At 35.3% G+C, this 57,671-nt stretch carries 52 protein-coding genes (2 of these 52 running past the window's edge); 36 read left to right on the top strand and 16 right to left on the bottom strand.

All coding sequences use genetic code 11. The features are described from left to right. The 13 genes from leuA to AC0L6O_RS11155 form a co-directional block, all read left to right on the top strand. On the top strand, positions 1-1,480 hold the 3' portion of the coding sequence (gene leuA / locus AC0L6O_RS11215; RefSeq protein ID WP_473302406.1) for a 2-isopropylmalate synthase. Its footprint begins 203 nt before the window's first position; the window shows 1,480 of its 1,683 coding nt (coding positions 204-1,683); the start codon falls outside the window, past its left edge; it ends in the stop codon at positions 1,478-1,480. Between the two features lie 255 nt (positions 1,481-1,735). Then, positions 1,736-2,551 (top strand): DUF6597 domain-containing transcriptional factor, encoded by an 816-nt coding sequence (locus AC0L6O_RS11210; protein WP_473302405.1) that lies wholly within the window; start codon positions 1,736-1,738, stop codon positions 2,549-2,551. A gap of 86 nt (positions 2,552-2,637) precedes the next feature. Then, positions 2,638-3,012 carry a VOC family protein gene (locus AC0L6O_RS11205; protein WP_473302404.1) on the top strand — a complete coding sequence of 125 codons (375 nt, stop codon included), beginning with the start codon at positions 2,638-2,640 and terminating at the stop codon, positions 3,010-3,012. A 114-nt stretch (positions 3,013-3,126) separates the two neighbouring features. Continuing rightward, complete coding sequence (locus AC0L6O_RS11200) at positions 3,127-3,468, top strand: TfoX/Sxy family protein (RefSeq protein WP_473302403.1); 342 nt, start codon at positions 3,127-3,129, stop codon at positions 3,466-3,468. A 233-nt stretch (positions 3,469-3,701) separates the two neighbouring features. Further along, on the top strand, positions 3,702-4,832 hold the full coding sequence (locus tag AC0L6O_RS11195) for a hypothetical protein (RefSeq protein WP_473302402.1): 1,131 nt from the start codon (positions 3,702-3,704) through the stop codon (positions 4,830-4,832). A gap of 233 nt (positions 4,833-5,065) precedes the next feature. After that, positions 5,066-5,824: a class I SAM-dependent methyltransferase gene (locus AC0L6O_RS11190; protein WP_473302401.1), complete on the top strand. Its 759-nt coding sequence runs from the start codon at positions 5,066-5,068 to the stop codon at positions 5,822-5,824. Then, positions 5,821-7,023 carry a glycosyltransferase family 4 protein gene (locus AC0L6O_RS11185; RefSeq protein WP_473302399.1) on the top strand — a complete coding sequence of 401 codons (1,203 nt, stop codon included), beginning with the start codon at positions 5,821-5,823 and terminating at the stop codon, positions 7,021-7,023. The genes AC0L6O_RS11190 and AC0L6O_RS11185 overlap by 4 nt, the downstream gene beginning before the upstream one ends. Before the next feature lie 125 nt (positions 7,024-7,148). Next, a complete protein-coding gene (locus AC0L6O_RS11180) occupies positions 7,149-8,141 on the top strand; it encodes an SGNH/GDSL hydrolase family protein (protein ID WP_473302397.1) in 993 nt (330 codons plus the stop codon). 453 nt (positions 8,142-8,594) lie between these two features. Next, positions 8,595-9,347 carry a radical SAM protein gene (locus AC0L6O_RS11175; RefSeq protein WP_473302396.1) on the top strand — a complete coding sequence of 251 codons (753 nt, stop codon included), beginning with the start codon at positions 8,595-8,597 and terminating at the stop codon, positions 9,345-9,347. Beyond that, on the top strand, positions 9,310-9,663 hold the full coding sequence (locus AC0L6O_RS11170; protein WP_473302395.1) for a hypothetical protein: 354 nt from the start codon (positions 9,310-9,312) through the stop codon (positions 9,661-9,663). The genes AC0L6O_RS11175 and AC0L6O_RS11170 overlap by 38 nt, the downstream gene beginning before the upstream one ends. A 93-nt stretch (positions 9,664-9,756) precedes the next feature. Further along, positions 9,757-10,758: a polysaccharide deacetylase family protein gene (locus AC0L6O_RS11165; RefSeq protein ID WP_473302394.1), complete on the top strand. Its 1,002-nt coding sequence runs from the start codon at positions 9,757-9,759 to the stop codon at positions 10,756-10,758. A 157-nt stretch (positions 10,759-10,915) separates the two neighbouring features. Continuing rightward, positions 10,916-11,950: an SGNH/GDSL hydrolase family protein gene (locus tag AC0L6O_RS11160; protein ID WP_473302392.1), complete on the top strand. Its 1,035-nt coding sequence runs from the start codon at positions 10,916-10,918 to the stop codon at positions 11,948-11,950. Positions 11,951-12,095: 145 nt separating this feature from the next. After that, positions 12,096-13,217, top strand: a complete 1,122-nt coding sequence (locus AC0L6O_RS11155) for a glycosyltransferase (protein ID WP_473302391.1) — start codon at positions 12,096-12,098, stop codon at positions 13,215-13,217. Here the strand turns inward: AC0L6O_RS11155 and AC0L6O_RS11150 are convergent. The 13 genes from AC0L6O_RS11150 to AC0L6O_RS11090 all read right to left on the bottom strand — a co-directional run bounded on the left by AC0L6O_RS11150 (position 13,214) and on the right by AC0L6O_RS11090 (position 27,110). Then, positions 13,214-14,161 (bottom strand): GNAT family N-acetyltransferase, encoded by a 948-nt coding sequence (locus tag AC0L6O_RS11150; RefSeq protein WP_473302390.1) that lies wholly within the window; start codon positions 14,159-14,161, stop codon positions 13,214-13,216. The two genes, AC0L6O_RS11155 and AC0L6O_RS11150, sit on opposite strands and share 4 nt — an antisense overlap. 256 nt (positions 14,162-14,417) lie before the next feature. Next, positions 14,418-15,242 carry a glycosyltransferase gene (locus tag AC0L6O_RS11145; RefSeq protein ID WP_473302389.1) on the bottom strand — a complete coding sequence of 275 codons (825 nt, stop codon included), beginning with the start codon at positions 15,240-15,242 and terminating at the stop codon, positions 14,418-14,420. A 66-nt stretch (positions 15,243-15,308) separates the two neighbouring features. After that, positions 15,309-16,433, bottom strand: coding sequence for a glycosyltransferase (locus AC0L6O_RS11140; RefSeq protein ID WP_473302387.1), 1,125 nt, complete (start codon positions 16,431-16,433; stop codon positions 15,309-15,311). A gap of 74 nt (positions 16,434-16,507) precedes the next feature. Next, positions 16,508-17,293, bottom strand: a complete 786-nt coding sequence (locus AC0L6O_RS11135; protein ID WP_473302386.1) for a class I SAM-dependent methyltransferase — start codon at positions 17,291-17,293, stop codon at positions 16,508-16,510. Next, complete coding sequence (locus tag AC0L6O_RS11130; protein ID WP_473302384.1) at positions 17,290-18,801, bottom strand: B12-binding domain-containing radical SAM protein; 1,512 nt, start codon at positions 18,799-18,801, stop codon at positions 17,290-17,292. Before AC0L6O_RS11130 ends, AC0L6O_RS11135 begins: the two co-directional genes overlap by 4 nt. A gap of 4 nt (positions 18,802-18,805) precedes the next feature. Next, on the bottom strand, positions 18,806-19,906 hold the full coding sequence (locus AC0L6O_RS11125) for a radical SAM protein (protein ID WP_473302383.1): 1,101 nt from the start codon (positions 19,904-19,906) through the stop codon (positions 18,806-18,808). Further along, on the bottom strand, positions 19,903-20,703 hold the full coding sequence (locus AC0L6O_RS11120; RefSeq protein ID WP_473302382.1) for a class I SAM-dependent methyltransferase: 801 nt from the start codon (positions 20,701-20,703) through the stop codon (positions 19,903-19,905). Before AC0L6O_RS11120 ends, AC0L6O_RS11125 begins: the two co-directional genes overlap by 4 nt. A gap of 3 nt (positions 20,704-20,706) precedes the next feature. Beyond that, a complete protein-coding gene (locus tag AC0L6O_RS11115) occupies positions 20,707-21,396 on the bottom strand; it encodes a HemK2/MTQ2 family protein methyltransferase (protein ID WP_473302381.1) in 690 nt (229 codons plus the stop codon). Further along, the gene (locus AC0L6O_RS11110; protein ID WP_473302379.1) at positions 21,396-22,466 is read right to left on the bottom strand and encodes an SGNH/GDSL hydrolase family protein; all 1,071 of its coding nucleotides are present in this window, start codon (positions 22,464-22,466) and stop codon (positions 21,396-21,398) included. The genes AC0L6O_RS11115 and AC0L6O_RS11110 overlap by 1 nt, the downstream gene beginning before the upstream one ends. A 4-nt stretch (positions 22,467-22,470) precedes the next feature. Next, positions 22,471-23,922: a B12-binding domain-containing radical SAM protein gene (locus AC0L6O_RS11105; protein ID WP_473302378.1), complete on the bottom strand. Its 1,452-nt coding sequence runs from the start codon at positions 23,920-23,922 to the stop codon at positions 22,471-22,473. Beyond that, the gene (locus AC0L6O_RS11100; RefSeq protein WP_473302377.1) at positions 23,919-24,722 is read right to left on the bottom strand and encodes a methyltransferase domain-containing protein; all 804 of its coding nucleotides are present in this window, start codon (positions 24,720-24,722) and stop codon (positions 23,919-23,921) included. The genes AC0L6O_RS11105 and AC0L6O_RS11100 overlap by 4 nt, the downstream gene beginning before the upstream one ends. Further along, positions 24,719-26,137, bottom strand: coding sequence for a B12-binding domain-containing radical SAM protein (locus AC0L6O_RS11095; protein WP_473302375.1), 1,419 nt, complete (start codon positions 26,135-26,137; stop codon positions 24,719-24,721). Before AC0L6O_RS11095 ends, AC0L6O_RS11100 begins: the two co-directional genes overlap by 4 nt. Positions 26,138-26,165: 28 nt before the next feature. Continuing rightward, positions 26,166-27,110: a hypothetical protein gene (locus AC0L6O_RS11090; protein WP_473302373.1), complete on the bottom strand. Its 945-nt coding sequence runs from the start codon at positions 27,108-27,110 to the stop codon at positions 26,166-26,168. 420 nt (positions 27,111-27,530) lie between these two features. Here AC0L6O_RS11090 and AC0L6O_RS11085 point away from each other — a divergent pair, with 420 nt between their 5' ends. From AC0L6O_RS11085 to AC0L6O_RS11065, 5 genes are all read left to right on the top strand, one after another. Continuing rightward, positions 27,531-29,138: a M28 family peptidase gene (locus AC0L6O_RS11085; RefSeq protein ID WP_473302372.1), complete on the top strand. Its 1,608-nt coding sequence runs from the start codon at positions 27,531-27,533 to the stop codon at positions 29,136-29,138. Positions 29,139-29,371: 233 nt separating this feature from the next. Then, positions 29,372-29,818 carry a response regulator gene (locus AC0L6O_RS11080; RefSeq protein WP_473302371.1) on the top strand — a complete coding sequence of 149 codons (447 nt, stop codon included), beginning with the start codon at positions 29,372-29,374 and terminating at the stop codon, positions 29,816-29,818. 4 nt (positions 29,819-29,822) lie between these two features. Then, a complete protein-coding gene (locus tag AC0L6O_RS11075) occupies positions 29,823-34,568 on the top strand; it encodes a PAS domain-containing protein (RefSeq protein WP_473302369.1) in 4,746 nt (1,581 codons plus the stop codon). 160 nt (positions 34,569-34,728) lie between these two features. Beyond that, a complete protein-coding gene (locus AC0L6O_RS11070) occupies positions 34,729-35,409 on the top strand; it encodes an NAD(P)H-binding protein (RefSeq protein ID WP_473302368.1) in 681 nt (226 codons plus the stop codon). Between the two features lie 110 nt (positions 35,410-35,519). Beyond that, positions 35,520-36,440, top strand: coding sequence for a ClpXP adapter SpxH family protein (locus AC0L6O_RS11065; protein ID WP_473302367.1), 921 nt, complete (start codon positions 35,520-35,522; stop codon positions 36,438-36,440). Here the strand turns inward: AC0L6O_RS11065 and AC0L6O_RS11060 are convergent, their stop codons facing one another. Beyond that, entirely contained in the window at positions 36,441-37,457 is a 1,017-nt protein-coding gene (locus AC0L6O_RS11060) for a metallophosphoesterase family protein (protein ID WP_473302365.1), read from the bottom strand. Positions 37,458-37,885: 428 nt separating this feature from the next. Between AC0L6O_RS11060 and AC0L6O_RS11055 the strand changes: the two genes are divergently transcribed. The 12 genes from AC0L6O_RS11055 (at position 37,886) to AC0L6O_RS11000 (ending at position 51,377) form a co-directional block, all read left to right on the top strand. After that, positions 37,886-39,868, top strand: coding sequence for a monovalent cation:proton antiporter family protein (locus tag AC0L6O_RS11055; RefSeq protein ID WP_473302363.1), 1,983 nt, complete (start codon positions 37,886-37,888; stop codon positions 39,866-39,868). Between the two features lie 109 nt (positions 39,869-39,977). Next, positions 39,978-40,247, top strand: coding sequence for a TIGR03643 family protein (locus AC0L6O_RS11050; RefSeq protein ID WP_473302361.1), 270 nt, complete (start codon positions 39,978-39,980; stop codon positions 40,245-40,247). A gap of 53 nt (positions 40,248-40,300) precedes the next feature. Beyond that, complete coding sequence (locus tag AC0L6O_RS11045; protein WP_473302359.1) at positions 40,301-40,489, top strand: DUF2256 domain-containing protein; 189 nt, start codon at positions 40,301-40,303, stop codon at positions 40,487-40,489. A gap of 88 nt (positions 40,490-40,577) precedes the next feature. Continuing rightward, a complete protein-coding gene (locus AC0L6O_RS11040) occupies positions 40,578-41,297 on the top strand; it encodes a YqjF family protein (protein WP_473302358.1) in 720 nt (239 codons plus the stop codon). Between the two features lie 168 nt (positions 41,298-41,465). Next, positions 41,466-42,029, top strand: a complete 564-nt coding sequence (locus AC0L6O_RS11035) for a TetR/AcrR family transcriptional regulator (RefSeq protein ID WP_473302356.1) — start codon at positions 41,466-41,468, stop codon at positions 42,027-42,029. Positions 42,030-42,102: 73 nt separating this feature from the next. Next, positions 42,103-43,068 carry an alpha/beta fold hydrolase gene (locus tag AC0L6O_RS11030; protein WP_473302354.1) on the top strand — a complete coding sequence of 322 codons (966 nt, stop codon included), beginning with the start codon at positions 42,103-42,105 and terminating at the stop codon, positions 43,066-43,068. Between the two features lie 177 nt (positions 43,069-43,245). Next, positions 43,246-44,292, top strand: coding sequence for a polysaccharide lyase family 7 protein (locus tag AC0L6O_RS11025; protein ID WP_473302352.1), 1,047 nt, complete (start codon positions 43,246-43,248; stop codon positions 44,290-44,292). 192 nt (positions 44,293-44,484) lie between these two features. Continuing rightward, positions 44,485-46,281, top strand: a complete 1,797-nt coding sequence (locus tag AC0L6O_RS11020) for an ATP-dependent nuclease (RefSeq protein ID WP_473302350.1) — start codon at positions 44,485-44,487, stop codon at positions 46,279-46,281. Then, the gene (locus tag AC0L6O_RS11015) at positions 46,265-48,316 is read left to right on the top strand and encodes a UvrD-helicase domain-containing protein (protein ID WP_473302349.1); all 2,052 of its coding nucleotides are present in this window, start codon (positions 46,265-46,267) and stop codon (positions 48,314-48,316) included. The genes AC0L6O_RS11020 and AC0L6O_RS11015 overlap by 17 nt, the downstream gene beginning before the upstream one ends. A 312-nt stretch (positions 48,317-48,628) precedes the next feature. Next, a complete protein-coding gene (locus tag AC0L6O_RS11010; protein ID WP_473302347.1) occupies positions 48,629-49,663 on the top strand; it encodes a ligand-binding sensor domain-containing protein in 1,035 nt (344 codons plus the stop codon). 83 nt (positions 49,664-49,746) lie between these two features. Then, a complete protein-coding gene (locus tag AC0L6O_RS11005) occupies positions 49,747-50,316 on the top strand; it encodes a Crp/Fnr family transcriptional regulator (protein WP_473302345.1) in 570 nt (189 codons plus the stop codon). A gap of 62 nt (positions 50,317-50,378) precedes the next feature. Continuing rightward, a complete protein-coding gene (locus AC0L6O_RS11000; protein WP_473302344.1) occupies positions 50,379-51,377 on the top strand; it encodes an NAD-dependent epimerase/dehydratase family protein in 999 nt (332 codons plus the stop codon). Positions 51,378-51,424: 47 nt separating this feature from the next. Here the strand turns inward: AC0L6O_RS11000 and AC0L6O_RS10995 are convergent, their stop codons facing one another. Then, complete coding sequence (locus tag AC0L6O_RS10995; protein ID WP_473302343.1) at positions 51,425-51,799, bottom strand: Fur family transcriptional regulator; 375 nt, start codon at positions 51,797-51,799, stop codon at positions 51,425-51,427. A 146-nt stretch (positions 51,800-51,945) separates the two neighbouring features. Between AC0L6O_RS10995 and AC0L6O_RS10990 the strand changes: the two genes are divergently transcribed. The 3 genes from AC0L6O_RS10990 to AC0L6O_RS10980 are packed head-to-tail and all read left to right on the top strand — an operon-like array spanning position 51,946 to position 53,732. Beyond that, a complete protein-coding gene (locus tag AC0L6O_RS10990) occupies positions 51,946-52,854 on the top strand; it encodes an NAD(P)/FAD-dependent oxidoreductase (protein ID WP_473302341.1) in 909 nt (302 codons plus the stop codon). Positions 52,855-52,869: 15 nt separating this feature from the next. Then, positions 52,870-53,133, top strand: coding sequence for a hypothetical protein (locus tag AC0L6O_RS10985; protein ID WP_473302340.1), 264 nt, complete (start codon positions 52,870-52,872; stop codon positions 53,131-53,133). Then, positions 53,130-53,732: a class I SAM-dependent methyltransferase gene (locus AC0L6O_RS10980; protein WP_473302339.1), complete on the top strand. Its 603-nt coding sequence runs from the start codon at positions 53,130-53,132 to the stop codon at positions 53,730-53,732. Before AC0L6O_RS10985 ends, AC0L6O_RS10980 begins: the two co-directional genes overlap by 4 nt. Positions 53,733-53,853: 121 nt before the next feature. Here AC0L6O_RS10980 and AC0L6O_RS10975 read toward each other — a convergent pair whose 3' ends face one another. Continuing rightward, a complete protein-coding gene (locus AC0L6O_RS10975) occupies positions 53,854-55,278 on the bottom strand; it encodes an MBL fold metallo-hydrolase (RefSeq protein ID WP_473302337.1) in 1,425 nt (474 codons plus the stop codon). Positions 55,279-55,548: 270 nt separating this feature from the next. On the opposite strand from AC0L6O_RS10975, the gene AC0L6O_RS10970 reads away from it, so the two are divergent. The 3 genes from AC0L6O_RS10970 to AC0L6O_RS10960 all read left to right on the top strand — a co-directional run. After that, positions 55,549-56,109 carry a Crp/Fnr family transcriptional regulator gene (locus tag AC0L6O_RS10970; RefSeq protein ID WP_473302336.1) on the top strand — a complete coding sequence of 187 codons (561 nt, stop codon included), beginning with the start codon at positions 55,549-55,551 and terminating at the stop codon, positions 56,107-56,109. 93 nt (positions 56,110-56,202) lie between these two features. Continuing rightward, on the top strand, positions 56,203-57,576 hold the full coding sequence (locus AC0L6O_RS10965; RefSeq protein ID WP_473302335.1) for a TolC family protein: 1,374 nt from the start codon (positions 56,203-56,205) through the stop codon (positions 57,574-57,576). A 16-nt stretch (positions 57,577-57,592) separates the two neighbouring features. Beyond that, positions 57,593-57,671 carry the 5' portion of an HlyD family secretion protein gene (locus tag AC0L6O_RS10960; protein ID WP_473302334.1) on the top strand. Its footprint extends 884 nt past the window's final position, so only the first 79 of its 963 coding nucleotides appear in the window; the start codon lies at positions 57,593-57,595; its stop codon lies off the right edge, out of view.

The raw sequence follows: 57,671 nt of genomic DNA, 5'->3' as shown, positions 1-57,671 counted from the left end.
TATTGAAGTTGGCTTTCCGTCTGCTTCTGATACCGAATTTAACTTTTTAAGAACTTTAGTAGAGGAAAACCTAATTCCGGATGATGTCAGGATTCAGGTCCTTGTTCAGGCTCGTGAACCATTAATTCGTAGAACCTTCGAATCTCTGGAAGGTGTAAAAAATGCAATTGTACATCTTTATAACTCTACTTCTAGACTTCAGCGTAAGGTTACTTTTGGCAATGCAACAAAAGATGAAATCAAATCTATTGCGGTAGAAGGTACTCTTTTGATAAAATCGCTTTTAAATGAGGTTCCAAATACTAATATTACATTAGAATATTCGCCAGAAAGCTTCTCGGATACCGAAGAAGATTACGCAATTGAGGTTTGCGAAGCTGTAATAGATAGTTGGGGACCTACACCTGAAAATAAAATCATTCTCAATCTTCCATCTACTGTAGAATGGAATATGCCAAACACATACGCGGACCAAATAGAGTGGTTTTGTCGTAACATCAAAAAAAGGGATTCTGTAATAGTTAGTTTACATACCCACAATGACCGAGGTACTGGTATTGCATCAACAGAGTTAGGACTACTAGCAGGTGCCGACCGTGTGGAGGGTACTTTGTTTGGAAACGGAGAGCGTACAGGAAACCTAGATTTAGTGACCGTTGCACTCAACATGAATAGCCACGGTATACAAACAGGGCTTGACTTTTCAAATATCGACGCGGTTCGCAAAGTTTATGAGAAAAACACTGGAATGAGTGTTCACAAACGTCACCCTTATGCAGGCGAGTTAGTCTTCACAGCCTTCAGTGGTAGCCACCAAGATGCCATCAAAAAAGGAATGGACTTGAGAGGCGAAGATGAAATTAACTGGGAAGTTCCTTACTTAACCATCGACCCTATTGACATTGGCCGTAGTTATGAAGCCATTATTAGAATTAACAGCCAAAGTGGTAAAGGAGGCGTAGCATATATCTTAAAGAGAGAATTCGATTATGATTTGCCAAAGAAAATGCATCCTGAAGTGGGAATGCATATCAATGGTTTAGCAGATAAATATGGTAGGGAGTTGAATTTCAAAGAAATTGAAGATGAGTTCAAAAAGGAATTTGTTAACCGCAAAGACATCATTGAATTGAAAAAATATGAAATTCAAGAATTGACTGAAACGGAGGTTCAATCTATCGTAACATTAATTCATAATGGTCAGGAACTGAAATTAGACGGGCGAGGAAACGGCCCTATAAATTCGGTGGTTTATGCGATGCAGCAGCAAGGCTGGAAAGATTTTAATGTAGAACAGTATCGTTCTCATTCTATAGGACACAGTTCGGCTTCTGTCTCTGTTTCTTACGTACAGCTCTCTATGAAAGATAACCCAGCCATAAAAGTTTGGGGTTGTGGTGAACATACGAGCATTCGAAGGTCTGGTGTAAATGCATTAATATCAGCATATAACAGAGCTCAAATTCTAAAGAACAAGTAGATTCATACATAAAATAAGAAGTGGACTTTAAAATAATTACGGTCCCTCAAGGTCAAAACACAAACCCCGACATACATCGGGGTTTGTGTTTTTATTTAGTGAATTTAGACAGCGAAAAAAAGTAAATTTCAATTACCTCCCTTAGAAGCTTTACGTTCCTAAATTCTATTTATTTTTTACCAATCATAAACTAGTGGCTAACAAATCAAGTATGTATATTTAGTTGTGAAGACATCATGAACATTTGCACTTTTAATGAATCATCAAATATTTGAGCCCAACAACGATCTGGCATCCCTCGTCAAATGTTACTGGACACTAGAAAGTTCTAAAGAAGACACTCCAGAAAGAAATACCATTGTACCAGACGGCTGTATGAAATTGATTTTTCATTATGGTGATTTATACAAACATTACCCAGAAGACGGAAGCAGCATTTCGCTACCAAAGTGCTTTTTAATAGGACAACTCACAAAACCATACGAAGTAGAACCCACAGGAAAAACAAGTACTTTCTTTGTTTGTTTCCATCCGAACGGCTTTTTACCCTTTGCTAGCTTTCCTATTAAGGAAATGGAAAACACAGCCGTTCCATTAGACAAACTTTTTGGAAATGAAGGTATAGAAATTGGACAAGAAATTTTAACCGCCAACAGCACCTCAGAAAGAATAAACCTAATTGAAGACTTCTTGTTAAGGCAATTAGCCGACAATAAAAATGTAGATAATATTCTAGAATCAACCGTTGAAACCATTTTGACAGCGAACGGAAGCCTTTCCGTGGATGAACTATCCAAACAAAACAACATCAACCGGAGGCAATTGGTACGTAAGTTTTCGTCACACATAGGCCTAAGTCCAAAACAACTTTCTAAAACTATAAGATTACAAGCTACGCTCAAAAAATTGCTCAACAGTGATGTCTCCAGCCTAACAGACTTGGCTTACGAAAATGAATATTACGACCAAGCACATTTCATCAAAGATTTCAAAGAGTTTACAGGACTCACACCCAAAGAATTTTACGGTGACCACTTAAAAATGTCTTTGATTTTTGACAGCAAAGATTAGGCTTGTCCCATTTTTACAATTTTAAGATTTAAACTCGTCGCACCTTTGCATAGCAATATCGCAAGAGAGCTTAAATCAAAGTAAAAATGAAAAATGTAAATCCTGTTAATTGGTTTGATATTAATGTGGCAAACCTAGCCCGTGCTAAAAAATTCTATGAAACGGTATTCAACATTCAACTAGTGGATTTTCCGATAGAATGCGGAAAACAATCAGGTTTCCCTTTTGACCCAAAAGGAATGAATATTACCGGAGCTTTAGTAGAAAAAACGGATATGGTTCCTAATGGGAACAACACCATTATCTATTTTGAGTCAGAAGATTGTGTAACAGAAGAAGCCCGAATAGAAAAAGCTGGAGGAAAAGTGGTTAGGCCTAAAATGTCGATTGGCGAGTTTGGCTTCGTAGCCATATTTACAGACTCAGAAGGCAACACCATTGGCCTTCATTCAAGAAAATAATCAAAGACTAGTGAACCACGGTAATGGACAAACTTATTGCTGTGGTTTACTTTTCAAAATGATTTTGACCACCCCTTATTAATCATTCATTACTCAAGCCAAACAACATTATTTATGGCGTACGACATCAAACTTGCTGACAGATTAAGAGAATACCTTGCAGAAATACCAGATATAGAAATTGAAGAAAAAGAGATGTTTGGCGTATTAAACTTTATGGTAAATGGCAAAACCTGCGTGTGTGCAGGAGGCGAAAACCTCATGCTACGTTTTGACCCAAAGCCTCAAGAGGAACTTGCCGAAAAGTCTGGCTATGAAACCATGTTTATGAAAGGCAAAGAATACAAGGGCTATTGCTACATAAACCCAGATGGCTTTAAATCAAACAAAGATTTCAAATACTTTATTGACATATGCCTTGCTTATAATAAAGTTTTAAAAGCTTCAAAGAGGTAGGTAGCATTTAAGTCAACTAAACACTTTGAATTATTCCTAATAGGAAGTATTTTCGTTTTATTCTGCAAAATCATATTTGAAAACAATTACTCATAAGGGTTCAGAAAATTTCTATTTTAAGAGACTACACAAATTCATTTTAGAAATAGGTAAATTATGAGGAAGAACACCAAATAAAGTAGAACCTATTAAAACTTAATTTTCAGATGTAGCACTTAGGCGAGGAATTGTAAATGAAAAAAGCAAGCATTTTCTTTAAATTGTTTATCATTAGAGCCATACTAAGTCTACTCCTATTAGTAGGAGCCGATATTATACTGACTTCGATAATGAGCTTTCCTAGTGACTACTTTACAGGAACACCTAATCATAGTTTTAGTTGGCTATTGGAAGAGAATCACTTGTCTGGAATAGAGACATTTTCAAATGTTAGATTTAATAAGCTGGGTGCTAGATCCCCTAACCTTGAAGAGAATAATTCGAAAATAAAAATAGCAGCTATTGGAGGAAGTACAACAGCTTGCTTTGCCCTTGACCAAGAACTTACTTGGACTAATCTTCTTCAGGAAAAAATGGGAAATAAAGTATGGATTGGAAATTTTGGAAGACCTGGCAATAAAAGCCAACATCACGTTCTTCAAACACACCACCTATTTAAAAAAAATGAGCTCAAAAACACTAAATACGCTATCTTTTTAGTTGGAATAAATGATTTTTGTGCATACTTAGGTGATAGCTCTAAATATTTAAAGAACTCAGACATATCAGATAAGTACATAGCTTTTGAACACATTCCTGATACTGACATACCATGGTTTAAAAGAAGAGCTTTGTTCAAAATGGCTAAAAATCTTAAAAGAAAACTAAACTTTTATATCGGTACTAAGTCATTTACTGAAACAATTAAAAAATCTCAAGAGAAACGCTTTAATTCAACCAAAATAAACGAGCTTCCTAGTCTGGAACAAGGTCAATTAAAATATCAAGAGAGGTTATATAGTATTATACAAAACTGTCGAAAAAATGGGGTGATTCCAGTTTTTTTCTGCCAACCTGTTTTATGGGAAGAAAACCTAAAACCAGAGTTTGAAACACTACTTTCTTTTGGTGAGTATTTTGATTCACAACTTCAAACTTCTATATTTTACAGCACTAAGGCACTTGCTGAAGGAATGAAAGCTTTCAACTCCACTCTGATAGACCTATGTTTAAAACAAGGTGTATATTGTTTTGAGTTAGACCTACCCCATTCTACTGAGGCTTTTTATGATGATTGTCACTTCAATAAATCTGGAGCAGAAATTGTAGCGAACCAAATATATTCCAATTTATCAACGGTAATTCCTGAATTAAGTGTAGATTAAAATATTACTAAACCTTTAGCCCAGATTCTTTAATACAAATGCTTAAGCGTAAACAAGTACATTAAGAACTGTAAAAAAACTTTTAGTATCTAAAAAAGACAAACTTTCAACGAGAACATAACATTCTTTATGAGTTAGAAACTGGGTCTTCATTAAGAAATTTCTTCCATGTGTGGCGTAAACTAAAATACCTTTGAATTTCATTACTTTTGAAAGCTCCCTTTAAATTTTTTATGTTTTCTAAAAAACAGATGATTAGCAGACTTTCTCAAAATCAGAAAAGGAAATTGGCAAATATTCTTGCGAGTTTCTTTTCCAATAGTTTGAGGAAATTAGACAATATTTACAATCCGAGTAAAGGAAAATGCTTCGATTTCTTCACCTTATACACCAAACATTTAAAAAAGTTTAAATACAAACGTATTAATCTATTAGAAATAGGAGTTGGAGGATACAATAATCCAAATAGTGGAGGCGGCTCATTAAGAGTTTGGAAAAAATACTTTCGCTTCGGCAAAATCTTCGGAATAGATATTAACGATAAAAGCCCACACGAAGAAAGAAGAATCAAAACTTTCAAAGGAAGTCAATCAAATACATCTTTTCTAAGTGATGTGATGAACAAGATTGGAGCCGTAGATGTCATCATTGACGATGGTAGCCACAGGAGTGATGATGTGATTACTAGTTTTGAGTTTCTATTCCCTTTTCTGAGTTCCGGTGGTGTTTATGTTATAGAAGACACACAAACTTCATACTGGGATGTGTGTGGAGGAAGCATGAACAAAGAAGACAAAACCACCATGAATTTCTTCAAAAATTTAACTGACGGTTTGAATCATGAAGAATTTCCATTACCTAGCTACAAGCCTAGCTATTTGGATTTGAATATTGTTGCCATATATTTTTATCACAATATCATTTTCATTGAAAAAGGAGAAAACAATAAGGGTTCTAATGTTTTAAAAAACAACACCCTCCCTTCAGCATGAAAAAAGAGTTGAGCCAATTCCATGTGGTTTTCATTGTCCTCGCGTATAAGGATGTAAGTATTGATGATTTTTTTAATTACAGTATCTGTCAGGTTAATCAAGCAGTCGGGCTTGCGAAACTGGATGTTAAAGTTACTGTTCTTACTAGATTCTCCTTAGACACAATAATAAGTAGAGACGGCGTCGAATATCATTTTATCAATGACGGAAAATCAACTTGCTTAAAACAATGGCAATTATCAAAAAAAATCACGAATCTACTTTTCACAATTAATCCGAATATTATTCATTTACATGGATTCAGATTTCCTCGCTTCCTAAATTACTTATTAAGGAAGAACAAAGGCAAATCTAAAGTGGTTGTTGAGTACCATTCAGATCCCATTCCCAAAAAGCTTAAATGGGTTGTAGCGAGAAGCTTAAAAAAAATAGACAAAGTCATTTTTGCCAATTTTAAAGCAGCTAAACTTTGGACTCAAACATTTTCACTTTCTCAAAGTAAATGGGCTTTTTCAATCGAATGTGCTCCTGATTCGAAGTTCATGAAACGTGAAGTAGCTAGGAAGATCTCTAGATTTTCTGGTTCGCCTATCTTTTTATGGAATAGCAGATTAATCCCTAGAAGAGACCCATTAACAGTTATAACTGGTTTCGAATATTTTCTAAAATTAGAAACGCATCCTGATAGCCATTTCTATATGATGATTCCTGATTGTGATGAAGCGTTATTCACTAAGTTAACTCAAAAAATAGCAGCCAGCAAATTACTTACAAATGCCGTAAGTCTGATAAAAGAGCGGAAACCTCATCATGAAGTTGCGGTTTACTTTAACAGTGCAGATTATGTACTAAGTGGCAGTTTGGAAGATGGTTATGGATATGGTGTCGCCGATGCCATGTCTTGCGGAGTAATCCCAATAGTAACTAATATTTCAACGTTCAAGCAAATAACCGAGAATGGCTCTATTGGTAGTATTTGGGAGGCTGGAAACCCAGATTCCTTAGCCCAAGCTATTACAATAATTGTTGGTAAAACATTTTCTAACATAGAAAACGAGGCTTTAGAAATTAGCAAATATTTTGAAAGCAAATTAAGTAAACAAGTTCAGGCGAAGGGACTTATTAGAATTTACGAAAATTTGTTTCCACAATCTTTACAACGATATAAAGCAACCTACTCGCAAAATGCTAAAGAGTAATGAAACGCACTAAAATGAATAAACAAAGTATACTAAGGCTCTTTATTCTGACGTCAACAACTCTAATATTAGTCATCATACTAGAGATTTTCTTATCCTTTTTTTACAAAAAAAATCAAAGATATTTGATTAATACCCCAGGCCTAGAATATCAATATAATTTTAAATCGAAATATGTTAAAAACATGTCCAATTTGGTTCATGTAAAGATTAATAGTTTAGGGGCCAAATCAGATGAACTTACGGAAAATCACCAAGAAAAAATTATAGCTATTGGTGGTAGCACTACCGAATGCAACACGGTGGATCAGCCACTAACATGGACAGAAATAGCTCAACAAAGTTTAAGCAAAAACACTGGAAGATTTTTTTGGGTCGGCAATTTTGGAAAGTCTGGCAATACAAGCGAACATCATATTTTGCAGACTCAAGAGTTACTTAAAATGAAGGAGCTTGCTGATGTAAAAACAATGATTTACCTAATCGGAATTAATGATGCACTAAAGTCTTTACATTATCCTGAAAGGTATTTGGATACTCCAATATTAGACTTAAAGAAAAAAGCCTTTATGGTGTTCCCTGACAATGAGTTATCATATTTAAAGCGTTTGTCCACTTTCAAGTTTGTTAAAGAAAAAAGATTTCACTGGCAATTGCATTGGGTTGACCAAGACATTTTTGATAACCGTTACCAAAAAAATAAAGAAAATAGAGCGAACGTTAATTGGGCTAAAAACTTACCGAACCTTACAAAACAGATAAACCGATATAAAGAAAACATAAGGTATTTAATCTCTTTAAACATTAAGAATAACAAGAGACCCATATTTATTACACAACCCGTCCTTTGGCATGAGAACTTAGATCCAAACCTTAAAGACTTACTTGTTTTTGATTTGATAGCGTTTAATAAATACACTCCAGATGCTTTAGCAGAATTAATGACCCTATTTAATAAGGCATTAATAGAAGTATGTGAAAAAGAAAACATCAATTATATAGATTTAGCCAATGAGGCAGACCCAAGCTGGTTTTATGATGATTGCCATTTCAACTTGACTGGAAGTAAAAGAGTAGGCGAACTAGTCTCAAAAGAACTAGAAACTATTTTAAACTAATATTTCCTTAAAGAAACAACTTTCCTGTTTGACAAAACATAATGCCTTATAGCTTGAGGTGCTCCTTTAGCCTAACCTTTTCCGAAAGAGTTTTAAAACAATCTTTGAACATTCACTTTACCTACTTAATATTTAGAAACAAAATCACTACCGAATAATACTAGAACTTTTTCTCATTATTAAGCAGTTTTGTTTTGACTCTCAAAAAAATGGCTCTAATCCATTTAGCTTTTGAATTTCATTATTCTTTAAAGTAAAAGATTTATTTTTAGGTTCCACCAAATTGTAGTCTGCCAAAACAGTCGTTCTACTGCTCAAGAATTTTATCATCTTCGATTCACATAACTTTAATCGGTCGAATTATATTTTGATTATATTTGATAAATGCGGCTTGCATTAAAAAAAAACAACAATAAACCCAGATTCATTTAGGCTTTGACCTCTAATTAAAACATGCACAAACGGGAAAAGGTAATCTTATATAATTCAAAGACCGTATTATTTGATATGCCTCTTACTTTGTTAGCAATCGGTTCGATTTTAGACTCAAAAAAATACGAAGTCATAATAATTGATGGAAGATTGACGAATAACGTATTGAATTCTGTTTTACCTCATTTAGAAGATGCAGTTTGTTTTGGAGCTTCTGTAATAACAGGAGCACCAATCTCAGATGCTCTAAATCTCTCTGCACAAGTCAAAAAGGCTAGACCTAATTTGCCTGTAATATGGGGAGATTCGGACACTTCTCTTTTTCCGTTACAAACTCTATACGACAAGCCTTTCATAGGCATTACAATTCAAGGACAAGGGAAGAACGCGTATAAAGAACTGGTATCCTTCTATCAAAATAGAATTGAAGGTTTTTGCAAGGAATTAATAAATCGTAAATTAAATATATCTTGGGCAGCAACTATGCGTGCTGTTAAAGGAAAAAGGCTCACTAATAAAGATTGGGATCTTTGTAAAAAATCAGGCTTAAGAAGGTTATTGATTGGTGTAGAATCAGGTTCGCAAGAAATGATGGACTGGAAGAAAAAGGATGTAAAACTAACAGAAGTATTTTACTGTGCAGATAAATGTAAGGAGCTTGATATTAGTGTAATCTTTCCATTTACTCTAGGTTTTCCTGACGAATCAGATGAAAGTGTTTCAGAAACAGTTAAAGTTGCAAAAAAAACTAAGAAGACAAAACACCAAGTTTGACACACCTATTTTCTATTTTAAACCATACCCGCGTTCAGCCATAACAGAGGATGTTGAAAAGAAAGGATATACGCTGCCGCAAACAAGAATTGAATGGTCGAAATCTGGTCATTTAGGGTTATCAGGCCCATGGGTAACAAAAGAAAAAGAACGCTTTTTTGAGAATTTTAAATTCTATTTGAATCTAGCCCATAGGCCTAAGAAAAGTTCAACCATGCTTCCCATAAAAAAAGTTGCAGAATGGAAATTACAAAAAGATGGCTTCTATCTTCCTAAAGAAAAACATATGTACGAGCTATTAGCAATAGCAAACTAAGTTATCCTGAGAAAATTATAGTTAATAGAATCTAAAGGTTTTCGTCAAGTCTCAGATTTAAAAGTTCAAATACTGTCTAATACAGTACAATTTATGACAAATTCATTTTATACAATTTACAAAAAAACTGGCTACCATATTCGTAGAATAGGTATTGACATGACATCTCGATTTTTGAGAAACAACTGGTTATTAAATGACCGACCAGGAAAGTGTATTCTACTTTATCATGGCATTGATTTAATAGGACAGACCTCTATTAATTCACGTTTTATTTCAGCACAGCTTTTTGCACAACAATTAGATTTTTTACAAAAACATTATCATCTTGTTTCCCTGTCTGATCTAGTATCCGATAAAATTGATCCAGATCGTATGAATATTGCAATCGTATTTGATGATGGATATAGAAACAACTTACAACTAGCTTTACCAATACTTGAAAAAAGGCAAATTCATGCTACATTCTTTGTTACAGCCATTAACCACACACAATACTCGATGCTTTGGGCTGACTATTTAGACCTCGCATCTAATTTAAGTCACGCCAAAATAACCGTTGGAGGTGATGAGTATAATAAAAAAAATGGAGTCTATAAAAACGTACATGGTGTAAGCCTAAAAACTATGTGTAAAACACACGATTGGTCTTTTAAAAAGAAAATATACACATCCTTTCCTAAAATCGAAGGCTTATCACAATTAGAAGAATGGGAGATATACTGGAAAACTTTGTCTGACGAAGAAATCATTAAATTGGACAAATCTAAGTATGCAAGTGTAGAATTACATGGATACTACCATGAAAACCTCGATGTATGTAGCCATACTGAAGCTGTCAGATTAATAACTATGGCAAAGCATTATTTGGAAAATTTACTACAGCGAGAAGTTCAGAGTATTGCATTCCCAGATGGAGCCTATACCAGAGATTTAATTCAATCTTGTTTCGAAATGGGCTTTAAGAAACAATATGCAGTAGATTATCTATTTCCTGAAGATAAGACTGATCCTAGAATACACTCAAGGCTTACAATTAACCCATTTACCAATCTATCACATCAAGTCTGGGCTATATTAAATAACAAATATTAAAGAAAATGAGTACAGAAATAAAGGTCAAAGTTCGTAACTAAAAGTTAACAAAACTGACAAACTATTTCAGTCAGAATTAATACTTGTTACAAAAATCAAAAAGCTAAATCTAAGAAAAACTAAATTATACCAAGCTTTGGCAAAACCCTTAGTAAATATGAAAAAAGTACTTCCTAATATATTATTGATACTATTTGGTCTTCTATTGGGCTTGCTTATTGCTGAATTGGTATTAAGAATTTATAATCCACTTCCAACTAGAGTTATTGGAAATTCTTTAAGATTAATAAAAGACTTTGAGAAAACTTTAATAATAGACAACCCACTTCATCAAAGCGGATTAGATGATACAATATATTACAGCACCAACTCTATTGGCTTTAGAGGTATAAATCCCCCAACTAATTTATCAGAGTACTATTCCATATTTACCGTGGGTGGAAGTACAACAGAATGCTCCCTACTTGATAACACTAAGACTTGGACCTATGTATTAAACTCTAAATTATCCCAAACAATGGACAGAATTTGGATAAACAATGCCGGAATTGATGGGTGTTCATCCTTTGGTCATTCAGTTCTATTAAAAGAACATATTTTTGATTATAACCCTGATATGATATTGTTTTTAGTTGGGCTCAATGAAATGTATGTAGTAAAAAATAATGACGATTCATTTTTAGAAGATTCACGAGAGTATCGACTTAGAATGATAGCTCAAAAAAGTAAACTATTTTCTTTCCTATGGAATCTACGCAGGCAATTGCTAGTAAGAACATATGAGATGGGGCATATGTCAAATAAGTCTCCTAAAGATTTATCAAAAAAAGAATTTAAAGAGAAAAGTGAACTTTATTTAAAAAACCAGAAAAAATACAAAAAAAGATTAGATAACATTATAAACCAATGCATAAAGAGAGACATTACACCTATTCTCATTACTCAACCAATATATAATCTCACTAATTCTCATCCACTTTCTTTTGTTAAATATTATAATCAAACAACTATCGAAGTTGGACTGGAAAATGATGTATTAGTGATTGACCTAGCATCTAAATTAGACAACAATCCTGATTTTTATTATGACTCAGTGCATTATACTAACATTGGAGCAGAAAAAGTAGGACAGGTCATTTATGAAGAGCTAAAAAATGAACTCCCATTCTCTAAGAAGAATAAAGTGCGTTAAAACGCACTATATTGAAGCACAATTTGCTAACTAAGTGGATTAAAGGTATAATACATGTTTTGAACAAGGAGATAATCTTTTAAATAATATTATAAGAACTCAACCGATATGATAATTCAATTAGTGAAATAAGTCCTCAAACATCATGATAAAAAAAAGAATCGCTATTATTACTTTGGGAAGTGTAGGTACTGGATTTAGATCTGAAGGAATTCCTCACCAAGCGATTCTAATTGAGGAGCTAGCTAATATTTATGACATCACCGTATATTCTTTTGCCAAGGTTAATGAAAACTTTGTTGCTAAAAACTATAAGGTAATTGATGTATCCTATTTAAAAAATCAACGGCTGTTTATTCGCTTCTTCTATCTTTTTACTTCAATACTATCTAATCATTTCAAAAAACCGTATCACCTATTTCTGGGCTTTTGGGGTTTCCCTTGTGGTTTTTTATCAGTTTTACTAGGTAAAATTCTAAAAAGACCAGTGGTCGTAGGCTTTATTGGAGGAGAAGTTGTTCGTATTCCTGAAATACACTACGGCGAATTTCATAAAACATATTTTAGAAATATACTGAATTATACCGCTAGAAATGCTGATTGCTTACTAGTCTTATCTAATTATCAAATCAATAAAATCAAAGAAAGTGGTATAACTTTTAAGCAAATTCAATTAATCCCTTTTGGGGTGAATACCCATAAATTTAGATTTTTAGGCAATCCACTAACACTTCCATTACAAATAATCCATGTTGCTAGTATAAATTTGGTCAAAGACCAAGTGACATTATTAAAAGCTTTTAAAAAAGTCAATCAAGAAATAGATGCAAATTTGACAATAATTGGATTAGATACACTTAATGGAAAAATACAAGAAATAGCAAAAAGAATGGGTCTATCTAATAACACTTCCTTTCTTGGAAGGATTCCCTATAGAGAGCTACCAGAACATTTTTCTAAATCACACATTTTCCTTCTTACTTCATTATCTGAGAGTCAAGCAGTAGTAGTTAATGAAGCTATGGCATCGGGGGTAGTGGTGGCAGGAACACGAGTAGGCTTGAATGCAGATTTGGAAAATCACTGTACGATTGCTGTAGATATAAAAGATTCAGACGCATTAGCGTTAAAACTAATATCACTTTTAAACAATCCTCAACAATATAAAGATTATCAAAAAAAAGGATTAGAATGGTCTAAGAAACATGATATAGTTTGGACAGTGAGTCAATATCAAGAATTGTTTGATAAACTTATTAAAAATTAAAAAGTGTCGAAATCCGCAAAAGTTAATTTCAATTTCTCTAAAGGTAATTCAGAACCTAAATTCATGTAATACACAGGCAGGCCATTCTTAGATTGATAATTATTCTCAAAGTACTGTTGTAAGTTGCTACCTGATTGAGTTTGAAAGAAAATAGATTTTAGTCCCAATAGCCTTGCCATTCTATTCAATTCTTTCATTCCGACAAGTAATTCAGATTCAGAACTGACTTTAACATCACCAATTATCAAACTTCCTCCACCAATTTTTAACCAAAAAACAACTTCATTAATTTTAACAAAAAAATTGTCCAGACCTGCTTTATAAGTGAGGTGTTCTAAGCTTCGATGCACTGTCATAAACCCCTTATTGTTAAAAGAATTAAACGATTCAGGTTCTACAATATACTTTTTCAGTAGAATATAAGTATATTTTTCATATACTTTTGATAGGCCTAGACGCATCATGACCCCAAAAATTGGAAGAGTAGAAATCTTAAAACTATATAATTTAAATCTCTCCAAAAAAGTCCAACCTTGCTTATCAAAAACCAAACTTAGGGTTTCGTTCGGCAAACCAAACAACCAAGTATAGCCCTCCTGTTTTGCAAATTTAAAACTGAATTGAGAAATTTTGGAAGAAAGGCCCCTTCTTTGATGATCAGGGTGGGTAGCGTCATCACAATTCTGAAGAGTAATATGCTTTTCTCCGTTATATTCAACCATATACGGAATATTCGTAAAGGAAGCTACCGGAACTTTATCAGAATCGTATGCAATACAAGCCAGAAGTTTCCTTCCAAGATGCCCTGTATTATATTTAATTTTGAAGAAATTAGCCGTAAACTTCCTTTTAAACACCATACTAAAAAAAGTAGCCCAAGCAGGATATTCCTCTTCGCTTAGTTTTTTAAATGTATAGCCTTTCCAAATGTATTCGTTTTTCATTTTCAATGATTGATTTCTGTACTTTGCCTAAAACTGAAAAGTAAGTTAAAAGATCTTTTTTTTCTATAGCCTCTAAAACAGATACATTAAATGAATTTAATTAAAGAATCATCTAAGGCTTGAGCCATAACCTGAATATAATACATTGAAAAGTTTTAAACCGAAGCCCAAATTTTATGGTGCTAATTGCGATTACTAAATTTTACAAAAAAATATTCTTTTAAAAGCACTAATACCAAACCATTCACTTACTTTTTTATAAAGAATCAAATTGATTAATAGTTCTCACATTAATTTCTTTACGTTCTTTATCAAAAAACCAGCCCCATTTATTAAAGTATTTAATAGCAGAATGCACGAAAAGCATAAATAACTTTGGATTCTTCCCTGCCCCATTTTGGTAGGCGTGATATACGGAAACCTCTGGATAATAAATGGTTTTATATTTTTGATATATTCTTCGTGACAAATCTGAATCCTCAAAATACATAAAAAAACGCTCGTCATACATTCCTAAATCCTTGATCACATTCAAATTTAACAAACTAAAACAGCCCGAAATCCGGGGAGCAATATATGTTTGATTTTGAGGTGCGTTTCTTATTTCATATAAATTGATGAATTTATTGAAGGCTTTTCTTGGAATCTTTATTTTTCGCCAAATCATATAAAAAGGAGAAGGAGGAAGCTTGGGCAAAAATTGAACACTACCGTCATAATTTAACACTTTCGGCATCATTAAGCCAATTTCCGAGTCATTTACCATCACATTAACCATCGGCAGCAGTACATCTTCCATAAAATAAATATCTGGGTTTACCACAAAATGATAGGCAGAATTACTTTCTATTGCCGCTTTTATTGCGATATTATGAGCTTTTCCAAATCCATAATTGCTTTTATTATGGCGATAATCTACCCGTTTATCTTTCGAAAGATGCCTAAAAATATCCGAATCCGAATTATCAATTAAATACAGTATTTTGAGTTCTTTAGCCATCAAAACACTCTTAATAGCCTTTATTAAGACATTTCTGTCATTATTATATATTACAATGGAGGCCGTTATGATTGGTTTCAAATTATAAGACGTTTGGCTTAATCAGCTATTCTTAATTTAGGGTTTTATTGGAAATAATAATGGGCATCATTCCAATAAAATAGTAAAAAGTTCCTCCCAATTTTCTGCTTTTGGAGTTGGAATCTCAGCAACTTCGTTTTTTTGATAATCTATTTTCTCTTTTAAAATCACCTTTCTCATAACCGCAGCCCATTCTTGCGGGTTATGACTATCTAAGAAACGGACTTTGTCATACGCTCCAACGGTTTCTTTAGCATAAGGCAAGTCGGCTACCAACATTGGTTTTTGGAAGTCTCTAAATTCGGAAATAGGCAAACCCCATGTTTCTAACCTTGAAGGAAAAACGAGTGCAGAACAATGCTCATAGTATTCGAAAACTGTTTTCTTGTCCAAAACTCCGACAAATTTAATCTGGAAAACACCTCCAAACTTATTAAAAAGACTTCGACTTAAATTATTGTCGTTCTCATCTAATGTTAAAATGATTTGAAAATTGGTAATTCCTTGTTTTAATAATACTTCAGCTGCTTCGCCTAAAACAGTAAAATTCTTATGGGTCCTAGGCAGGCTTGGGTAAAAAAAAGTTGGTATAACATTGGGCCTCTTTAAGCCAACTTCTCTCCAACCCTTTTTTTCAATTGGCTGGGCTACAACTATCTTGTCCTTAGGAATATTAAACCAAGAGCTCACCTTCTGTTTTAACCAGTATGCTTGAACTACAATAAAATCGTTTGATTTATGATTAAACTGTAAAACATAGCGATACAAAAAGGAATGAACAAACAGTTTTGTATTTGAAAATAATTCACCAAAATTAGCTTTGTAAAAAGGACTTGGGCTTTGCCAATAAACAGCCCTTCTTTCTGCTTTTATTTTAGGACTAATATCATGCAATGAAAACCATAAATAAACATTTTTAAATGAACTATCACTTTTAATAAGTTTATTAAAGTAAATGAATTCGTAATAAAGTCGGAAGAAATAGCTTTTTCTTGATTTAGGAAACTCTCTAAACAGTATATTTCCTGGATATTTTTTTTCCTCAAAAAGTGAAAGCTTGTGTACTAAAATAATAATTTTAAAATATGAATACTTAGCACTTGACAGCTCGTTTAAACAATCCATCAAAATTGTTAGTGGACCACCCTCAAAATAGTTAATTGCAGAAATGACGATTGTTTTTCTATTCATATTACAATTGCTCCTGTTCTTTTATCCTTTCGCTGTAAACTTAAAAACCATTCACTGTTTCTTAAACATAGGGTCTATTTCTTTCGAAAACTCGCCCACCTGAAAGGGTTTTGCTTTTTTAGTAGTACTTTCTTAAGAAAGTAAAGCTTGGTTCTTCGATAGGTCGGCGAAAATGGTTTAAAATCGTCAAAACTATGGTGAAAATAAAATTCTGCCATTTCTAAGCAATCTTGCGATTTATAATACTCTAAACTCCTTTCTTTGGCTGCGTTTAACTGTTCTACTTTATAAAACGGACTGTCTAAAATATGAATTTCTCCCTCGGGTTTTAGGATCTCAAAAAATACTAAAAAAAGCTCCGAAATAGACGGAAAATATTGAACGGCAGCATTTATAACTACTATATCAAAAGTTTCTTTCTTAAATAAGTCATCAAAAATATTTCCGTATGCAAATTCGACCTTGTCATTACCGAAAAGTCTCTGAGCTTGTTTTAGCTCTAACAAATTTAAGTCTAAACCTAACACCTCTACTCCGTGTATTTCTGCCATTTTTGATGAAAACCATCCATTTCCGCAACCTAAATCTAAGATTTTCAGTGGCCTTGTTTTCTTTTTTAAATAACTACAAAATCTTACTTGTGTGTCTTTCCTTAATTGCCACTCCAAGAAAAGAGGATGCTTTTTTGGTAAGTCAGGTAGGTTTTGAGCCAAGCCATCACTTAAAACTCTACCTTCTTGACTCCTTAATTTTAAATACAAATCTTCTTTCTTGCTCCCTACTTTGTACTTTGAGAGTAATCCCACACCCTCTGAGTAATCTATGAGTGTTTGATTCAAAACATTTTCCCAATTTTTCATAACAACTCTGCCCCTTCTATTTCTGGCTGACGATACTTAAGCCAAAATCTCTGTAACGCCTTAAGCTCATATGGAGCTTTATAAAAGTTTGTTTTATATCTAATATTTGCCAGTCCCGAAATTAGTTTCCTTTGGAAATTACTCAATTTTATGTCTTGTGTTGTTGGGTATCGAGCATTTAAAACTACTTCGAAATTTTGAATTTTGTCAATCATAGCACTCGTTAGCCATGGCGTGAGCGGATTCTTTCGTAAATCGAAATTTTGCCAACTATCATCTAACCAATCCTCCAAGGTTTCAGGAAAACGAAAGCCCGAATCCTTCACCTTTTCATACATTTCAGAACCTTCTTGCGGTACCGGGCTGTATACATAAATGATAATCTCTGTATCAGGGTTTATCTCCTTTATTTTTTTAATATAAAGTATCTCTTTATCTATTTGTTGCATTACCTTTTCTGCATTTTCAGCCGGAAAACCTAATACAAAAGAGTACTCTGGAATTATATCAAAATCCTTCATGCGCTTAGCGAATCCCAACATTTGGTCTCCCGTTTGCGTACCGCCCTTATCTATTTCACTCAGTAATTCGTCATTGCCACTTTCTGCTCCCAAAAATATCATCTTACAACCCGCTTCTCTCAAGAGTGCCAATGTCTCATCTGAAAATTTGTCCATTGTATCAATCCTTGCTTCCCCCCACCAACTTATACCATGTCCTTTTATCAATTTCGAAAACTCAACCACTCTTTTTTCCGAGACAAAAAAGTTATTGTCAGTAAATTCTACAGAATCAATCTGATACATATCTTTTTGATACATGATGTCGGCAAACATCGCTTCAGCAGATTTACCTTTCCAGCGTGCTTTAAAAATAGGAACAATACCACAAAACGAACAGGTAAATGGGCAGCCCAAACTACTATGATACTGTGTGGTTCGCTCGCCTAAGTGGGTTTTCCCTATATATCCGTCCATCGAATAAAATTTCTCTAGGAAAGTATATGGCAACCTCGGAATGGAATCTATGTCAATCATGGTTACCTTTGGAGTTTTAATTATTTCCCCATTTTCAAGGTAAATTAGGTTCTTGATCAACTTCAAGGGCTCTTTTGCTTCCAATGCATCAAGCAAAGCGGGAAAAGCGATATCGCCAATCCCGTTGACAAGGTAATCTACTGCATCAGACTCAATACAAACTTGATACTGGTTAGAAGCAAAATATCCTCCCCAAATATTAATAATTTCAGGAAAGCCGCTCTTTATTTTTTTTGTAAATCTTATAGCCTGCTCCAATTGAGGACCGGGCATTACAGTGCAAGCAAAATACTTATATTCTCCTGACTTTAGATAGTTTTCAATCTTAGAATAAGGGTCGGTTTCACGGTTTCCATCAACAAAAACGAATTCATATTTCCCCCATAAAGCAGCTCCCAATTGCATAATGGTAATAGGAAGTCGAGGCTTACTTTTTGTTGCTCTTGGATTAAAAATAATTACTTTATTCATATGTTTATGACCAGAAAGGTTTCTCAAAAGCACTACAACAACGGTTACAAGCAGGAAACAGCCCTCCTGCTTTAACTAAATCAGATCTAAAATTTCCTAAAGCAGGACTATTCCAAATTTCAAGTAAAGAACTTTGATATACATTGCCTACATCCAAATTATAACAACGGCCATGATTTGGAATTACCGAACCATCTGACTTTATCATCATCAACTTAAAACTATCTAAGCATAATTTACCGATTGGTTTAGCTGGCTCTTTATAAAATGTTTGTAAGTCGGTAAAACTCTTTAAATCTGGCGAAAAATGTACTGGAAACGGATACTTTTTAGCTTTAATTTCCCTCAACTCTTTCCATAACAATTCCAAATCAAATTCTTCAATATTTGTATCTGAAACATTTGATTGCGTAGCAGGATATTGGTCACCAAGCATCGCTCGGTGGGCAGCTACCATTGGCTCTGAAGTAAAATTACTGTGCATAAAACCGAAGTTCTTCAAAGGGATGTCCTTAAAAATTTCCAACATTTCCTGCAGATAGCCTATATTCCATTCTGTAATAACACAATAGACACCAATCTCTGGGCAGTTTTCTTCCCCTAAGAGTAACTCTATCCCCTCCATAGCTCGCTGAAAAGAACGTTTATTTTGACGGATTTCATTATGAATTTCTGGAGGACCATCTAGCGAAATACTCAATTCTTTCAAACCATTCTTTGCCAACATTTTTGCTTTAGTTTTCAAATTAAAAGCATTAGTAGTCAGACTAGTACTGACTCCTTTATTCTTAGCATAAGCCAATGACTCTTCCAGGTTAGAATAAATAAGTGGCTCTGTAAAAGCATATCCCATTTTAGTTGCAGGAAAAAATTGAGCGATTTGGTCAATAATCCTTGTTAATAATTCAATAGGCATATTTACCGGTTCTGTACCCATCAAATTGGTATAGAAATTACTATCATTATATTTTACACCCACATCACACATTTTACAATGCAGATTACACAGATTGTTAACCCCCAACACAATGTAAGCCGGTGGATGCCAAAGGCGTTTAGGGTAAAGTTTTGCATTCAACTGCCTTAAATGTTCTTTATTTATCATTTTGTAGCACTAATTAATACACCGTTCATGTATTTTTTCCCCTTTGTAAATGGTAGGTTTATTGATTCTATTTTTAATAAATTCTTTCTAGTACTTGAAGAGAATACTAAATTCAAACGTCCTATTAAGGAAAATATACTTGAAAGTATCTCTGACAAATTTGAAGTCTTTTTTAAATTGTTAGAGTCTTGAATTTCAGTCAATTTAATGTTTTCAAAACCGATTTGATGCAAGAAAGTTTGCCAATTATCAGGATAGGCAAATTCGCTATTCGCTTGAATGATTCCATAATTTTCTAAGCAAAAATCATTGACCATTCTAACCTCTTCTGTCGTAATTTCAGTAAGCCATAAAGTTTCGTTTAACACTACTTTTCCTTTTAAAGTCAATACTCGAAGAATTTCTTGTAAATAACACAATAAGACCTCAGTTCTTTGTATGGCTAAAACCGATTCTACATACACAATATCAAAAGAGTTATCATCAAAAGGTAATTTCCCAAAACCCTCAATCTGTCTTAAAGTTATTCGCCTTTTTAGCATTGAAAACCTAATACGCGACCTTGCCTTCTTTAACATAGATGTTGAAATATCTACACCTACTAGTTTCACAAAACTATTTCTTGATGCTATTTTCACCAAAGTAGCACCTGTGCCAATTCCAATTTCTAATATTTTTTCATATTCTAAATTACCTATTTCTTCCAAAAGCTTCTCTGTTCCACTCTCTGAATTTGCATGAAGAAAGCCATGATTGAATGCAGCGTAGTAGTTAAATAAATCATCTGATGATATCATATTCTATAAAAGCTCAAAAATAAAATTCAACTCACTTTTAATTCTTCTTCTTTCCACTTCCTTCCATTTAAAGTCATGTTTTAAAGCCAACTTTTTAATTGTTTCAATTCCGCAATCCTCGGAAAGAACCATGATAACCTTACCATTTTTCTCTAAAAACTTAGGTAACTGTTTAAAAAGGTCTCTGAAATACTCAAAATCTTCTCCACAAAAAAAAGCCCTTTCGGTATCATCATTTGGGTATTTTGGGTAATAAGGCGGATTGATTACAATTAAGTCAAATAAGCTATATGTAAAGTTTTCAAACAAATCTGAACGAAGTACTTGAAGCTTCACATTATTTAATACCGCATTTTTAGTTACTGTATGGCAAGCCACTGGATTAATATCAGAAGCAGTCACCACTGCACCTTGCTTGGCCATAAAGATTGACAAAAGCCCTGAGCCTGCTCCTAATTCTAATACATTTTTAGGAACAGAACCTTTTTTAGTTTCTTTATAGAACTCTTCCTTTTTAAGGAATTCCTTCAAAAAAAGAGTGCTGAAGTATAGTTTAGGATGAAAAACACTTGGCGGAACGGATATCCTTATACCTTCCACTACTACCTCTCTCTCTTTAGACAAGTAGGCTCTAAGTGGAAAAATAACCGTTCCATATATTACTTTTTTAACAATGTTCCTTAGTACTCCCATCACTTAATTATCCCTTCTTCTAATAAAAACGGATATAAAACTTCATATACTTTCTGATGACCATAGTCATTCCAATGAGGGTCTATTTTAGACGAAAAACTAGTATTATTTTTATTATACTCTCCTTGAAAGAAATTGGTCAAATCTAAAAAGGATATACCCATTGCCTCAACCTTCTCTTTCATCATTTTATTCATCCAAGAATTAGTACCATTCTCAAAATCTTTCAGTTCAATTTCTGCTCTTAATCCATCCATAACAAAAACTAATTTTGAATCTGGGTTTTCATTTTTCATACGAGTTAATAGCAAATCTGTGACTTCCTCTACTTTTTCTCTGATAGCAGTTTGTTTGGGCATATCTGCCATTAGGTCAAAAGTTTCCACTGGTAAGTTTTGGTCTACCAATCTTGAATTTATTTTTAGGTTTCGCATTAAATAACATATCAAATTACTTTTTCTGGCTAATTGTGCTATTCCTAAATAAGAATGAAATGGAAGAAAAACCTCCTTCTTTGAAGAAGAATCTATAGCCATATAATTACGACCGGGTAAAGTATAGCAGCTCAAGCTTTCTATAAAATCATTATGAACTATATTAAAAATAAAAATGTCGGGTTTATATTTTGCCTTAACATACCTATTCATATGAAGGTATTGGCTTAAAGGAGCACCTGACATTCCAAACTGGTAAACTCTGTATTTAGTTTTTAACTTTTCCTGTAAAAGAACTGGATAACTTTTATTAATATCAACCCCAATTGGCTGAATATAAGAATCGCCTATTACAGCTATTAAAGGCCGACTATCATCAGCGTCATAATCTAGGAAATTATTCCACCCAGCATTGTTTATATGCCAATAAAAGGGTTGCTCCGCCCATGGACCAAGGGTCATAGTTCCCTCAGTATTTGGCTTAAATTTTACAATATTATCGGCCTCATCATAAAAAGATTCTGGAGAATTAGAAGCTGGAATAATAAAAGTAAAAAATACTTCTAATACTAGAAGTACCATGACTAGGCCAAAGCAAAAAGCAAGAAAGTTTTTAATTAAGTTGGTGTAGTTCATAAGATTAGCCTTTTTCAATCATCATTCCCGCTCGGGCTTTCATTGATTTTAATTTTAATTTTAAACTACTTATTGAATTTTCTTTCCGTTGGAAATAAGCCATTTCATTAACTACCCAGTGTACGGCGTGATTGTAATATTTCTTAGAATAAGTCCTTTTAAAATCAATATCTCTATCAGTGGTTGTAGACCAGTCTAAATCATTTATGGTACTATGAGCTTCCACCTCTTCATATAATTCGGTTCCTTTAATAGGGTAAGTTAAAGTAATGGTAAACTGGTCAGGGTTAGCTTCTTTAAGATGATTTAAGGTGTTTTTAATGTCTTCCTCTGTTTCATTAGGGTAGCCCAACATAATAAAAGTACCTGCCTGAATACCTGCTTTTTGGCTCAATTGAATCATTTCCTGTACTTTTTCAACTTTCACACGCCTGTCCATCAAATCTATTATCTTTTGAGAACCACTTTCTGCACCAATCCAAACTCGAAAGCAACCTGATTTTTTAAGTAAATCTATCACCTTTTCATTCATACGGTCAGCACGGCTAATGCACTCGTAACTTATATTAACTTGCTGTTTAACCAGTTCCTCACAAAATCCTTCAAGCCATCGATGGCTTATAGTAAAGACATCATCCACAAACCAAAAGTTGTCCGTTTGGTATTGACTCTGTATTTCTTTTATCTCCTCCACCACTTTTTTTGGCGAGCGTCTCCTATAACTTAAACCATATACGCCACGGCTACACCAGTGACAAGTATAAGGGCAACCTCGCATAGTGCTAAGTGTCATAGAGCTTTCTCCATGATGTTTTTTCCAAGCATTTAGATATAAATTCAAATCAATAGCCGCCCGGTTAGGTAGTGGCAAATCGTCTAAATCTTTACGCAAAGGGCGGTCTGGATTGATAACAATTTCGCCCTTCCCATCTTTGTATGCTAATCCAGCAATTTCGGAAAACTCTTTTTCTGGAGAGCCGTCATTGCTAATTTTGCAGGATTTATATACTTCATAAAATGTTTCTTCCCCTTCTCCTATCACTAGAAAATCAGCACCAAAGTTTAATAAATTCTCAGCATTATATTTTACATCAGGACCACCTAATACAACTTTAGTATGACTTAATTCTTCATGATTTTTCACAAACTTTATCATTTCCAAAACGTTTAATTTGGTCATCAAATTGATATAAATGGCCAAAACAGCTGGTTTACGTTCAAGTAAATGTTTATAAAATAAAGCCTTTGTAGAAAAAGTAGTGTCAAAAACTTCATGCTCCATATCCTTCTCTTTAAGATAACCCGACAAATACAGAATCCCTAACGGTGGGTAGGGTTTCATAATTTGCTGCTCTTTTATATCATCAGAAAGGAAATAGGCATGTGTTAAAATAAGTCCAGAAGCGGCCGATGTTCTAAATCCGGACGAGGCCGATTGTGCAAGATTCATGGTCATTTCTGTTTTATTTGAATTAAAAAATGGTCCGACATTTTGGATAAGAACGGAATTCGTATTGCCCAGCTTTCTAACTTCCCTAAAAGATTTAAAACTGGCTTTCTTTTTTCAAAAACTCTATTTAAATATGATGGTGGTATGAAAAAACCAACCGCTTGTTTGTGACTAATAATTAGGTTTTCTGGAAGCATATTTTCTATACCTTTAGGTGAAAAATACCAAGTTTTGACACTTGCTCCCTTGCCCAAATTAGCTTTAAGTGGCGTTTTAGATAACCTTCGAAACGCTTTTTTAAATTGAAATTTCAATACAAAATAAAAGCTTTCCCAGACACAAAATCGCGGCATAATTACTCCAATAAACTTACCTTCTTGTTTTAATAAGTTTGGCATTTTTTCGTAAAAAAAAACACCTAATTCTTGAGGACTTAAACAATTTAAGCCGCCGAAATTTGAAAAAATAAAATCAAACTTCCGCTCATTCAGCACACCATCAATCATCTTAATATCAACAATTTGAGATTTCATGTTATCACCCAAACCATATTTCAAAGATTTACGCCCCACTTCATTGACCATTTCTTTAGAAATATCTGTAGCCAAAACACTACATCCTTTTTTAGCCAACCAAATTGCATCTTCGCCTGTTCCACAGTTCAACTCTAATACAGATACTTCTTTTTTCTCATCTAATACTTTTTCAAGATAGTCCCAAACAAGTTTACGTTGAGCCATTCCTACAGCTGTATACGTAAAACTTTCGTCGTACTCAGGAGCTATATGGTCAAAAGCATTTTTCAAACCTTCGCCAGATTTTTAAGTTTTTTACCACTCATTTTCTCTTTTACCCAAACTATTGGAAATTTTAAAGCTGATGTTATTGATAGATTATTCTTTAGTTTTTCTTTTCTGTAGACGTTGTGCGTGTGCGTATGTAACTGCCTATAAAAAGAAGATGAATAAGTCGATTCGTACATCATGTCTAAATCATTTGAATCTTGCCAATTTTGCTTTACTACCAATTGATTCTTAACTTTTTCATGAAATACTGTGCCAGGTAATGGATACGAAACAGAAATGCCAATATCGTCTGGCATTAACTTTTTAACCATCTTCAAAGTCTTTTCTATATCCTGCCATGTTTCCCCTAAATAGCCATATTGCAAGAAAAAAGCAACTTTCACGCCTTTCTCTTTCAATAGTTGTGTTGATTTCTCTATTTCCTCAATAGTAGTTCCTTTGTCCATGGCATCCAAAATACTTTGTGAGCCACTTTCTGCACCAATCCAAACCTCAGCTAAGCCAGACGCTACCAAATCATCAATAGTACTTTCTTTTAATAGCAAATCGGCACGAGACTGAATTTTTAAACGAGGTTTTAAATTTTCCCTTTGCAATAATTCTTTAAACTCTTTGGGCCAGTCAGGTTTCAAACCAAAAATATCATCGCAGACCCAAAAATGTTCTACACTCTCATTTTGCATTAAAAACTTTAATTCCTCAACCACCAATTTAGGAGAACGTACATTATAACGATTCCCATAAATGGGTTTCGCACACCAATTACATTTAAAAGGGCAGCCCCTTGTGGTAGCTATATTTAAAGAAAAGTAACCATGGGCATCTTCCCAAACAGTCCGATATTCCGCTAAATCTATTAAATCCCAAGCAGGCATGGGTAGGGTGTCAAGGTCAATAAACTGACTTCTTGGATTCGTTTTTATTACCTTTTTATCATTCAAAAAAGTAATACCTTTTATATTTTCAATAGATTCAAAATCCACATTAAATAATTCCATCAAGGCGTTTTCTGCTTCGCCTAAAAGCACAATATTTGCACCTTCTTCCAGATATTTTTCAGAATGGTCTGTGGCATCCGCAGAATTTACTAAAACCTTACAACCCGCCTTTTTACCTAAGCGTATTAACTCAAAACAAGCTTCTCGCATTACATTGAGACACATTTTACTCAAATAGTTAAAATTATCGTCAAAAATCACGAAGTAATCCGGCTGAAAATCTGTAAGATATGACTGAATTTCCTTAGGCGAATGCCTCAAGTTACTATCAAAGAGAACCACCTCGTATCCCTTTTGACGAAGTAAAGCGGCCGCCAAAATTGTTCCATAAGGCGGATAAGGTTTTTGTGTTTTCCACTGTTTTTCATCAAAACGATAGAAATATGCGTTCGATATAAGGATTTTTTGAGGTTTCATGTTTAAATGGAGTGGTTAATCATTTAAATTAATTCCATATCGTCTTTTCTAAATCTGATATTTTTTGTTGATAATGGTTTAATATTCTTTGGTAATTGCCACCAAAATGAGCTTTAGCTATGTGTCTATTTATTACTAAATTTTCTCCCTGTATTCCAAACATTTCCGGTTTATGAATCTTTCTCCAACGTTTTTCCGTTTTCTTCATTAAAAAAACATCTAACCAATCTCCTAAACTGTTATCTAGACACTTTTCTAAAACTTTTTTAATCCGACTATTAGAAATTTTCAAATTAGAAATATCGTGGGTAGGATAATTTGGGTATTGTTTTCGAATCCATTCATTTTTTACCATAAAGTTTTGATAGAATTCTCCTCCATAAGTGGGTATAACCGTAGCAATTTCAGTAGCAGTAAAAATACTTTTGTCCGTCAGTTCTAGTGCATCCGTATCAATCATATAATTGAAGCACAAGAATTTAGTATTATTCAAGTAGACTATTTTTTGTGTTAAAAAGAAACATAAACGAGCAATCCAAAGCCGATTGGGAGCAGTGATAATAAAATAATCAATATCACTTTTGTCATCCATATAATTTTTAGACAAAGAGCCCGAAATCATCACAGAACGCACATAAGGAAACTTACATATAAAAGATGTTATCTTTTGTGCCTTCCTCAAGTAAACTTCGCATAACTGGTTCCCTTTTAACCTACGCTCCACTAATGAAATATCTTTATTCAAAGAATAGTATTTCATTCCGAGATGAAATACTTTATTACTTCGAACCAAATCATTTAAAATCTCTTCTACCAAATTAATTGAGGCAATATCACATCTTTCAAAGATTTCTTTAGCTGTAAGTGGATAATTAAATAAATCAAAGTAGCATAGGGTACGCAGCACCTTTTTAATATCCGCTTTATCTGTATTTTTAAAAAAGAGTTTTTTCTCTTTGAAAGCATTAGACATTTTCAAGGCGTTTGGCTTCCAACAAATATATCACATGTAGGTTCTAAAAAAAATGTAAGAGTTCAGGAAGCTTAGATAAAAACAAACCCATCAGCCCTAGTCAACTAATTTCCAGTAGTTTACTAAAAAGGTAAATCTCATTAATTATTACTTAGACTAGTTTTAACCTAACGCCATATTGCTTTGTTTAAAATAAACTATCCAGTCTCAGCAAAGGAGCTTGAACTTACCTAAGCGAAATACAAAAAGTTTATGTTCAAAATAAAAACTTCTAGCAAGAAGTCAAACTAACTATAACGATTCTAAAATAACGCATAAGTCCCCCCAATTTGATAAAACATTTAGAATAATCCTTCCCTATGTGAAAGCCTTAATTAGCTTTGTAATAATATATTGACAATAACCTTAAAACTATCCTCCATGAAAAACTATCTACCCTTATTAGGCCTTACTCTTTTTATAAGCTGTCAAAATGACGCTACCACAGAAGTTGAAGTTAACCAAACTACTATTGGCAATCATATTGAGCGGCTAGCCTCCGATGAGTTTTTGGGAAGAAAACCATTTACCGAAGGAGAGGTAAAAACGGTCAATTATTTGAAAGAGGAATTTGAGAAACTTGGCGTTTTACCGGGAAATGGTGATAGCTTCTTCCAAGAGGTGCCCATGGTAGAAATTGATGGAATGCCCTCAAAAAACATGGTCATATCTGGCAAAAATGGAAGTTTTAATTTAGGCCATCTAAAAGATTTTGTGGCTACTACTAGTAAGGCGGTTACTAATGTCAGTCTTGAAAACTCAGAACTTGTTTTTGCCGGTTACGGCATTGTAGCTCCTGAATACGGTTGGAATGATTACGAAGGCATAGATTGGAAAGGTAAAACAGCTGTTGTTCTAATTAATGACCCAGGCTTTAAATCAGATGATTCCACTTTGTTCAAAGGAAACGAAATGACTTATTATGGCAGATGGACCTATAAATACGAAGAAGCTGCAAGACAAGGTGCAGCGGGTCTCATCATCATTCACGATACCGAGCCAGCCTCTTATGGTTGGAACGTAGTAGAATCTGGATGGAGTGGTGCTAAATTAATTATAGAGAGCGACTTACCGCTTTTGGATGTTGAATCTTGGATAAGTGCAGAAAGCACAACAAAACTCTTTGATGCATCAGCCATGAAAGGTCAAGATTATAAAACACTTGCCCATAACAAGGACTTCAGCCCTATTCCTTTAGACTTAAATGTGTCTGTAAGCATAGAGAACAAAATCAAAAAGGATGTTTCCAAAAACGTAGTTGCCTTAATTCCTGGTACAGAAAGAAAAGACGAGTATATCATTTACTCTGCACACTGGGACCACTTTGGTGTAGGTAAAGCCATTGATGGTGATTCTATTTATAATGGAGCCATAGATAACGCATCGGGCGTAGCAGGTTTATTAGCCATAGCAGAGGCTTTTAAGAAAACTAATGCCACCAAACGCTCCATAGTTTTATTAGCAGTTACAGGAGAAGAGCAAGGTTTATTAGGTTCCGCTTATTACGCTGAGAATCCAATTTTCAATCCTAAAAAAACGATAGCCAACATAAATGTGGATGCTTTAGCCAGTCCAGGAAAAATGAAAGACCTCACCATAACAGGTTATGGTCAATCTGAAATGGACGAATATGCCGAGGAAGCCGCATTAAAACAAAACCGATACATAATTCCAGACCCAGATGCTGAGAAAGGTTATTTCTTTAGGTCAGACCATTTCAACTTTGCCAAAATTGGTATCCCTGCATTGTACGCAAGTGGTTCGTATGAAGGTTTTGATGTCAGTATTGAAGACATTAAAAAGTTTAAAGATGATTACATTAAGAATAAGTATCATCAACCTTCCGATGAATACAATGCTGAAACCACAGAATTAAGTGGTGTACAGCAAGACTTACAATTATTCTTTAACGTAGGACTGAAACTAGGAAATAAAGATTATTTCCCGAAATGGTATGATGGAAGTGAATTTAAAGCAGCTAGAGAGTAGCTGCATTTAACTAAACTAAGAATAACTCAACATTCAGAGCTTAATAAAAGACACATTACACTTAACTATTATTAAGAGTAATGTGTCTTTTGTATTTACCATGATTCTAGAATTAGAGATTTCTTTCATTATTTTTAGTAGAATTTTGAAAGCTTGGGTTAAAAAAGCCTAAATATAAATTGTTACCTAAACCTAGAATCTACTTTAATTTGCCGATTATTTCACTTTGATTAATGAATACGACAAAGCTCAATATTTTACTAGCCGATGACGATGAAGACGATTGTGAATTTTTCACTGATGCTCTAAATGAAATATCACCACTGTCATCGCTCACTATTTTGAATGATGGCGTTCAGCTAATGAATTTCTTAGCTGCAGAATCAGAAAGTTATCCCGACGTTATTTTTCTTGACCTGAATATGCCTAAAAAATCAGGAATGGAATGCATAACCGAAATGAAGGCAATAGACAAACTGAAAAACATTCCAATCATTGTCTCTTCTACTTCCTTAGACAAAGATGTGGTAAACACGCTCTATGAACTAGGAACTCACTTTTATATCAAAAAACCTGGGGCTTTTAATGTCTTAAAAAAGGTAATTAACGAAGCCCTTGTATTAATTAGTGTTAGCAACTTGCAGCAGCCTTCCAGCGATAAATTTGTAATACAACCTTAAATTTATGAACACCAAACATAGCTTTTTACAAGGTGGTGGAAAAATGGGCGAGCTCATTAGAGCCAAAGATTGGAGTAAAACTCCACTAGGGGAGCCAAAAACATGGCCCCAAAGCTTACACTCGCTTATACCAGTAGTGCTAGAGAACCCATTTGGAATATATATAGCTTGGGGAAAAGAGTATACTCAAATTTATAATGACGCATGCGGTCCTATTCTAGGAAACACAAAGCACCCTAAAGCCTTAGGTTTAAGCACTAGAGAGACTTTTTCAGAGGTATGGCACATTATTGATGGCATGTTTGAAAAGGTAATGAACGGGGAAGCCATTGCTCATAGAGACTTTAAACTTCAACTAGACCGAAACGGATATCTAGAAACATGTTACTTCGATTTGGCGTATAGCCCTATAAAAACGGAAAGTGGTGAGGTTGGTGGTGTATTGGTAACCGTTATCGAAACTACTAACAAGAGAAAAGCGGAAGAAGAACACAATGAAAGTAAAAATGAGTTAGAGTTTGTTATAGAATCTGCTCAATTAGGAATATTTGATTACAACCCGCTCACCAATAAATTTACGGCAAATACTAGACTGAAAAGTTGGTTTGGTTTGCCTTCTGAAGAGCAAATTGAGCTACCAGATGCCATTAATTCCATTGCAGACACAGAAAAAGAAAAAATCACCGCAGCTATTCAAAAAGCTTTAGAATATTCATCTGGTGGTTTTTACGATGAAAAATTCAGTGTTATAAATCCTTTTTCTAAAAAAGAAACCATTGTTCATGCCAAGGGTAAAGCTTGGTTTAATCAAGATAAAGTTGCCTATCGTTTAAACGGAACATTAGAGGATGTCACCGAGCAAATACTTGCCAGCAGAAAGAAAATGGAAACGGAGCAACACCTCCGAACCATGGTGCTAGAGTCGCCAGTGGGCATCTGTGTAATAGACGCGGATACATTAGTAAGTGAAATAGCAAATGAAAGCTTTATTGATATAGCTGGTAAACCTCATGATGCTATTGTAGGAAACTTTTACTGGGACACATTTGCAGAAGTAAGAGCAGAATATGAAACTGCTCTTAATACTGTGATAGAAACAGGTAAGCCTTTCAATGCCAACGAAGAAGAAGTATTGCTCATACGCCATGGTAGAGAAGAATCAATATATCTAACCTTTGTTTATTCACCTTTAAAAGATGAAAATGGGAAGGTTATAAAAGTTGCGGTTTGGGTGCTTGAAAACACCATGCAGGTGGAAGCACGTAAAAAAATAATGGTGAGCGAGAATAATCTCAGGCTCATGATACTGCAGGCACCTATGGCTATTTCTATTTTTCGTGGAGATGAATATAAGGTTGAAATTGCTAATAAATATGCCTTAGAACTTTGGGGAAGAACGGAGGAGCAAGTACTAAACATATCCATTTTTGATTCAATGCCCGAGCTTAAAACGCAGGGAATAAAAGAAATGCTAGATGGTGTCTCCAAAACAGGAAACCGATTTGCTACTTCAGAACAACCTATTAAATTATATAGGAAAGGGCTGTTAGAAACCGTATATATCAATTTTTCTTACGAAGCCATTTATGATGGAGATGGAAAAATAAACGGTATCATGGCCATAGGCTTTGATGTAACTCAGCAGGTGGTAGCTAGAAAGAACGTGGAAGAAAGCGAAACTAGGTATAACTTGATGCTCATGCAGTCGCCCTTTGCTTTCCTAATTCTAAAAGGAAAAGACATGGTAATACACCTTGCTAATGAGAGTATGATAGAGGTGCTAGGCAAAGGTCCAGATATTGAAGGAAAGCCGCTCTTAGAAATTTTACCAGAAATAAAAGAACAAGTATTCCCTGATTTACTGAATAGCGTACTCACTACGGGTGTACCTGTTTCTCATAACGAAACACTTGCTAAACTGGTTAGAAACGGCAACAAAGAAAGTGTCTATCTAAACTATGTTTTTCAACCTTACTATGAAGCTGACGAAACCATTTCAGGAGTTACGGTAATAGCCTATGATGTTACTGATGCCGTGGTGGCTAAAAAAGAAATAGAAATTAGTGAAAAACGCTACCATAATCTTATTCACTCCTCCCCTTCCGCTATTGGGATTTTATATGGTGAAGATTTAACCATTACCATTGCTAATGAAGCCATTATTGACATTTGGGGTAAAAATAAAGACATAATTGGCAAGCCTTACTTTGAGGCAATGCCAGAGCTTGCAGAGCAAGGTTATAAAGAAATATTTACCAATGTTTATCAAACCGGCATCCCATTTACAGCTATTGAAACCCCTGTAAACATTGAGCAAAATGGCGAAATGACTTTGAAGTATTACAACTTCATAGTTTATCCTCAAAGAAACCTAGACGGCAATGTGGACGGCCTTGGTATTATAGCCACAGAAGTTACTTCTCAAGCTATTCTGAACAACAAGATTAAAGAAAGCGAGCAGAGTATTAGAACATTGGTAGAGAGTGCTCCTTTCCCTATTGGTGTATATGAAGGCGAAGAAATGCGAATTTCTCTTGCCAACCAATCTATTATGGATGCATGGGGCAAAGGAAATGATGTGATTGGTAAGTTATACTCCGAAGTACTGCCAGAACTAGAGAATCAAAAAATCTATGAACAAATTAGAGGTGTATTAAAGACTGGAATAACCTTTCAGGCAGTTAACCAAAGGGTTGACTTGGTTAAAGACGGAGGGTTAAAACCATACTATTTCAATTATAATTTCACCCCACTATTTAATACCTCAGGCGAAGTATATGCTGTAATGAATACTGCGGCTGATGTTACAGAGCTAAACGAAGCCCAGCAAAAAATAGAAGAAAGCGAAAAACGATTCCGTGATTCTGTTCGACAAGCACCACTTGGTATTGTCATTTTACGTGGCCCTGATAATATTACTGAGATGGCTAATGAGAGCTATTTGCTCTTAGTTGATAAGACCAAAGAACAGTTTGTGGGTAAACCGCTTTTTGAAACGTTACCGGAGGTCAAAGAGACCATAGCACCAATTATTGCCAATATTTATAAAACAGGCAATGCCTTTTATGGCAACGAATTTCCTATCAAACTAAAACGTCATGGAGAAACCGTAACCGCTTATTTCAATTTTGTCTATCAACCTCTAAAAGAGAACAATGTTATTACAGGTTTGATGGTGGTGGCCACCGAAGTAACGGCCACTGTTACTGCAAAAAACCTCATTGCTGAAAATGAAGAGAAGCTTAAAATCATTATTGACGCCAGTGAACTCGGAGTTTGGGATTATAACATTAAAACAGAAGAAAGCACTTTATCTGAGCGTTGCCATGAAATTCTAGGTTTCCCCGGTGAGCATGACTTACCCCATGCAAAACTAGTAGCTAATCTTCATCCAGATGACCTAGATATTAGAGAAAAGGCCTTTCAAGAGGCATTCACCAGCGGTTTCCTTCATTATGAAATAAGAGTAATATGGAAAGATAAATCCATCCACTGGATGGAAACCAAAGGCAAAGTGTTTTATGATGCTAAAAACGAGCCTGAGAGAATGCTCGGAACCATTAGGGATGTAACAGAAGAAAGAAATTTCCAACAAGAACTCTTAGAAAGAGAAGAGAAATTCCGTTTACTGGCAGACTCCATGCCACAGCACATCTGGACTTCAGACCGAGAAGGTAACCTCAATTATTTCAATCAGTCTGTTTTTGATTTCTCAGGTTTAACATTAGAACAAATCAATAAAGATGGCTGGATTCAAATAGTACATCCAGATGACCGAGATGAAAACATAAAGCAATGGACCAACGCTATAAAAACGGGAAATGATTTTCTGTGTGAACACAGGTTCCGTAAGCATAATGGTGAATACCGCTGGCAGCTAAGCAGGGCTACGCCTCAAAAAGACACCAATGGCCTCATTAAAATGTGGGTAGGAAGTAGCACCGATATTCAGGAACAAAAAATGTTTACAACAGAACTGGAACGTCAAGTGCAAGAGCGAACCAATGAGTTAAATCAAAAGAACATTGACCTAGAAAGTATTAATAAAGAACTACAATCTTTTGTGTACATATCTAGTCATGATTTGCAGGAGCCATTAAGAAAAATTCAAACCTTTTCTTCTCGAATTTTAGATTCGGAATATGAGACATTGTCGGCTAATGCTAAAAAGTATTTCTCTAGAATGCAGCAGTCTGCTCATAGAATGCAAAACTTGATTCAAGACTTATTTGCCTATTCACGAACCAGCGTTCAAGAAAGAAAATTTGAGATAGTTAACCTGCTGAAAATCATTGAAGATATCCAAGAAACCTTAAAAGAGGAGTTGGAACAGAATAATGTGAGCTTTGAGCTTATAAACCTTTGTGAGGTTAAAATCATCACTTTCCAGTTTAAGCAACTTATAATTAACCTGATAAGCAATTCTATTAAGTTTGCCCGTGTAGAAGAGCCAATGCACATTAAAATTAGCTGTGCAGTAGCCTTAGGGGCCAAATTTGGAATTGAACAGCTCGTCGATGATAAAGAATACTGTCACATAAGTATTGCTGATAATGGTATCGGTTTTGAACAGCAATATAATGAACGAATATTTGAGGTGTTTCAAAGGCTACATGGTAAAGACGAATACGACGGAACTGGTATTGGACTGGCTATTGTCAAGAAAATTGTAGACAACCATCACGGTATTATCACCGCAAAGGGTCAATTAAACAAAGGAGCCACATTTAATATTTACATTCCTGTTTAATATACAAAAGGCAATAAGCTTCACGTATAGACTAAAGAGTAATACTATAACGAAGGTGTCGTGATATATTTTCCCTAATCTGCCATAAAGTATCATAAGCCTAGCGTACCTTACACCCAAGGTACGCTAGACCATTAAATAATCTCAAGACCAAATAGCTATGACATTAAATTCGAAGCCACTATCCATTGTCATGATGGGAGCCAGTGGAGCCGTGGGAACAGAAGCATTAAAAACATTGCTTTCGCTAAATACCATTACACAGCTGACATTACTTGGTAGAAAACCAATTGAAAATATTGAGGCTGACTTTGTCAAACAGCAGAAAATCGATATTAGCGACACCAGTTCTTATGAGCAATATCTAGCTGGTCACACCGCGGCTATTTGTACTTTAGGTGTGGGCGAACCATCTAAAATAAACAAAGAAGACTTTATCAAAATTGATAAAACAGCTGTTTTAGATTTTGCTAGGGCATGTAAAAAGGCAGGTGTCAAACATTTTGAATTATTGGCTTCGGTAGGCATAAGTGCTACCTCATCTTCCTTTTATTTACGAACCAAAGGCGAGTTAGTAGAAGAGCTTAAAGCACTAAATTTTGAGCGATTAAGTATTTTCCAACCTTCCATGATTTTAACACCAACTAACCGATACGGTATAGCTCAAGCTATTACCTTGAAAGTTTGGCCAGTGTTACAACCTTTATTTATGGGAAGCTTACGCAAATACCGTGGTATTAAGGTCGGTGAGCTAGGACAAGCAATGGCAAAAAACGTCTTTAACAAAGGAGAAGGCTTTGAAACACTACAGTGGGACCAATTTCATTCCATCAATAAATAGCCTAATAATTTCACTGTTTTTAGCTTCGAAAGTGAATTATTTGCTTTCAGAATGGTGTTAAAGAAGCAGCATTAAATTTCATTTTCTTTTAAAAGCGAGCTAGACACATCATGAGCAAAGAAACCAATCTGCTACTGTGCGATATAGAAACAGGAATCTGCGAAACAAAAGATGAAGGATTAGTTACTGCGGGGCAAAGCAAAATGAATGCTACCGAGAAATCTATCAAGGTCATTTATTATACAGACCCTATTTGCTCTTCCTGCTGGGGAATAGAGCCACAACTCCGTAAACTTAAGCTAGAATATGGTAGCCAGCTTGACATAGATTATAGAATGGGCGGCCTGCTGCCCGACTGGAGTTATAATAGTGGCAGCATAGGAAAACCATCAGACGTGGCTCACCACTGGGACGAAGTAAGTCTCCATTACGACATGCCTATTGATGGAGATGTGTGGTTAGAAGACCATCTAGAGTCCTCTTATCCTCCATCCATTGCTTTTAAAGCAGCCCAAATCCAGGATAAAGAAAAAGCTATTCTATTTCTTAGAGAAATTAGGGAAATGGTATTTCTACAAAAGAAAAATATAACCAAATGGGAACATTTAGAGCTTGCTGCCAAAAAGGTAGGCTTAAACGTAAGTCAGCTTAAAACCGATTTTGAAGGTAAGGCAAAAACACTTTTTGAAGAAGATTTAAAACTAGGAAAAGACTTAGGCGTAAGAGGCTTTCCGAGTATCTTTTTTATAGACGCTGCAGGTAACAAAGAGTTGGTTTACGGCACCAACCCTTATGCATTATACGAAGCTGCCATTCTGAAAATAAACGATGGAATTACCAAAACGGAATACCACAAAGACTGGCAAACACTTTTCTCAAAATACAGCTCACTCACAGCAAAGGAATTTTCCGAACTTTCTGGCACACCAAGAGCAGATAGTGAAACACAGCTAAATGAACTTGCCGCAAAAGGAGCTTTAGAGAAACTGACCACTAAAAATGGCTCTATCTGGACTATAAAGCCTCTATAATTAGTTGATAAGCTTTAGGTCTTTTTCGTTCATCGGTAAAAAATCAATGTCTAAATAGCCTCCACTTGCATTATCATCTGCCACTATTTGAGGTTTCCCTTTAATAACTTCAATGGAGTTTTTATGAATGTGTCCTGTGAAAATGCCGAGTAGATTTGGGGCCTCAAAAACTTCCTTATGAAAGTTAAGTGTAGTTTCCGTATGTCCGCTTTCTGGCCACTTAGGACGTTTTTCTATGTTAAAACCACCGTCTGTAGCTGCTCCCCAATTAGGATTACCGCAACCAAAATAAACCCCTTTTCCAGGAGCATACATAGGAATATGTACTAAGAGAACCAATGGAATACCAGTGGCAACCTGTTTTCTAAAAAACTGTAATTGTTCTTTACTTATTTGATAAGTAGAATTGTCAATCGTTAAAAATCGTACACCTTTTATGTCATGAGAAGCCATTAAAGGATTCTTCCCTTGGTATAAGGGTAATAATCGTTTTCCAATCCAAGTGTCGCGTAAGGTCTCTAATGTACCCTCCATTCCTTCATAATGCCAATCATGATTACCAGACACATAGATATAAGGAATACCAGTAGCTTTCAGTTTTGATTGCACCCATTCTATCGCCGCTTCTGAGGGAAAACTAAAAATATCACCTATTAATGCGATAACATCGGCCTTTTCCTTTTTAGCAAAAGCTAATGCTTGCTCAAAAGCCTCTTCCGGATTTGTCTTTTCTCCTGTCTGAAAATGCCTAGTTTCATTATAGGCTTTTGCCATTCTGCTGCTATACTTTTGATAAGGAATTCCTCGCTCATCATCTTTAAACAAATGTGTATCAGCTATATGAACCACTTTGATTGATTCATTAATCACCTCCGAATAAAAGGAGACTTTGTTTTGGTCTATAGTAGCACAAACTTTAAAAGGTTTCTTATCGGCAGTATTTGCCCAAGAATTAGAAGTAATTCCTAGCCCAAATAAGCCAGTAGCGGTTTTACTAAAAAAAGATCTACGTTTCATATAAAGTGGTTGATTGCCAAATATATCAAAATTCCTGTAAGAACATAGACTGCGTAGTAGCAATATTCCCTTATAATTATGACTGCAATTGGCAAAAGCCTTTACTAGTTTAGTAAGCATGAAAAGGCTTTTGACAATCACAAAATAGCCACTTAGAAAAATTCACCTCTACCCACTTTTATTGTAAGAAAAAAATCTATTAGAATTATCTACGAAAAAGGCTAAATCAGCGTTATCTACGCCATTTTCCTGTATTTTTTCTTTTGCAGAAAAGTACAAATTAAGATATTTGGTTTATCAGATAAGACCTCGGCAAACATTAAATTTTAATCCCGTTTAAAGGGTAAATTTTAAAATGATGATTTTGCTATTTTATCGGTAAAAGAACGTATTATATCATAAGGTTCTAAATCTCAAAAAAACAACTGATGCACATTCCATTATTACAAGATATACTTTTCCTTTTAGGCTTTTCTGTTGTTATCGTTTTTGTGCTGCAAAGGCTCAAACTTCCCTCTATAATAGGCTTTTTGCTTACTGGTGTGGTCATTGGCCCATACGGCCTAAGCCTTATTAATGCTGTAGAGCAGGTAGAAATTCTATCTGAAGTTGGTGTCATTCTTTTACTCTTTGTGATTGGTATGGAATTATCCATAAAGCAGTTAATCTCTATCAAAAGAACCGTTTTCATTGGAGGTTTTGTACAGGTAGGTTTAACTGTAGCTGTGGCAGGCCTTGTTTATTACTTTTTAGGAAACTCATGGAACGAATCTGTTTTTGTAGGTTTCCTCTTTTCTCTATCAAGTACCGCCATTGTTTTAAAAACCCTGCAAGACAGACAAGAGATATCGGCACCACATGCTAGAAATGCATTGGCCATTCTAATTTTTCAAGATATTATTGTGGTTCCCATGATGCTTATCACCCCTATGATAGCGGGCGAATCTACCAATATCGGTATGAGTATTCTCTCGCTCCTGCTAAAATCTGGGGTGGTGCTTGCTATCACTTATGTAAGTGCTCGTTATGTGGTGCCTAAACTGATGCATGCTGTGGCTAAAACCAATAGTAAAGAGCTTTTCCTTTTGGTTACCATCACCCTCTGTTTTGCGGTAGCTTTTCTAACTTCCGAAATAGGACTTTCGCTGGCATTAGGAGCTTTTATTGCCGGTTTGATTGTTTCTGAGTCTGAGTATAGCCATCAGGCCACCAGTATTATTTTGCCCTTTAGAGAGCTTTTTACCAGCTTCTTTTTTGTGTCTGTAGGTATGTTGCTTGACTTGAGCTTTTTCCTGAACAATATTCCTATCATTTTACTTTTGGTTTTGGTGGTGTTTGTTGTCAAATCATCTATTGCTGCTATCGCCATGGCCATTCTAAAATATCCAGCTAGAACAGCTCTATTAACGGGCTTGTCACTTTTCCAAGTGGGTGAATTTGCTTTTATACTCTCAAAAGTGGGTATTCAGTATAATTTATTAAGTGTTCAAACCAACCAATACTTCCTTTCGGTTTCCATAGTGTCCATGATTTTGACTCCTTTTGTCATCATTTTTTCAGAGAAAATTGCCGGTAGGTTTATGGGCATTTCAAAGAAACTAGGACTAGAAAAAGCTATAACATCAGACAAAAATGTAGAAGAACTAGTAGATGAAAAACTTGAAAACCATTTAGTAATTATCGGATATGGAATAAATGGAAGCAATTTGGCGAAAGCCGCAGCATCTAGCAACATCCCTTTTATAGTCATAGAGATGAACGCCGAAACCGTAAGACGAGAAAAACGAAAAGGTTTACCTATCATTTTTGGTGATGCCACACAAGACCACATTCTGGAAGCGGTGCACCTATCAACCGCTAGAGCAGTGGTAATAGCCATTTCGGACAATTTTGGAACACAAACTATCATTAAAAACATTCGGTCGCAGTCTGACTCCTTATACTTGGTGGTAAGAACGAGGTACGTAAAAGAAACCTCAGAACTATTAGCTTTAGGTGCCGACGAAGTGATTCCTGAAGAGTTTGAAACATCCATTCAAATATTTGCTCACATTCTTCAAAATTTCCTTGTGCCCGAAAGCGATATTGAGCAATTGGTAGAAAAAGTTAGGGCAGATAATTACCAACTGTTTAAAGGAGAATTAAAACGACCTAAAACCTACCGACCAAATAATTTGGCAGACTTCAACATTACCTGCTTACGTATGTCGGCAGATAGTAACAAGTTTTTAGGCGAACCTTTAGACGATTTGAACCTGAGGTTTGAGTACGGCATAAATATCTTGGGCATAAAGAGAAAAAATGAAATGCTAGAAAGCATTCAGCCAACAGAGGTTTTAAAACAAGGCGACATTTTATACGTACAAGGTAGCCAAAGCCAAATAGAGCAATTCCGAAAAATGATAAATTAAGATTTAGCGAGCTTAAGACGGTGTAAAATATTACCAATAAATTTCCAACAAACAGGAAACCGAAACGCTGTGTGTGCGTAAGTCATTTTGATTTTTAAACTTTTGTAAAATGACAGAAATTGACAAAGACAGAGTAATAGAAATGGCATGGGAAGACCGTACGCCTTTTGAAGCCATTAAAGTACAGTTTGGACTTGCTGAAGTCGATGTAATCAAATTGATGCGAAAAGAGTTAAAAGAAACTTCGTTCAAACTCTGGAGAAAACGTGTCAATAGTGGTGTAAGTAAGAAACACTTACACAAAAGATGCAATGAAATAAGCCGTTTCAAATCTGCCAGACAGCGGACCATTTCTAATAATAAAATATCGAAGCGATAGCTGCACCAGCCTTAACTTTAAATGTCGCATTTTAAAAGAATGCAATTTCAGGAATGAAAAAGCAAGACCTACCCACCAAAATATGCCTAACCTGTAAACGGCCTTTCACATGGCGTAAAAAATGGAAAAGAGACTGGGAACATGTAAAATACTGCAGCGAAAGGTGTAAACGAAACAAAGCCAATGAACCCGCTCTGCTAAGCTTGCAGCTTAGCAGAGGTGTTATAAAGCCTCTGGCTTGACATTATAAAACATTTCCATGAGCCACCTACAAAACATTTGACATCCATTAAAAATCAACTAATTTCGGGTGCATTAAAAAGAACGTAAATGAGTTTTCTAAAAGCTGAATGGAGAAAACTTGCGATGGCAAATTATGTTATTGACAAAGACTACCTAACCGAATTTGTTCCTATTGGAACGGAATTAGATTTATGGGACGGAAAATGTTTTGTCAGCTTAGTAGGGTTTATGTTTAAAAACACCAGATTACTAGGCATTAAAGTCCCATACCACATTGATTTTGAAGAAGTAAATTTGCGTTTTTATGTGAAGAGGTTTGAAAATGGCAAATGGAAAAGAGGAGTTGTTTTTATAAAGGAAATTGTACCAAAAAGGGCTTTGACTTTTATAGCAAATACTGTTTATAACGAAAACTATGAAACTTTGCCAATGAGTCATAAATGGAGCGAAAATGAGGATACAAGGATTGTAGAATATAAATGGGCCAAATTTGGAAAAGAAAACAGCTTTCAAGTAAGCACAAGCAGCGAATGTTTTGATATTCTTTCTGGTAGCGAAACTGAATTTATTACGGAACATTATTGGGGCTACGCAAAAGTAAATAAAGAGAAATCAAACGAATATGAGGTAACACACCCAAAATGGAAAACATATAAAGTTAAAGACTACAAAATCGATGTGGACTTTGGAACAGTGTACGGTAGAGAATTTGATTTTCTTAACGCTAAAAAGCCAAATTCAGTAATGCTTGCCGAAGGTTCAGAAATAACAGTGGAAAATAAAAAGACCATAAAAATGATACTTTGACTAATTTGAAGATTACCCCCACCTATAAAACCTTCTACTACACATTATAAATCAATCACTAAGCGAATCCATTACCCCTCTCCCCTTCCAATCTCTCCAAAAGTATGCTGAGAAAAAATAGTTACCTAACAATTGTTCGGTAATTAATTTTTGCTTTACATTTGTACCATGAGACCTCAAAAAATATTAGACCGAGACTTATTAATAGCTTTAAGCAAAGTGTTCAGGTCTAAAGGCTATGAAGGAGCCAGTTTGAAAGAATTGGCAGAAGCTACGGGCTTACAAAAAGCCAGCCTCTATCATAGATTTCCGAAAGGAAAACAAGAAATGGCGGAGTCTGTTTTAAAACATATGGCTAAATGGGTAGAGGAAAATATTTTGGCTGCCTTAAATAATGAAAACGATAGCCTAGAGGTTCGACTTAAAAATGGATTAGCTCATGTTAGAACACTTTACAATGGCGGAAAAGAGACTTGTATTTTCAGAGCATTTTCTATGGAAACTGGCCTAGACTTATTTGAAGAAAGCATTAATGAAGGTTTGAACGAGTGGATAGATACTTTCACGCAATTAGGAATTTCGGCAAACATGACGCCAGAAATAGCCAATAAAAACGCCATTCAAACTTTGATAGAAATTCAAGGAAGTCTCATTTTAACCAAAGCCCTGAATGATACCAATGTATTTGATAACACTTTAATAAACATTGAAAAGAGGTATTTGAACAGCTAATATTTTTTGACAAAGTATTTTACCGAATGTTCGGTTCTTAATTAAATATTTCACCAAAGCACATAAAAACAAAATGAGAAAAACAAGACCTATCTACCTAGTAATAATCCTTTTACTAGCAGGATGCCAAAACAAAAACGAATCTATAACACAAACCAATGCTATCATGAAAAACACAAAATACAAGAACTTAGAAGTAAACGGTATCAACATAGCCTACCGTGAAGCTGGAAATCCAGAAAAGCCCACCATTGTTTTACTACATGGCTTTCCGTCTTCATCGCATCAGTACCGAAAGGTTTTAAATCAGCTCTCTGATGAGTATCACTTGATTGCCCCAGACTATCCTGGTTTTGGAAATAGCGACTATCCCCTACCTGAAAATTATGCTTACACTTTTGATAATTTGGCTAAAACCATAGACGCTTTCCTGACCAAAAAAGGACTTAATTCTTACGCCATTATGATACAAGATTATGGTTCGCCAGTAGGTTTCAGAATAGCCAGAGCTCATCCAGAAAGAATTACCGCCATTATAAATCAAAACGGAAATGCCTATGAAGAAGGTTTGGGCGAAGGTTGGAAGGAAATTAGAGCCCTATGGGAAAATAGAAATGAAGAAACCGAAAAGGCACTCATGCCCACATTTACTTTAGAGGCTCTTAAATGGCAATACACGCATGGCACCAGAAATGCTGAAAACGTAAATCCAGACACATGGAACCTTGATTATGTTAATCTTTCAAAGCCAAATGCTCATCAAATTAGCCTAGACCTATTTTATGACTATCAAAACAACGTCAAACTATACCCTACGTGGCAAAAATACCTCAGAGAAAATCAGCCACCGCTGCTCATCGTATGGGGCAAAAATGATGCTTTCTTTCCTGAAAGTGGTGCCGCTGCCTTTAAAAAAGATGTCAAAAACATTGACTACAACATCTTTGACACGGGGCATTTTGCATTGGAAGAAGATGGTGACGAAATCATTGAAAAAATAAGAGTTTTCATGAAAAACGTCCTTAAAAAAGCGTCGTAGCTATTAGCCAATCCCGCCTCACATAATAATTAGAAGCTTCTTAGTCACAATAAACAGTTGGCTAAGAAGTTTTCTTTTTTTAAGAATTCCTCAAAATTCAATCATCTATTTTTACCTTATCTTTAAGTAAATCTTCCCAAAAGGAGAACATGATTTTTCATCACAAAAAAAACCTAAATGATTATAAAGACTGTCAAATCTCTTTCGCAAGCTCTTCTTTTAGTTGCCCTTACATTAGTACTCCATAGCTGTTCAAACCCCGATGAAGGGTCTGCCATAGAAACCGTAGTATACCCTAGCGATGTAATCCCATTTATGGACCAATGGAAAATCCTTTTGGGAGATGGTACACACACCGACGAAGTAGAAGATTATGAAGCCCCAAACTTTTTTTACGTAGCAAATGACGGAGAAGCTGATTGGGTAGTTTATAAAACACCTAACGCCGGTGTTACTTCCAGAACTTCTAGCAACACCAGAACAGAATTAGGTCAAATAGAGCACTGGACACCCGAAACTGGTGGAAAACTGACAGGAACATTAAAAGTAAAACACGTTTCTACCTCGGGTGATGCTAGGGCGGCAGCCTCCTACTCCGTAGTGGTGGGTCAAATTCATAGTAACGAAGGAAACGAAAACGAACCTTTAAAAATCTTCTATAAAAAATTTCCCGGCCATAGTAAAGGCTCCGTTTTCTGGAATTATGAAATCAATACAGAGGGCGAAAATGCTAAAAGATGGGATTACTCAACAGCTGTTTGGGGGCATGACATGTCAGTGGTAGGTTCTAGCCCAAAAACATACCCAGAAGAACCCGAAGATGGTATAGAATTAGGCGAAGAGTTTAGCTATGAAATAAACGTGTATAATGGCATCATGTACCTCACCTTTATGAGTGCCGAGCATGATACCGTAAAATTCACAAAGAACTTATTGCAATCAGAATTTACAAGCAAGGCGGCTATTCCAAAGCAAATATTGACGCTATATGTCTCATTGGGCCGTGACGGCATAGAGCGTAAAAATGCCTATGCAGGCGAAATACAATATTTTAAACAAGGTGCTTACAATCAAACCAATGGAAAAGACCCAGAAGATAACATGGTTTGGAGCACAGGTTCAGCCATTTATGATGGCGACATAGCCAAACAATACGCCAATGGCAGCTATACCGAAGTTTGGTTTAAGGAGGCTACCGTAGGCCCTGGTACCGCTCCAAATTAGTGGGTTTAGACAAGAAAATCTGACTGAAAAACCCCGTCAAATGACCGAATAATCAATTTACCTTAAGGAAGTATTTTTATTAGTTTAAAACGGGTAAGTTGCGGGTGGAACACTTTTATGCTTCATTCCGTAAACTAAATGCACAAAAAACAGAATACTTAATTAACTCTTACTAGCCACTAAAAACAAAATATGTACCTATCTAATCTCAAACTCTGGAATTTTAGAAAATTTGGTAGCAATTCTGTAATAGATTTAGAAAACCCAAATTTGGATTTAAATTTCACAGAAGGAATAAACGTCTTAATTGGTGAAAACGATTCAGGGAAGACCGCAATAGTTGATGCTATGAAACTTACGCTAAAAACTCATAGTTACGATTGGTTAAGACTAGATTGGGATGACTTCTTTGTCGGTTCTACTCGTTTGAGAATTGAATTAAAATTTGAAAATCTTATAGATAATGAAGCAAAGAATTTCACTGAATGGCTAGGTTGGACTGGCGAGAGAGATGAAGCAAAACCATTTTTAAGATTAATATATGATGCGACAAGGAATCTAGATGATCAATATATCTATCCAACGGAAATCAGAGCCGGAGTTGATGAAACTGGATATCAATTAACAGCGGAAGCTAGAGAGTATTTAAAAACCACATATCTTAAACCATTACGTGATGCTAAATCAGAATTAATCCCACGTAAAAACTCTAGATTAACTCAAATTCTTCAAGGGCATGAAGCTTTTAAAGGTAAAGACCAAGATCATTTATTAGTTGGTTTGTTCAAAGAATTCAACAAACAGGTAGAAAAATATTTTGACGGCACGGATAAAGATGATGTACCGCTTTCTGGAGAACAACTAAAAGGCAAAGAATTGAAAAGTGAGGTAGATAAGTTCATTAAAGCCTTTTACTCAAAAAATAAAGAATCCAATTTTGGAGTCCTAGGAAATAATCTTAAAAGCATTTTGGAGAAATTAGAGTTATCAATAAAGGATGAATTAAACCCTGGTTTGGGAACATTAAATAGATTGTTCATGGCTACTGAATTACTCCATCTGCAAAAGAAAAACTGGAATGGTTTAAGGCTAGGTCTAATAGAAGAATTAGAAGCCCACCTGCATCCGCAAGCCCAAATGCAAATCATAGAAGCATTACAAGTAGAGAAAAATATCCAATTAATTTTAACTACACACAGTCCAAATTTAGCGTCAAAGTTAAAGCTCGAAAATTTAATTATCTGTAATGACAATAATGCTTTCCCGATGGGAGCAGAATACACAAAATTAGAGCCTGACAATTATAAGTTTCTTGAAAAATTTCTTGATACAACGAAAGCTAACCTCTTTTTCGCTAAAGGAGTTATTCTTGTAGAAGGCTGGGCAGAAGAAATACTAATTCCCAGCATAGCAAAGGCTATAGGGGTAAATTTAACTGAAAAAGGTGTTTCTATAGTAAATATTGGAAATACAGGATTCGATCATTACTCCAAGATATACATTAGGAAAGAAGAGCCTTACATGAATATTCCTGTCGCGGTAATTACAGATTCAGATGTTCAAGAATATGAAAAAGCTTATGATGATTTTATTAAAAAAGATGTAGATACAATTCAACGAGAAACCCAATCTGCTATTGATTCTAACGATACAAAATCCCAACAATCGATAAAATATCATACTGCACCAAAGTGGACCCTAGAATATTCTTTATTTAAATCAACTAGCCTAACAGCTACTCTTCAAAGCGTGTGCAAATCAATTCATTCTGGAACGGATTGGGATACGGATTTTGAAAAGACACTTGCTATTAAATTGATAGATAAGAACAAGAAACTAAGCAAAACAGAAGTTGCATATCGATTAGCAAATGCCATAGATGTTGACTTACAAAAGCCAGCAGCAGAAAGAACTATAAACATTGATTTAGATAATGATGCCAGTATCAAATATCTAATCCAAGCCATAAGATATGCTGCAGGAAATTAACATAACTAATGAGGACATTGAATACGCTGAAAAAATACTCTTACCTCAAGGAAAAGTGTTTGATAAAGAAAGAAGATTATTTATCCGAAACCTCGATACTATAGACCTTCAAGCCGTTCCTGGAAGCGGTAAAACCACAGCTGTATTAGCAAAACTTGTTATTCTGGAAAAACATATGCCACTCAAAAGTGGTCGTGGTATATTGGTTATCTCACATACAAATGTAGCGGTAGATGAGATAAAACAACGTATTGGAAATCATTGCCCTAAACTATTCACTTATCCCAATTTTGTTGGAACAATTCAAAGTTTTGTTGACACATTTTTAGCAATTCCATATTGTCAGAATTTTTTAAAAATAAGGCTTTACAGAATTGAATCTGAAAGATTTCAAGAAGAATTATGGTTCCAGTTTTCAAAAATATATTGGAATAAAAAATTTGAAAAACCCGGAACATATTTATTTGGAAGGTTGATTAATAAGGCTAAAGCAGAAGCTAAGAAATCAGGAAGAACAGAAAAACAAGTTTGTGATGACTTAATTAAAAAGGATGTCCAAAATTTATACTTTGATTTCAGAGATGAAAAAATAAAGTTCTTTCGAGATGATGAAGTATTGCTCTCGACTAAAACAAACAAAAAGTATCAAGGTATTAAGGAAGCTATTTTAAAGGTGCTCCATTCGGGGGTGATTTCGTACGAGTATGCTTATAAGTTAGCTGACTATTACTTGGAAAAAGTTCCGGGAGTAAAATCAATTTTGTTAGAACGATTTCAATATGTATTTGTGGATGAGATGCAGGACATGGATTCCTGCCAGAACGAGTTAATCGAAAATATCTTCGAACCTGCTGAAAATGCTCCGTCAATAATTCAAAGAATCGGTGATAAAAACCAAGCTATATATAATGCCGGATCTGTACAAATAGAAAATATCTGGTCACTCAGGAACGTTGTGCTGTACATTAACGGAAGTCACAGACTAAGTCCAAGAATTGCATCTTTAGTGCAAAACCTTGCCCTTACTCCAAATCCTGTTGAGGGTAGAAATGTTAATTCTGATGGTTCATCCATTGACATAAAACCAATAATTTTTGTTTACCAAGATGACACAAGAGAGTTGGTGATTCCAGCATTTGCAGATAAAATAAAAGAACTGCAAGCCTCTAATTTAATCCCCTTAAATCCACCCTACAAATTTATGGCAGTAGCTTGGAGAAAAGAACATGATGATGCTAACAAAATAGCTTTGTGCGATTATTGGCCTCATTTTGCAAAAGCCAGTTCTGGTCAACAAATAGATTTCAAAGTCCTTGAAGACTATATCCTGTATTTGGATAAGGAGAAAAAAACTTTAGAATCTGTTCGAAAGAACATTTTAAATGCACTTTTAAAGATTCTTCGCTTAGAAAATGTCTCAGATGAAAATGATAGAGTTTACACGAAAAGAAAATTAATTAATTTCTTTAAAACTCTTGAAAACAATGAATATGAGATATTGAAATTGAACCTTTATAAATGGGCAATTTCAAGCATAAGAGGAAAAAGTCAAGAAACGATTATTTGGATTAGAGAATATATTCCTATTTTCCTTTCTGTTTTTCATAAAACTATAGCTTTATCCACAAACTTCATAAATGGAGTATCTGAAATCAATAAAGCAGAGATTGAGAATGAACTCCAATTAAACAGGTTTGAGTCTGATGGAATAAACATTGAGATTGGGACTATACACTCTGCAAAAGGACAAACTCATACAGCTACGCTCTACTTGGAAACTTATTTTCAAAAAGATGGCAATGGAGCCAATGCTAAATCATATGAATCCCAAAGATTAGCAGGACAATTAATGGGAAATCAAATATTATCAACTGCTAAGACAAGAGTAAAGCAATCCGCTAGAATGGCTTATGTTGGATTCTCTAGACCAACACATTTATTATCTCTTGCGATTCATAAGGAGCGATTTGATTTTGTTTTATCTGATATAGATGTTGATGATTGGGATATAATTGAATTTACAACAGAAGAATAACATATCTTAAAAGTAAGTTTCTTGAAAATTAGAGCGTAATTTAACTGTGAATAGTTCTAAAAAGGACAATAAAAACAAACGGGAAAGGCAGGAAAGAACTAAGAAGGCGAAGAAACACCATTATTATCCCACTAAAACCATCTGTTACTCTTAGCTTACAGCATAACAAAGGTGCTATAAAAGCCACCGGCTCGATATCCATTAAAACCAATTAGCATAGTTAAAATTTTACAACTCATTGACACTAATTTACAATTGATTTACAGCCTTGGAGGCCTCTTCATGCTACTTTTGAGAAAAACATAGTACCGAATGAAGAATACCAAAAACATCTTTTCATTGCTTCTTATCATGGCTTTCATAAGCTCTTGCAGTGGGCAAGAAAAGCCAAGTTCCACCAGTAACTTATTCGCTGACCTTACGAATTATACCCAACCTCAAATAGCCGAATACATAAGAAACATCTTTCAAGACAAAGAAGGAAACCTATGGATGGGTACAAACGGACGAGGTGTAGCCCATTTCAATGGAAAAAGCATTTCTTACTTCTCTAATGAGCAAGGTTTTGGAGGTCAACAAATTACGGGTATTACAGAAGACCTAGACAAAAACCTATGGTTTGCGACTAATCAAGGGGTGGTGAAACAAGAGTCCTCAAAAAAGTTTATCAATTATGATTCGCAGTACTATTTTAAACGCCAACATTTCTGGAGCATATTCGCCGACAGCAAAGGCCACATTTGGGCAGGTGCAGGAAATGGTGTCTTTCGTTTTGATGGCACCAAATGGGCGTCTTTTGAATTACCCTACTCCAAAGAAAAGCCTTCCCTTAACTTATTGACAGATGTTACCGTTTGGTCTATCTCAGAAGATAAAAAAGGAAATATCTGGTTTGGCACTAGCGGAAATGGAGCCATCAAATTTGACGGAAAATCATTCATCCAATACACCAAAAAAGATGGATTGACCGATAACCACGTTGACAATATTATGGAAGACAGAAACGGCAACATTTGGTTTGGAACGAGGTTTGGAGGCCTAAGCCGATTGAACGGAAAAACCTTTACCAACTACACCGAAAATGACACCATTGGTAATAATGAAGTCTGTGTATTGTATGAAGATAAAGCGGGCAATATATGGTTTAGCTCGGAAGGCTATGGCGTGTATTGTTTTAATGGAAGCTCCTTTACCAATTATGGCAAAAACGAAGGATTGCGTGTGCTAGCCGTACAAACTATTTTTGAAGACAAAGAAGGCAGATTTTGGGTTGGCGGCGGTGGTGGACTTTACCGTTTTGATGGAACATCCTTTTATAATGTTACCCAAAATGGCCCTTGGGAATAATTACACATAAATGAAACTGAAATCGCTTAGATTAGCTTATATAAGCTCTTAATAACGATTTCTTAACTCGTCAAATGTGTCCCATGCAAAGTTTACTAGACTATATTAAATCACGCCAAACCCTAAGTAATGACGACATTAGTCTGCTAGAAAAGTGTGCTATACCCGTGGACGTTCCTGCACAAACCAAACTTTTAGAAGCAGGAAAAACAGAACGCCATTTGTACTTTTTGAGTAAGGGAATTGTCAAGGGATATCAAAACATAGATGGTAAACTGGTGATTCAGCACCTAGTTCCTGAAAATGATTTTTTCACCTCTCTGGATAGCTTTATGAGCGAAACGCCATCTTTAGATTACTACGAAACAGTCACAGATTGTAAACTTATAAAAATAGCAAAACCCGACTTTGACCTTTTACAAGAAAACTCCACCAATTGGAGTGATTTAGTAAAAGCCGTGACCAACGAACACCTAGCTTGTAAGCTAGAACGTGTCAAAGATTTTCAAGTTTTGACTGCTAAAGAACGCTATTTGAAGTTTTTAGACCAACACCCAAACCTAGCCTTAAACGTCTCTGTAGATAATATTGCCTCCTTTTTAGGCATGGAACCCCAATCTTTAAGTCGTATTAGAAAACAGGTCGCTTTCTAACAAATGTTATTTCTAGCCTAGCTATAAGTCCGGAAATTTGCTCATACAAAAAACTATAAATCATGAGCAAAGAAATTTCACTGGTCACTGGAGCTAACGGCCATTTAGGCAATAACCTGGTGCGTTTATTACTTTCTGAAAAGCACGAAGTAAGAGCATCTGTAAGAAACATTAATAAGCAAGAGCCTTTTGAAGGCTTAAACTGCGAGGTAGTTCAGGCCGATATTACCGACAGAGAATCATTAAAAAAGGCCTTTAAAGGAGTTACCAACCTATATGCCGTAGGTGCCAACTTTAGTATGTGGGCTAAAAACCCAAAGGTTGACATTTATGATAATAATGTACAAGGCACCCAAAATGTATTTGACATAGCGAAGGAATGCGGCATTAAAAACATTGTTTATGTAAGTTCGGTGGCTTCTTTAGACTTCACCAAATTACCAGGAAATGTAGATAATGGCTATAACAAAGACAGACGAAACTGGTATTACAATTCCAAAAACGATTCTGATAAACTAGCCTTAGAACTGGGCGAAAAATATGGCATCAGAACGGTGGTGATTTTACCTTCGGCCATGATTGGCAGCAAAGCCTTTAAACTAAGCTATACCAACAACCTTGTTCTTCAAATTTTAAATGGAGAAATACCTGTTGACACCAATGTGACATTAAACTGGATAGATGTAAAAGATGTGGCTTTGGGAGCTTACAGAGCCATGTTAAAAGGAAGAAATGGCGAGCGTTATATCTTATCAAACGAACAACACACCACCTTACAAGAAAGCGTAAAAATAGCCGCTGAACTATATCCGGCATTGAAGCTAAAAACACCTAAAAAAGTACCAAAATTCCTACTCTATACGGTGGCAGGTTTAATGGAATTTGGAAGTAAATTAACAGGAAAAGAACCTTTACTGCAACGTCATTACTTGGATATGTTTTATGGATTAAAACAAGATTATGACATTTCTAAGTCTAAAAAAGAACTCGGCTTTAACCCTAAACCATCAAAAGTAGCCTTAGAAGAAGCACTAAGTTATTTGAAAAACGACTGGAAATAAAACAAGTTTAATAAGTGCAAAACATAATGTTTTGTGCTTATTTCAAATCAAGAACAGTCCTTACAAATTCCTGTAAGCACGCAGTTCACTGTTTCTACTTTATAAGCACTTTCTATTGAAAAATGCACCGGAATAGGCATGCACTCTATGGTTTCACACTTGGTACATCTAAAGTGAAAATGGTGCAAAGGAGCCTCATTTTCATCACATTTTACGCATAAAGCGAAATACTGTTTGCCATCGTCTGCCACTATTCTGTGTAAAATGCCATCTTCACAAAAGCGGTTTAAAACCCTATAAATAGTAGCCCTGTTTATATCCACAGCTATGGCCTTCTCTATAGCGTCTTGGCTCATGGCCTTTGCCGACGAACTCAAAACTGAAAGCACAGCATCCTTTGTTGGCGTATTTCTCCTCTTCATTAGCACAAAGTTAAAAATTATTTATTGCGACAACGTTGCAACAAATAAAAAAGACACTACTTTTGCATCACATACTATTGCGACAAATTTGCAATTACAGACAGATACCAATCTCCATAAAACCATTACTAAATGGATTTAATCAAATGAATAACACACAAAATTTTGAAGTCATTATTATTGGCGGCAGTTATGCGGGCCTTTCAGCTGCCATGGCATTGGGACGTTCGTTGCGTAAAACCTTGATAATTGACAGTGGTTCGCCATGTAATAAACAGACACCACATGCCCATAATCTCATCACGCAAGATGGCGTAAAACCAAGTGAGATAGCTGCTAAAGCGAAATCTGATGTTTTAAAATACGCTACGGTAAGCTTTATAGAAGACCTTGCCATTAAGGGAAACAAAACAGATAATGGTTTTGAAATTCTTACAAAATCAGGCAAAACATACACGGCAAAAAAGCTGATTTTTGCTACAGGTATTAAAGATATTATGCCTGCTATAAAGGGCTTCGCCGAATGCTGGGGCATTTCTGTGGTGCATTGTCCTTACTGCCATGGCTATGAAATAAGAAATCAAAAAACAGGCATTATGGCACAGGGAGATTCTGCCATACACATGGCTTCGCTGGTCAATAACCTTACAGACAAGCTCACTATTTTAACCTCCGGCAAAGCCGACTTTGATGCAGAGCAATTATCAAAACTCAAAAAGCACAAGATAGCAGTCAATGAAAAAGAGATTGTAGAAATTGAGCATGAAAATGGCCAATTAAAAAACATCCTCTTTTCAGACGGAACTAAAGAGACCTTTTCTGCAGCCTACGCACATACGCCATTTATACAGCACACTGATATGCTAGCCAAACTAGGCTGCCAAATAAACGAACAGGGTTTTGTAGAAGTAGATATGATGCAAAAAACTACCGTGGATGGCGTGTTTTCTTGCGGCGATAACACCACCAGAATGCGTTCTCTAAGCAATGCAATAGCATCTGGAAATATAGCGGGTGCCATGGTAAATATGGAACTCAGCCAAGAACAATTTTAAGAGCTTTAATAGAAAATGATGGTAGAAGTTTTCATCACAAATATCACGGAAGAATTGCATATAAACAGCATGGAAAAACTGCTCCAAGAAGAGTTTAGCAATTTGCTTATTAATTTTGATATGGACGAAACAGGGCTGCCCTACCCTTGCGGTCACACTGTTTTACGAGTTGAGGGTCAAAGCATTGATGCCAAAAAGATAATATCAGTGCTTCAAAAAGAAGCGATTCTCTGCGAAATCATGAAAGACGAAGTTTGTTACAAACCAGATAGATTATGACAGAATTTTGGGAAACCAACTTTATTGACAAGCAAGAAATGTGGGGTTTTGAACCTGCTAAACCAACTCTTTTGGTCAAAAACTTTTTTGTCAAAAATGCTGTAAAGAACATCCTTATTCCTGGTATAGGTTACGGCAGAAATGCCCAAATTTTTAAAGAAAACGGAATGGAGGTAACAGGTATAGAAATATCAAAAACCGCCATTGACCTAGCCAGAAAACATTATGGGGAAGATATGACCATATATCACGGCTCTGTAAATGATATGCCTTTTGACCAGAAAAAGTATGATGGCATATTTTGTTCTGCTCTCATTCATCTGTTAGATAGCAAAGAAAGAGCAATGTTGATACAAAACTGCTATAATCAACTCAACACAAACGGCTTCATGGTTTTTACTGCCATCACTAAAAATGCTCCCAATTATGGCAAAGGAAAGCTCATAAGTAAAGACCGCTATGAATTTCATGCAGGTGCCCAAATATTCTATTACGACCAAGAGTCGGTTCAAAAAGAATTTGGTCAATTCGGACTTTTTGAAAGTACGGAAGTAGAAGACAACCAGCCGATGTATTTAATAAAATGTAGGAAAGAGTAGGTCCATGGAAAAAGGACCAATTCCCTTATCGAAATCATGTCTCAGTTAATGGAGCGGCATTAGGCTATAAAAAAAAGCATATTGGCATAACATAAATTTATACCAATATGCTTATTAAAAATTACAACAATGTAGTAGGACAAACGTATTCTGTCACTGGCAATTTGCTTTCTTTAATACCTGCAAAGCCTTCTATGACATCCGCAAAATTATCCCATCCTCTCTGTTTCAAAATAGATGAAGCAATCATACTTCGGTATCCACCAGCACATTGCAGTATAAACTTCTCTTCTTTAGGAAATTCGGCTAAATGACTGTTAATCTCATTCAAAGGGACGTTTATAGCTCCTTCTAAATGCTCTGATTCAAATTCACTTTTCTTTCTTACATCAAAGACCTTAGTCTTATCAAGGGGCATGCTCTCTAGTTCTTTAACAGAAATTCTATTTATTGAACTAGTTTCAAAATTAGCTTTCTCCCAAGCATCAATTCCGCCGTCTAAATATCCAATGGTATGGTCATATCCAATTCGAGATAAACGAACCATACTTTCCGCTTCCTTTCCTTCCTCGGTTACTAATAATATTTCTTGCTTAATATCTGCAATCATTTCACCAACCCACATCGCAAAACTACCGTCCAAACCTATGTTTATGCTATTAGAAATATGCTTTTTTGCAAAGTCTTTCGCACTTCTTGTGTCTAACACTAATGCTCTAGAGTCGGTAGCAACAGCTTCAAATTCCGCTGGCTTAAGTGGCGTTTTAGCCTTTTCTAGAATGTTATCTAAGCTTTCATAACCTTTAATATTCATTAATACGTTTGCAGGGAAATATGCTGGCGGCGTAGTTAAACCCGTTAAAACAGACTTCACGAACTCGTCCTCCGTCATTTCTTGTAAAGCGTAGTTTGTCTTCTTTTGATTGCCTAAAGTATCTGTAGTTTCCTTGCTCATCTTTTTCCCACAAGCAGAACCAGCACCATGATTAGGATACACTATTAAATCATCTGAAAGAGGCATTATTTTCTCTCTCAAAGAATGGTATAAATGTCTTGCTAGTTTATCTTCTGTTAAGTCTTCTACCACGTGTTGAGCTAAATCTGGACGCCCTACATCGCCAATGAACAAGGTGTCACCAGTAATTATACCGTGTTCCTTTCCGTTTTCATCTATCAAAAGGAAAGTACTGCTTTCCATCGTATGGCCAGGTGTGTGAATCACTTTCACTTTATAGTCTCCTACCTCGAAAATTTGACCATCTTCCGCTTTTATGATTTCATAAGAAGGCTTGGCAGTTGGCCCATATACAATTTTCGCATTCGTTTTCTTAGCCAAGTCAATGTGACCAGAAACAAAATCTGCATGAAAGTGAGTTAGAAAAACATATTTAATTTTTGCATTGTCCTTTGACGCTCGGTCAATATAAGGCTGGACTTCTCTTAAAGGGTCAAAAATGGCTGCTTCTCCGTTACTCTCAATGTAATATGCCGCGTGAGCAATACATCCTGTATAAATTTGTTCTATTTTAAAATTTGAGTTTGTCATGATTATTAGTTTTAGGTTGTCATTGATTTCTATACCTCAAACTTCCAAAAAAAACATTAAGCCTTCAGTTACATTTGTCACACTTCAGAATCCCAAAGTCTATGAGTCAAATACTGTCCATATTTGTTTATACATGATTGATAAACCCTTATTGAAAGGTTCGCCCCTAAAAGGCATCATTTTCTGGGAAGACTGCAGATTCTTCTCTGAAAGAATTAATTTCGCTTAAAGCATACTTAATGGCTTTAAACCTTCAATTGATTTCATAATATGATTGCCGATTTTTTATTAAAACTTGTGCCATTCTCTACCGAGGAGCTAAACGATATTGTTTCTCATTTTGAAAAAGAGTCTGTCACTAAAGAGCAGGTCTTAATAAAAGAAGGTCAAATTTGCCATAAGTTATATTTTGTAGAACACGGTATTGGCAGGAGCTATTACCTCAAAGAAGATGGCAAAGATGTAACGCAGTGGTTTTTTGGTGATGGCAGCTTCATGACCAGTGCCGATAGCTTCTTTCAGCAAACTCCTAGTTTGTATTATTTGGAGATTTTAGAAGATGCCGTGGTCTATAGTATTTCTAAAGAAAAAATGGATTTGCTTCTTGCTAAATACCATAAAATGGAAACGCTCGCTAGGTTGTTTGCCATAGAAATGCTTAACCAAATGGTTCATAAACTAAATGCCATACAGTTTCAAACCGCCAAAGAACGATACAACTATATGCTCGCCGAATTTCCAGATATTTCTCAGCGTGTAGCTCTAGGTCATATTGCTTCTTATCTTGGAATAACACAAGAGACCCTCAGCCGAATTAGAAGAAAAGATTAAGCTAAATGGCATCCATTTTCGCTTTTTGATTTAGATCAAAGGATACGGTCTTCCGTCTTATCAATTTTGCATTGTAATAACAAAAGATTTACAATGCAAAACACCAAATCCAAATTAAGTGTCTTACTGCTAGCCCTTGGGTGGTTCATACCAGCCACGTCTAATGCTCAGCTTTTGGATCCAAATCTTAGGGAGCTTATCAGCAAAGGACTTGATAAAAGCCATAGTGTCAATATTTACAATTTTGAAAGCGAACAAGTAAGAACTGACCAAAAAATAGCCAAGTCTGTACTACTACCAAAAATCACCCTTAACGGGAGCTATACGAGGTTAAATGATGATATCACCTTTGATGATGATACTCAAAACTTATTAGTTGCTACGCAAAAACTTCTCATCAAAGAAGCTGCCGGAATTCCTTTCAATACAGAATTCCCTGCATCTATTCCCTTACAGCCTGTCCCTAATTTGCAGAACAAAAACATATTGAAATCCAATATGGATTTGGATTGGGTAATCTTTAGTGGATTTGCTGTAGATAATGCCATAGAAGCGAGTAAACATAAAGAGGCGTCTCTAAATCACCTAACCGAAGTAGAAAAAGACAAAGTAGCTTTAAAAATTATAGAAACTTACGATAAACTAGCCTTGGTATATGCCTCCAAAGGTGTACTTACTACGTCTAAAAACTTCTTAAATGAGCAAGAACACTTTGTCCGAAAAGCCATTGAAAATGGTTTGACTACGCCCATTGACCGTAAAAAAATTGAGCTGGCACAGCAGCAGTTACAAGGAAAGTTAATGGAGTTTGAGCAAAACAAAACCTTACTGATTGAAATGCTCCATCAGCTCACAAATGATGACAGAGAGCATTTAAGCTTACTAAGCCCAACATTACAGCCTTATGCCATTAATACCTTAACTGGCACTGAAAAGCGAAATGAAATAATGGCATTAGAAGAAGCAGAGCAAGCTACACTTTTCAAAGCTCAAATGGAAAAGAACAATTTCATACCAAAGGTAGCGGTAAAAGGTCGCTATGAATTTATAGAAAGTGGCTTGTCCTTATTAGACCCAAAATGGTATGTAGGAGTTGGCCTAAAATGGAACGTCTTCGATGGCTTTGAATCTAAATTAAAAAGCGAAAAAACTAAAATCGAAAGTCTAAAATATGGGGAGCAAAAAGCCGAAGCAGAAGAGATGATAGCCTTGAGTGTCATCAATGCCGAATTGACCTATCAGTCTAGCCTTCAAAACATAAAAATGGTTGAAAAAGAAATTGATTTGGCGAGTGATACCTACGACATGATTAACAAGCAATACAAGAATAATTTGGCTTCTATTAACGATGTACTCATTGCTCTAAATGACTTAGAAAAATCCAATTTCAAACTACAAGAATCTTTTTTCAAACAGCGTAAGGCAGCTACTGCATTACTTCACGCCAAAGGAATACTTCACTATTAATTAACAAACAACAGAAATGAAATCACTAGTAAATATTTTCATCGGTTTTATGGCAGTGGCTTACTTAAGCTCTTGCGAAAACCCCGAACCAATCA

It is taken from the genome of Arcticibacterium sp. GJ41-1 (assembly GCF_055808875.1).
The sequence above is the reverse complement of the archived record's forward strand: the minus strand, read 5'-3'. Positions and strand labels throughout refer to the sequence as shown.

Excerpts from the sequence above, each read along its gene's own strand:
- AC0L6O_RS11210 (WP_473302405.1), top strand. The coding sequence starts at position 1,736 with ATGAATCATCAAATATTTGAGCCCAACAACGATCTGGCATCCCTCGTC.
- AC0L6O_RS11205 (WP_473302404.1), top strand. The coding sequence starts at position 2,638 with ATGAAAAATGTAAATCCTGTTAATTGGTTTGATATTAATGTGGCAAAC.
- AC0L6O_RS11200 (WP_473302403.1), top strand. The coding sequence starts at position 3,127 with ATGGCGTACGACATCAAACTTGCTGACAGATTAAGAGAATACCTTGCA.
- AC0L6O_RS11195 (WP_473302402.1), top strand. The coding sequence starts at position 3,702 with ATGAAAAAAGCAAGCATTTTCTTTAAATTGTTTATCATTAGAGCCATA.
- AC0L6O_RS11190 (WP_473302401.1), top strand. The coding sequence starts at position 5,066 with ATGTTTTCTAAAAAACAGATGATTAGCAGACTTTCTCAAAATCAGAAA.
- AC0L6O_RS11185 (WP_473302399.1), top strand. The coding sequence starts at position 5,821 with ATGAAAAAAGAGTTGAGCCAATTCCATGTGGTTTTCATTGTCCTCGCG.
- AC0L6O_RS11175 (WP_473302396.1), top strand. The coding sequence starts at position 8,595 with ATGCACAAACGGGAAAAGGTAATCTTATATAATTCAAAGACCGTATTA.
- AC0L6O_RS11165 (WP_473302394.1), top strand. The coding sequence starts at position 9,757 with ATGACAAATTCATTTTATACAATTTACAAAAAAACTGGCTACCATATT.
- AC0L6O_RS11160 (WP_473302392.1), top strand. The coding sequence starts at position 10,916 with ATGAAAAAAGTACTTCCTAATATATTATTGATACTATTTGGTCTTCTA.
- AC0L6O_RS11155 (WP_473302391.1), top strand. The coding sequence starts at position 12,096 with ATGATAAAAAAAAGAATCGCTATTATTACTTTGGGAAGTGTAGGTACT.
- AC0L6O_RS11150 (WP_473302390.1), bottom strand. The coding sequence starts at position 14,161 with ATGAAAAACGAATACATTTGGAAAGGCTATACATTTAAAAAACTAAGC.
- AC0L6O_RS11140 (WP_473302387.1), bottom strand. The coding sequence starts at position 16,433 with ATGAATAGAAAAACAATCGTCATTTCTGCAATTAACTATTTTGAGGGT.
- AC0L6O_RS11135 (WP_473302386.1), bottom strand. The coding sequence starts at position 17,293 with ATGAAAAATTGGGAAAATGTTTTGAATCAAACACTCATAGATTACTCA.
- AC0L6O_RS11130 (WP_473302384.1), bottom strand. The coding sequence starts at position 18,801 with ATGAATAAAGTAATTATTTTTAATCCAAGAGCAACAAAAAGTAAGCCT.
- AC0L6O_RS11125 (WP_473302383.1), bottom strand. The coding sequence starts at position 19,906 with ATGATAAATAAAGAACATTTAAGGCAGTTGAATGCAAAACTTTACCCT.
- AC0L6O_RS11120 (WP_473302382.1), bottom strand. The coding sequence starts at position 20,703 with ATGATATCATCAGATGATTTATTTAACTACTACGCTGCATTCAATCAT.
- AC0L6O_RS11115 (WP_473302381.1), bottom strand. The coding sequence starts at position 21,396 with ATGGGAGTACTAAGGAACATTGTTAAAAAAGTAATATATGGAACGGTT.
- AC0L6O_RS11110 (WP_473302379.1), bottom strand. The coding sequence starts at position 22,466 with ATGAACTACACCAACTTAATTAAAAACTTTCTTGCTTTTTGCTTTGGC.
- AC0L6O_RS11105 (WP_473302378.1), bottom strand. The coding sequence starts at position 23,922 with ATGACCATGAATCTTGCACAATCGGCCTCGTCCGGATTTAGAACATCG.
- AC0L6O_RS11095 (WP_473302375.1), bottom strand. The coding sequence starts at position 26,137 with ATGAAACCTCAAAAAATCCTTATATCGAACGCATATTTCTATCGTTTT.
- AC0L6O_RS11090 (WP_473302373.1), bottom strand. The coding sequence starts at position 27,110 with ATGTCTAATGCTTTCAAAGAGAAAAAACTCTTTTTTAAAAATACAGAT.
- AC0L6O_RS11085 (WP_473302372.1), top strand. The coding sequence starts at position 27,531 with ATGAAAAACTATCTACCCTTATTAGGCCTTACTCTTTTTATAAGCTGT.
- AC0L6O_RS11080 (WP_473302371.1), top strand. The coding sequence starts at position 29,372 with ATGAATACGACAAAGCTCAATATTTTACTAGCCGATGACGATGAAGAC.
- AC0L6O_RS11075 (WP_473302369.1), top strand. The coding sequence starts at position 29,823 with ATGAACACCAAACATAGCTTTTTACAAGGTGGTGGAAAAATGGGCGAG.
- AC0L6O_RS11070 (WP_473302368.1), top strand. The coding sequence starts at position 34,729 with ATGACATTAAATTCGAAGCCACTATCCATTGTCATGATGGGAGCCAGT.
- AC0L6O_RS11065 (WP_473302367.1), top strand. The coding sequence starts at position 35,520 with ATGAGCAAAGAAACCAATCTGCTACTGTGCGATATAGAAACAGGAATC.
- AC0L6O_RS11060 (WP_473302365.1), bottom strand. The coding sequence starts at position 37,457 with ATGAAACGTAGATCTTTTTTTAGTAAAACCGCTACTGGCTTATTTGGG.
- AC0L6O_RS11055 (WP_473302363.1), top strand. The coding sequence starts at position 37,886 with ATGCACATTCCATTATTACAAGATATACTTTTCCTTTTAGGCTTTTCT.
- AC0L6O_RS11050 (WP_473302361.1), top strand. The coding sequence starts at position 39,978 with ATGACAGAAATTGACAAAGACAGAGTAATAGAAATGGCATGGGAAGAC.
- AC0L6O_RS11045 (WP_473302359.1), top strand. The coding sequence starts at position 40,301 with ATGAAAAAGCAAGACCTACCCACCAAAATATGCCTAACCTGTAAACGG.
- AC0L6O_RS11040 (WP_473302358.1), top strand. The coding sequence starts at position 40,578 with ATGAGTTTTCTAAAAGCTGAATGGAGAAAACTTGCGATGGCAAATTAT.
- AC0L6O_RS11035 (WP_473302356.1), top strand. The coding sequence starts at position 41,466 with ATGAGACCTCAAAAAATATTAGACCGAGACTTATTAATAGCTTTAAGC.
- AC0L6O_RS11030 (WP_473302354.1), top strand. The coding sequence starts at position 42,103 with ATGAGAAAAACAAGACCTATCTACCTAGTAATAATCCTTTTACTAGCA.
- AC0L6O_RS11025 (WP_473302352.1), top strand. The coding sequence starts at position 43,246 with ATGATTATAAAGACTGTCAAATCTCTTTCGCAAGCTCTTCTTTTAGTT.
- AC0L6O_RS11020 (WP_473302350.1), top strand. The coding sequence starts at position 44,485 with ATGTACCTATCTAATCTCAAACTCTGGAATTTTAGAAAATTTGGTAGC.
- AC0L6O_RS11015 (WP_473302349.1), top strand. The coding sequence starts at position 46,265 with ATGCTGCAGGAAATTAACATAACTAATGAGGACATTGAATACGCTGAA.
- AC0L6O_RS11010 (WP_473302347.1), top strand. The coding sequence starts at position 48,629 with ATGAAGAATACCAAAAACATCTTTTCATTGCTTCTTATCATGGCTTTC.
- AC0L6O_RS11005 (WP_473302345.1), top strand. The coding sequence starts at position 49,747 with ATGCAAAGTTTACTAGACTATATTAAATCACGCCAAACCCTAAGTAAT.
- AC0L6O_RS11000 (WP_473302344.1), top strand. The coding sequence starts at position 50,379 with ATGAGCAAAGAAATTTCACTGGTCACTGGAGCTAACGGCCATTTAGGC.
- AC0L6O_RS10995 (WP_473302343.1), bottom strand. The coding sequence starts at position 51,799 with ATGAAGAGGAGAAATACGCCAACAAAGGATGCTGTGCTTTCAGTTTTG.
- AC0L6O_RS10990 (WP_473302341.1), top strand. The coding sequence starts at position 51,946 with ATGAATAACACACAAAATTTTGAAGTCATTATTATTGGCGGCAGTTAT.
- AC0L6O_RS10985 (WP_473302340.1), top strand. The coding sequence starts at position 52,870 with ATGATGGTAGAAGTTTTCATCACAAATATCACGGAAGAATTGCATATA.
- AC0L6O_RS10980 (WP_473302339.1), top strand. The coding sequence starts at position 53,130 with ATGACAGAATTTTGGGAAACCAACTTTATTGACAAGCAAGAAATGTGG.
- AC0L6O_RS10975 (WP_473302337.1), bottom strand. The coding sequence starts at position 55,278 with ATGACAAACTCAAATTTTAAAATAGAACAAATTTATACAGGATGTATT.
- AC0L6O_RS10970 (WP_473302336.1), top strand. The coding sequence starts at position 55,549 with ATGATTGCCGATTTTTTATTAAAACTTGTGCCATTCTCTACCGAGGAG.
- AC0L6O_RS10965 (WP_473302335.1), top strand. The coding sequence starts at position 56,203 with ATGCAAAACACCAAATCCAAATTAAGTGTCTTACTGCTAGCCCTTGGG.